34 protein-coding genes and 2 pseudogenes (1 of these 36 running past the window's edge) are annotated in these 57,671 nt (G+C 70.0%); 9 read left to right on the forward strand and 27 right to left on the reverse strand.

The genetic code is table 11. The features are described 5' to 3' along the window. Positions 1–397: 397 nt before the first annotated feature. Entirely contained in the window at positions 398–1,033 is a 636-nt protein-coding gene (locus tag LCE31_RS01970; protein ID WP_308042171.1) for a CPCC family cysteine-rich protein, read from the reverse strand. Positions 1,034–1,375: 342 nt separating this feature from the next. Here LCE31_RS01970 and LCE31_RS01975 point away from each other — a divergent pair. Continuing rightward, positions 1,376–1,619 (forward strand): annotated as a pseudogene (locus LCE31_RS01975) (GmrSD restriction endonuclease domain-containing protein); the annotation flags it as partial. A 227-nt stretch (positions 1,620–1,846) separates the two neighbouring features. Here the strand turns inward: LCE31_RS01975 and LCE31_RS01980 are convergent. Then, positions 1,847–2,248 carry a hypothetical protein gene (locus LCE31_RS01980; protein ID WP_225012176.1) on the reverse strand — a complete coding sequence of 134 codons (402 nt, stop codon included), beginning with the start codon at positions 2,246–2,248 and terminating at the stop codon, positions 1,847–1,849. Positions 2,249–2,322: 74 nt separating this feature from the next. Further along, positions 2,323–2,889: a hypothetical protein gene (locus LCE31_RS01985; RefSeq protein ID WP_225012177.1), complete on the reverse strand. Its 567-nt coding sequence runs from the start codon at positions 2,887–2,889 to the stop codon at positions 2,323–2,325. 307 nt (positions 2,890–3,196) lie between these two features. Here LCE31_RS01985 and LCE31_RS01990 point away from each other — a divergent pair, with 307 nt between their 5' ends. Together LCE31_RS01990 and LCE31_RS01995 are read left to right on the forward strand one after the other, a co-directional pair. Beyond that, on the forward strand, positions 3,197–3,454 hold the full coding sequence (locus LCE31_RS01990) for a hypothetical protein (protein WP_225012178.1): 258 nt from the start codon (positions 3,197–3,199) through the stop codon (positions 3,452–3,454). A 32-nt stretch (positions 3,455–3,486) separates the two neighbouring features. Next, positions 3,487–3,894 carry a hypothetical protein gene (locus LCE31_RS01995; RefSeq protein WP_225012179.1) on the forward strand — a complete coding sequence of 136 codons (408 nt, stop codon included), beginning with the start codon at positions 3,487–3,489 and terminating at the stop codon, positions 3,892–3,894. A gap of 56 nt (positions 3,895–3,950) precedes the next feature. Here the strand turns inward: LCE31_RS01995 and LCE31_RS02000 are convergent, their stop codons facing one another. Genes LCE31_RS02000 through LCE31_RS02010 form a run of 3 tightly spaced genes read right to left on the reverse strand, consistent with a single transcriptional unit; the run spans position 3,951 to position 10,625 of the window. Then, entirely contained in the window at positions 3,951–5,195 is a 1,245-nt protein-coding gene (locus LCE31_RS02000) for a hypothetical protein (RefSeq protein WP_225012180.1), read from the reverse strand. A 19-nt stretch (positions 5,196–5,214) separates the two neighbouring features. Beyond that, positions 5,215–9,645, reverse strand: coding sequence for an RNase A-like domain-containing protein (locus LCE31_RS02005; protein WP_225012181.1), 4,431 nt, complete (start codon positions 9,643–9,645; stop codon positions 5,215–5,217). Positions 9,646–9,686: 41 nt separating this feature from the next. Continuing rightward, positions 9,687–10,625, reverse strand: a complete 939-nt coding sequence (locus LCE31_RS02010) for an FG-GAP repeat domain-containing protein (RefSeq protein WP_225012182.1) — start codon at positions 10,623–10,625, stop codon at positions 9,687–9,689. Positions 10,626–11,155: 530 nt separating this feature from the next. Here LCE31_RS02010 and LCE31_RS02015 point away from each other — a divergent pair. The 3 genes from LCE31_RS02015 to LCE31_RS02025 are packed head-to-tail and all read left to right on the forward strand — an operon-like array spanning position 11,156 to position 12,163. Continuing rightward, a complete protein-coding gene (locus LCE31_RS02015; RefSeq protein ID WP_225012183.1) occupies positions 11,156–11,482 on the forward strand; it encodes a PadR family transcriptional regulator in 327 nt (108 codons plus the stop codon). Next, positions 11,479–11,835: a DUF1048 domain-containing protein gene (locus LCE31_RS02020; protein WP_225012184.1), complete on the forward strand. Its 357-nt coding sequence runs from the start codon at positions 11,479–11,481 to the stop codon at positions 11,833–11,835. Before LCE31_RS02015 ends, LCE31_RS02020 begins: the two co-directional genes overlap by 4 nt. A gap of 1 nt (position 11,836) precedes the next feature. Then, positions 11,837–12,163, forward strand: coding sequence for a DUF1048 domain-containing protein (locus LCE31_RS02025; protein WP_225012185.1), 327 nt, complete (start codon positions 11,837–11,839; stop codon positions 12,161–12,163). 355 nt (positions 12,164–12,518) lie between these two features. Here the strand turns inward: LCE31_RS02025 and LCE31_RS02030 are convergent. Both LCE31_RS02030 and LCE31_RS02035 read right to left on the reverse strand, forming a co-directional pair. Continuing rightward, positions 12,519–13,010, reverse strand: a pseudogene (locus tag LCE31_RS02030) (transposase family protein); the annotation flags it as partial. Positions 13,011–13,281: 271 nt separating this feature from the next. Continuing rightward, entirely contained in the window at positions 13,282–13,617 is a 336-nt protein-coding gene (locus LCE31_RS02035) for an ArsR/SmtB family transcription factor (RefSeq protein ID WP_225012186.1), read from the reverse strand. Between the two features lie 169 nt (positions 13,618–13,786). Here LCE31_RS02035 and LCE31_RS02040 point away from each other — a divergent pair, with 169 nt between their 5' ends. After that, positions 13,787–14,929 (forward strand): FAD-dependent monooxygenase, encoded by a 1,143-nt coding sequence (locus LCE31_RS02040; RefSeq protein WP_225012187.1) that lies wholly within the window; start codon positions 13,787–13,789, stop codon positions 14,927–14,929. 720 nt (positions 14,930–15,649) lie between these two features. Here LCE31_RS02040 and LCE31_RS02045 read toward each other — a convergent pair. The 3 genes from LCE31_RS02045 to LCE31_RS02055 form a co-directional block, all read right to left on the reverse strand. Further along, complete coding sequence (locus LCE31_RS02045) at positions 15,650–16,117, reverse strand: nuclear transport factor 2 family protein (protein WP_225012188.1); 468 nt, start codon at positions 16,115–16,117, stop codon at positions 15,650–15,652. Between the two features lie 24 nt (positions 16,118–16,141). After that, complete coding sequence (locus tag LCE31_RS02050) at positions 16,142–17,071, reverse strand: pyridoxamine 5'-phosphate oxidase family protein (protein WP_225012189.1); 930 nt, start codon at positions 17,069–17,071, stop codon at positions 16,142–16,144. Between the two features lie 106 nt (positions 17,072–17,177). Further along, on the reverse strand, positions 17,178–17,726 hold the full coding sequence (locus LCE31_RS02055) for a carboxymuconolactone decarboxylase family protein (RefSeq protein WP_225012190.1): 549 nt from the start codon (positions 17,724–17,726) through the stop codon (positions 17,178–17,180). 140 nt (positions 17,727–17,866) lie between these two features. Here LCE31_RS02055 and LCE31_RS02060 point away from each other — a divergent pair, with 140 nt between their 5' ends. Beyond that, positions 17,867–18,487 carry a CGNR zinc finger domain-containing protein gene (locus LCE31_RS02060; RefSeq protein WP_225012191.1) on the forward strand — a complete coding sequence of 207 codons (621 nt, stop codon included), beginning with the start codon at positions 17,867–17,869 and terminating at the stop codon, positions 18,485–18,487. 79 nt (positions 18,488–18,566) lie between these two features. Further along, positions 18,567–19,217 (forward strand): DNA-3-methyladenine glycosylase family protein, encoded by a 651-nt coding sequence (locus tag LCE31_RS02065; RefSeq protein ID WP_225012192.1) that lies wholly within the window; start codon positions 18,567–18,569, stop codon positions 19,215–19,217. A 584-nt stretch (positions 19,218–19,801) separates the two neighbouring features. Here the strand turns inward: LCE31_RS02065 and LCE31_RS02070 are convergent. The 16 genes from LCE31_RS02070 to LCE31_RS02140 form a co-directional block, all read right to left on the reverse strand. Beyond that, a complete protein-coding gene (locus LCE31_RS02070; protein WP_225012193.1) occupies positions 19,802–22,390 on the reverse strand; it encodes a helix-turn-helix transcriptional regulator in 2,589 nt (862 codons plus the stop codon). After that, positions 22,294–22,731 carry an AAA family ATPase gene (locus tag LCE31_RS41075; RefSeq protein WP_374118376.1) on the reverse strand — a complete coding sequence of 146 codons (438 nt, stop codon included), beginning with the start codon at positions 22,729–22,731 and terminating at the stop codon, positions 22,294–22,296. Before LCE31_RS41075 ends, LCE31_RS02070 begins: the two co-directional genes overlap by 97 nt. Before the next feature lie 698 nt (positions 22,732–23,429). Then, positions 23,430–24,770: a crotonyl-CoA carboxylase/reductase gene (gene ccrA / locus LCE31_RS02075; RefSeq protein ID WP_225012206.1), complete on the reverse strand. Its 1,341-nt coding sequence runs from the start codon at positions 24,768–24,770 to the stop codon at positions 23,430–23,432. Positions 24,771–25,317: 547 nt separating this feature from the next. Then, entirely contained in the window at positions 25,318–26,151 is an 834-nt protein-coding gene (locus LCE31_RS02080; protein ID WP_225012194.1) for an SDR family oxidoreductase, read from the reverse strand. Positions 26,152–26,527: 376 nt separating this feature from the next. Beyond that, positions 26,528–27,709: an LLM class flavin-dependent oxidoreductase gene (locus tag LCE31_RS02085; protein WP_225012195.1), complete on the reverse strand. Its 1,182-nt coding sequence runs from the start codon at positions 27,707–27,709 to the stop codon at positions 26,528–26,530. Positions 27,710–28,628: 919 nt separating this feature from the next. Next, positions 28,629–29,459, reverse strand: a complete 831-nt coding sequence (locus LCE31_RS02090) for an SAM-dependent methyltransferase (RefSeq protein WP_225012196.1) — start codon at positions 29,457–29,459, stop codon at positions 28,629–28,631. A 285-nt stretch (positions 29,460–29,744) separates the two neighbouring features. Then, entirely contained in the window at positions 29,745–30,941 is a 1,197-nt protein-coding gene (locus LCE31_RS02095; protein ID WP_225012197.1) for a cytochrome P450, read from the reverse strand. Positions 30,942–30,967: 26 nt separating this feature from the next. Beyond that, on the reverse strand, positions 30,968–31,159 hold the full coding sequence (locus LCE31_RS02100; RefSeq protein ID WP_225012198.1) for a hypothetical protein: 192 nt from the start codon (positions 31,157–31,159) through the stop codon (positions 30,968–30,970). Positions 31,160–31,216: 57 nt separating this feature from the next. Then, a complete protein-coding gene (locus LCE31_RS02105) occupies positions 31,217–32,038 on the reverse strand; it encodes a thioesterase II family protein (RefSeq protein WP_225012199.1) in 822 nt (273 codons plus the stop codon). 148 nt (positions 32,039–32,186) lie between these two features. Next, on the reverse strand, positions 32,187–32,663 hold the full coding sequence (locus tag LCE31_RS02110) for a nuclear transport factor 2 family protein (protein ID WP_225012200.1): 477 nt from the start codon (positions 32,661–32,663) through the stop codon (positions 32,187–32,189). Between the two features lie 95 nt (positions 32,664–32,758). Continuing rightward, positions 32,759–33,601 (reverse strand): mycofactocin-coupled SDR family oxidoreductase, encoded by an 843-nt coding sequence (locus LCE31_RS02115; RefSeq protein ID WP_225012201.1) that lies wholly within the window; start codon positions 33,599–33,601, stop codon positions 32,759–32,761. A gap of 104 nt (positions 33,602–33,705) precedes the next feature. Beyond that, positions 33,706–34,128 (reverse strand): allene oxide cyclase barrel-like domain-containing protein, encoded by a 423-nt coding sequence (locus LCE31_RS02120; protein WP_225012202.1) that lies wholly within the window; start codon positions 34,126–34,128, stop codon positions 33,706–33,708. A 28-nt stretch (positions 34,129–34,156) separates the two neighbouring features. Then, complete coding sequence (locus LCE31_RS02125; RefSeq protein WP_225012203.1) at positions 34,157–34,516, reverse strand: nuclear transport factor 2 family protein; 360 nt, start codon at positions 34,514–34,516, stop codon at positions 34,157–34,159. Positions 34,517–34,554: 38 nt separating this feature from the next. Further along, positions 34,555–35,805: a cytochrome P450 family protein gene (locus tag LCE31_RS02130; RefSeq protein WP_225012204.1), complete on the reverse strand. Its 1,251-nt coding sequence runs from the start codon at positions 35,803–35,805 to the stop codon at positions 34,555–34,557. 63 nt (positions 35,806–35,868) lie between these two features. Next, positions 35,869–54,360, reverse strand: coding sequence for a type I polyketide synthase (locus tag LCE31_RS02135; RefSeq protein ID WP_225012205.1), 18,492 nt, complete (start codon positions 54,358–54,360; stop codon positions 35,869–35,871). After that, positions 54,357–57,671: part of a type I polyketide synthase coding region (locus LCE31_RS02140; protein WP_374118377.1), annotated on the reverse strand (this coding region is incomplete at its 5' end). 1,319 nt of the annotated region lie beyond the right edge of the window; the window shows 3,315 of its 4,634 annotated nt. The genes LCE31_RS02135 and LCE31_RS02140, both read right to left, overlap by 4 nt.

Here is a 57,671-nt window from a genome sequence, read left to right on the forward strand (position 1 = left end):
GCCAAAGACCCCGTGGGACTTCAACCGAACAATCTCCCCCACGGGCAATGAATGGGTGGAGCCCGGGAACACTCACCCCGCCACGACCACGATCCAACCAACACACCCCCACACCCAACCGTTCCCCCGCCCCCGCCGTACGGAGCAGGCCTCTGCTGAGGTGATTCACGGGCAAGGCTCGCTGCGTCGCGCAGGGCACACGCACCTGCCCTGCGCGACGACGCAGGCAGTCCATCGCGCGGGCGTTCGATCAGGTGCATCGCCTTCCCAGCGGGCCGTGAGGACGGACTTCGTGTCCGCGATCTGGCCGCGTGCCGGAGCGGCGGTAGCCGTCGCCGTCCATCACGCTGCGGGATGCGTACCTCCACCCGCCGGCCTCGCCTTTATCACGGCTTGTTCATTCCTTCGTCCCCTCTGCATCTTCGCGCGGGCTCCAGTACCTTTCCGACCACCAGTAAAGAACCGTCCGGTCGTTCGGCCATGGGGCAAGCGCGACCAATGTCTCTTCGAAGCGGTCCCGGGTGAGGTCGACGGGGTGCCACCACGGTTCGGTCTCTTCACCCTGGAGCGGCATCCGCACGGATGATCCTTCGAAACGTTCCTCGCAGGCACCTGTCCGACGGTAGTTGTCCTGCGCCGTGACGAGGCTGACTCCGTTCGCTGCTCTCTCCAGACACGGCCAGCGCAGCTGCATGACGTCGTCTTCCCAGAAACACACTGGACAGATGTCGTGAAGTCCCGGCGGGCTCTCCAAGGTTCGGTGGCCGCAACAAGAACACGGGTATCGGAGCCCAGGGGCTCTCGAACTTTGATGGGTCACCAACTCGGATCTCCTATCTGCCATGGCTCTCCCGGCATCGCTTTGAACGTGTTGATTCCCCCGTCGAGGTTGTAGAAGGTGATGATGCCCTTCGGATGCGGGTGGCCCCCGACAGCCTGGCGTTGCGCAGTTCGTGAGCGTACGTACGGTGCGCTGCGCCGCATTACATCGGCGGGGTGCACGGTGCCCGCATACAGGACCGGCTCCCCACATCGGGGACACGCGGGTGCGACCAGCCGGTCCTTCACCGCTCGGTGCTCCCGCACGCTCAAGCGTGCACGAGGAGAGCACCAGGGTGATCACACGGACTCATATTCACCATGCACATTTCACTCCTCGGACTCCACCCGCGTCGCACGAGGCGGCGGCATGCTGACGGCACGTCATCGCCCTGCAGCCCGCCGGGAGACCAGATGCCCTCGACACTTCACCGCCTGTCCACCCTTGCCGGTACCGCTCCCATCACTGCCGGCACCCTCGCGGCGACCGCCACACCAGCCGACACCACACCGCCCACACCCGTGACAGCCCCCACCACCCGCTCCTACCTCGCAGACCTGGACCGCCGCCTCCGACCTCGACATCGACCATCTCGTCCCCCCTCGCCGAAGCATGGGATTCCGGGGCCAGCGCCTGGACCGCGCCACAGCACGAGGCCTTCCCCAACGACATCACCCGCCCCCAGCTCCTGGCCGTCACCGACAACGTGAACCAGTCCAAGGGTGACGACGACCCCGCGCAGTGGCTGCCAATGGCCTCCTGCCAGTGCACGTACGTACACGCCCCAATCCAGGTCAAGCCACTGCAACAAACTCACCGTCGACGGGGAGCCGCCGCCCCGTCCCACATCTGTGGATCAGTAGCGGGGCATACCGGGCTCGACTGCCCGCTCGTACGCCCCGGCGGAGCACAGTGCAGATCGGCACTGACTCGCAGTGATCGCGAGCGAGATGTAGGGGACTGCGCTCAAGCAGAGCCCGCCGTGGTGGCCGAATCGGATGAAGCGGCGACCCTACCCATTCTGGATCAGTAACTGTGCAGCCCCCTGATTCTCAAAATAATTTCTCTATAATTTTCTCGCACCATACGTTCAACCTCAGCCACGGCGAATTCTGGAGTGGATTCGCCTGCCACTTTCATTTTCGGCGCCCCGTAGACAACACTTCCCGATTCTTCACAGATGTCCATTTCTATCTCGTCGTCGCCACCGGTCCGGCGAACCCTGAGGGAAATATCTACCGGTTCTCCACCGATTCCGTCATTGAGTGAGATGAACACAGAGACAAGATCAAGATACTCCTTACCCCCCGCCGCACGCCCCGCAGAGCTTGCGACCGAGGGAATCTCCCCTACCACCCGCTCCACAATCCGCGCTCGAAGTCCTTGGAGGAGATCCAAGACCGTCCGCCGATATTCTTCGCCGTTCATTCTACCTTCAATACATCAACCACAGAATCCAACAATTCTTGAGTGAAATCATGCGGAGCTTCGTTGGCCGTGTCTCAAGATCCTATCCATCCCTCCATTTGACTCATGTCCCTGGGGCGAATCGACACATGCCCGCCACCATCAGGTACTGCCTCCAGCGAGTCGAGTTGCTCTGTATCTATTTTCTGCAGTTTAGCACCTTTCCGAAACTTCTCGATGTTGTCGAACGTACTCAATCCTTCCTCGTCAGCACCAGGGCGTGGAGTCATAGACTGCGGTGTTCCCGAGGACGCTCGATATACGTATTTAGGTACGTATGCCGCAGCCGAGGACGATACATTACCGCAGCCGAACCCCAGAAGCCGGCACTTCCAGCCACCCAGGCTTTTTTCTACAGCCTTATGCATGCCTCTTTCTGCGTTAGTTACGCTTTCATTCAGACGTTCTCCGCAAGTAGCTGATTTCCTGCAAATCGCCTCCCAGGTGAGCAAATCGCGATAGGAGTCCTTGACGTCGCCAGGGACCCGAGGGTCTCCATCCTCAAAAACATTCCATTCAAAAGGTATCGACATCCTTTCCCATAGCTTTTTGTACAGGACGCTGAGCCTTTTGATCTGCATTGGACTGCCGGAAACCGTCACGTTGCAATCTTCTTGGTGACAGTTCCGCCACCAGAATGCTGACTGGATCCGCTGCCGCTGCTGCCCGTCGATCCCGTGCCGGCGTAACCAAGCGCAGTACCACCACCAGTGGGCTTGCCCCCCCCTTGGACAGGCTGCCGTCCCCGTGAGTCACGACGCCCGTTCCGCAGCCCAGCTCCTCGGGGCCACTTCCGCAGGCGAGGGCCTCACCTGTGGGGTCGGAAGACGAAACTGGGTTGTCGGCCGCGTAGGCGTAACCGTTCAGGGTTTCCTGGATGTTGGTCTGGAGCAGCGGCAGCCGGACCGGATGCGCCTCAACAGCCGCTCCTTCACCTCTTCCCTGGAAGAAGCCGGTCCGTGCGCCGGGGACGCCGTCCGCTACCGGATCTCCTCCCGCCCGCGCGGCGGGCCGCCCCCTGAGACGACCTGGTTCCCGCCGGGCGGTGTCCGCGGCGAGATACGCGTCGGCGGGGCCTGGCGGGCCGCGCAGATCCTCACGCGCCACCGGTGGCCCGAAGGCATCGAAACCGTCGACGCGAACGTGTTCCTGCCCGAACCGGCCTAGGGGGCGCACGTGCGCTACCACCGCTCCTACCTGTGGGACCCGGACACCATCCGCTTCACCACCAGCCCGCCGCGCCCGCGAGTACGCCCGGACCGCTCACGCCCTCACGGCTGGAGCTCCTGCAGTTCCTGCGCCGCTACCTGGCCGCAGAGCTGGCGCGCGTGGACGAATGGATCCGCCGGGAGACCCTGCGGGAGGAGGACCGGCGCGGTCAGCGGATGCGCGCCGCCCGCGCGGCCGAGCGTCCCTGGTGGATCCACCACGAGGACGGCCGGCCGATACGCCCTCACCACGCGGGCCGCTTCATCACCTCCCGCCACGACGACGGCCAGCCCTGCACCCGCCCCCAGGCCCTCACCGCTCTGGCCCAGGGCGCCGAGCCCTGCAGCGGCTGCCAGCCCGAGACCGAACTCAACACCGCCCGCCTCGCCCCCTGCTGACCCGTGCAGAGCCGGATCGCCCGCGCAGCAGACACCTTCCTCGCACAAGATCGAGGTTAGCTCTCGTGAACCAAGTAGCGGATGTCGGCCACGACGCATTCGCCGTAGCACAACAGCCCACTCCCCAACTGCTCCAAGGTCTCGTACTGGTGCGGAGACAGTGCCGTACCAGCCTGGGCGAGTGCCCGCAGCATCAGGCGGACGGCCAGATCCACGCTGCGGAGCCAGGCGCAGTCGATGATTGCCTGCTCGACCTCGGGTGCCAAGAGGCGGGCGATCGTGTCGATCTCGTCGACCCTCTGCCTGTTTCTGTTCCCGCCGTCTGCCAGATCGGCGCCCGAGAGCGGTTCCACGTCTAGGCCGGCCAGGCGAGCGTCACATGCATCGATGACTGTTTGCATCCACGCCTTCCCCGACGTTGCCTCGGGCGTGTCCGGGGAGAAGAAGCTCGGCGCGAGTCCCGTCCCAGCCAGCCAGAGCGTTTGGCTCGTATGGGCCGGGAGGTAGTCGAGGAGGTACTGTGCGTCCCGGCGCAGTGCCAGTGTCGCCCTCGGGTCCGACTCGTCGGCGAGCCTCCTGCGGAGAGTATGGAGCGGGGACGCGGGGAGGCTGCCACTGGGAGCCGGGCGAAATGCCCGCATCAACCAGGTCACACCGAAGTCGGCATCAGTGAACCTGCGGACAGGCACCGAGGGCGGCGGGCCCTCTTCGATCAGGTAGGCAACCCGGTCCACCAGGAACTCGCCATAGTGGAGTGCTGATCCGATGGCCTCCATCCTCGCGTACTGCTCCTGTGACAGCCACGCCCCGGGGGTGTTGGTCAGCACCGTCAGCAGGACTCGTAGGGCCAGGTCCGGGGAGCAGCGGCGAGCGCATGCGGTGAGAGCCTGCCGTACGCACGGATCGAAGAAGCCCAGGCGGTCGATCTCAGCAACGATTGTCGCCTCGTATCCTGCGCCGTCCTCAAGATCGGGTCCGGTGAGCGGTTCGATGTCTGCCTTTTCCGAGAGCCGGGCGTCGCACAGCGCAATGATCGTCCGCGTCCATTCCGCCGAGGCGTTCGACGCGTTGGCGGGGAGGCACTCCGCGCCAGCCGACCAGAGCGCTTCGAGCGCTTCCGGGTCGAGATGGTCGGCGAGGGCCTGGGCGTCACGCCGGACAGCGAGGATTTCCTGGTCGCTCTCCTCCGCGAAGTGCTTCTTCAACATCCCGGCAGCCGTGTCGGCCTCGTGCATCCAGTCCTGATGAAAGAGACCCATCACCCACGGCACACCGAACTCGAAATCGGTGAAACGCTCCACCTTGTGTCGCCTTCCTCTTCTACTTCGGGTACGCGGTGTACACGTAGTAACCGTGCGGGTGCCCCTTGGCCCTCCTGAGCATGATGTAGAAGCCGTTGCCCGCTTCCTTCGTGCTTCCGTTCGCGTAGTACACCGTGCCGAGGGAATTCTTCGCCCCGAAAGTGCCGGTCAACGACAGATCCTGTTTCGGCCCACGCAGCCATTTGGCGATGCGACTCGCTTGACTGGCAGTGGCATAGTCCACGACCTGCTGAGCTGTCACCTCGTCCAACCACACGCTGTTGGGCGTGTCCTTCCCCTGAGCAGCCGTCTTCTTCGCTGCCAGAGCGACTGCCTCCGCCTTGTCGGGGTCCACGTGCTCGTCGAGCACGTGGGCGAGGCCGGGAAACTGGCCGTCATCCGCGATGAGATCGTTGCAGTTGTGAACGAGAACCGGAGCGCGGCCCGCCACCGCGTAGAAGGTGTGCAGGCCCGACACGGTCAGGTCGTACACCGTCTGCGGTGCAGCGTCCTCCCGCTCCCGCAGTGCGCCCACCTTGCGCAGGGTGCCGTCCGGCGTGCGCAGGTGGTCTCCGGCGTGCAGGTTGGACGCTATGGTCCAGCCGCGGCCGATGACGAAGAAGCGGTGGCCCGGCGTGCTGGTGAGACGTCCCTCGCCCACCAGCGGTATGTCCACGAGGTCCTCGGTTGTGTGGTGGAAGGTACGCGTCACTGGCTCGGGCTGCGTGTGCCCGGTTGCGGGGTCGGTGGCCATGAGCATATCGCCCACATGCACGCCTTGTATCGGCTTACGGCTACCGTCAGCGAGCATGACATCGGTCGCGCCAGGGAAGCTGTTGATGTTGCAAGCCGTCCGTGCGTCTTCGTAGACGGACACCATCTGGTCGATGTCCGCGAGTGTGTTGGCATCCACGTCCGCTGCCTTGAGGGCCTTCAAGGCATCGGTGACCCCGATCCCGGTTTGCATGGCGGCATCGAGGGAGCGGATCAGGTCGGCGGTCTTGGCGATAGTGGTGTCCGGGATGAACCAGGAGGCGGCCCAGGCGCAGCTGCTGATGCTGCCCTTGGAGCATTTGACGAAGTCTTCGGTCAGGCCGTCCCAGAGAGCCTTGAGGAAGGCCTTGTCGACGATCATGGTGATGTCCCAGTTGCTGAAGTGCCTGGTGACGTCGGTGGTCTGATCGCTTGTCTGGGTGCCGAGGAAGACGATGGATTCGGCGGGGCATGAGGCGGCGGTCACGTCGGAGGCCGTGTCGGCTGTGCAGAGGTAGAAGTCGACGGTGAGTGTGAAGTTGAGGCGGAAGGTGACGTCGCAGCCGCTGTTGCCCATGCCGAGGACGCAGTCGTTGAGCGGCTTCGGGTCGCCGATCGGTGTGATCTTCTGCTTCGTGAACATCTGGCCGATGCCGGTGGCGCCGCCCTGGTTCAAGGTGTTGTTGGCTGCCGCCTGTTCGGCACGCGTTGCGGCGTCCTGTGCTTCCTGGGCGGCTTGCTGTGCGTTGGCGGCAGCGGTTTCGGCCGTGGTGGCGTCGGCGTCGGCCTGGTCGGCGACTCCGCGTGCGGTGGCCGCGTCGGTCTCGGCTGCGGTGGCGGCATCCCGGGCGCTGGAGGCATCGGTTTCGGCGGAGGTCGCCGAGGCGTCTGCCTGGTCCGCGTAGCCGGCTGCAGAGGTGGCGGCGTCTTGGGCGGCGTCCGCGTCCGTGGTGGCCTGGGTGTTGTAGGCGACGGTCTGGGTCTCGGCCGCTCTGGCGGCGTCTGCCGCTGTGTCGGCTTGTTTGGCGGAGGCCTGGGCGTCCTGGGAGGAGTCCTGTGCCTGTGCGGCCCAGTCCGCCGCCGACGCTGCCGCGACGGCCGCGGCCTTCGCGTCGGCGCTCGCCTGGTCTGCCAGCGCCTTCGCGTCCGCCGCGGCCTGCTTGGCCTGAGCGGATTTGGCCTGGGCGACGGCCTGCTGTTTCTCCGCCTGCGTTTTCGCCGCCTGCCCCGTCAGCACGGCGAGGCCCGCCGAGGAGTCCGTCTGCGCGTAGGGGGCTCCCAGCTCGATGGCGTCATTGGCCGGCTTGGCGACCTGGGCGGCCGAGTCGCTGGCCGCGGCGGCCGCCTGCGCGGTGGCATAGGCGTAGCCCGCCGTGCGCACAGCTTCCGCCCCCGCGGCGGTGGCCTCCTTCTGTGCAGTGTCCGCGTCGGCCTTGGCCTGCGCGGCCTGGGCCTGTGCCGCGCTCGCAAGGGCCTTGGCTGTGGCGGCGTTGCGGTCGGCTGCCTCGGATGCGTCGATCGCGTCTGCTGCCGCCGCGTGTGCCTTCGTCACCGCGGCCTCGGTGACGGCCACGTCGGCCTTCGCCGCGTCGGCCGCGGCCTGGGCCCGGGTGGCGGCGCCTTGTGCCTTGGTAGCTGCGGCCCGTGCGTTCGTCGCTGCCGTCGTCGCTTCATCTGCGGCCGAGCGGGCGCTGGTCGCGGCCGTCGTCGCGTCGTTGGCGTCGGCTCGCGCCTGATCTGCCGCCGCCCGGGACGCGGACGCCGCCGCGGTGCCCTCGTCGGCGGCGACCTTGGCCTCAGCCGCGTTCGCGCGGGCGAGTGCGGCGTCGCGGTCGCTCTCGGCATCAATGGCTTTGTTGCGGGCGTCGACCGCTTTGCCCTCCGCGGCGACCGCGTCGTCCTTCCTCGCCGCGGCCGTGGCACCCGCGCTCTGCGCCGCGGTCAGTTTGTCCGCGGCGACCTGGCACTGCGCTTGTGCACGGGACTCCGCGTCCGCTGCTTTCGCGCGCTCGGTGTCCGCGAGTTCCTTCTGTGTCTTGGCGGTGTCCCGCTCATCCTCCGCGGTCTGCCGTTTCGCCTTCGCGTCCGCCGCCGCGTTCTTTGCGGTCGCTTCCGCGTCTTCGGCCCTGGCCTGGGCGTTCTTCGCCGTCGTGGCGTTCGCCGCGGCCTGCTTCGCGTGCGAGGCGGCACTCTCGGCTGCGGCCTTCGCCTGGGCCTGGGCCTCTTGGGCCGCCTCGCGGCGGAACTCCGCTTTCGTGGCGTGCGCCTGCGTCATCGCCAGCGAGTTGAGCGCCTTGCTGTCGGAAGCCGACGCCCGCGTCGCCTGGACCGCGGTCTCCGTGGCCTTCGAGGCAGCCAGCGCTGCGGCGGCCGATGCTTTGGTGACCTGCGCGGCCTGCTGCCCATACAGCAGACCTCTGCCGCGCGGCAGGCCGGCCTGATCGGCGATGGCGTAGGCAGCGTTCTGCGCGACGGTAACCGCATCGGCCTGCTTCTGCGCGTCCAACGCCGCCCTGGATGCGACGAACATACGGCCCGACGCACGTGCCCGCGCCTGCGCCAACCACGTGGCGACCTGATTGATCTCCGCGTCCGTCGGATTGCCGAAGTCGTCTTTCGGCCTGGGCAGAAAGTACGCCTGCCAGTCCGTGAGCCGATCCGCGATCAGCGACTGGCCCAGCGACTCCGTCATCGCCTGCGCCGCCACCTGAAGATCGGCCGACGCCTGCTGCTCGGCCGCCAGGATCGCGTCACGCTGATCACGCTGGCCCTTGATCTCAGCCTGCCACTCCTGCGCCGCCACCGTCAGCTCATCCGTCAGAACATGATGCGGATCGGGCGGATTGGTCGTGGTACAGGACGCGAACCGGGACTTCAGGTTCTCCACATCCACCCGGAACTCCATCGAACCCGGATCCGGCGCGGACGTCGCGAACCCCCCGTTCTCCAGGAAGACCCGCGCATCATCCGCATAGATGCCGTCCACGAAGGGACTGGGGTGCTTCATGTCCTGCGTCCACGCCTCCCAGTCGTCGTAGTCTTCGGTACGGGAATAGCCGGAAGCAATCTGTTTGGCAGCTGACACGGAATCGGCGCCCGCCAACGGCGTCTGGTCCACGTAGAAGTCGTCTTCGTCCTGCCAGAAGACGTTATTGACCCATGGACCGATCCCTGTCTGGGTCCACATCGTGGGGTCACGCGGCGCATCTTGGAAGCTCGCGTAGGTGTAGTCCGGAGGTATGTCGTAGACGTCGAGGGAGGTCTGCCAGGCGTCCGTACGCGCGTCCAGTTCGTCGATCTTGGCCGTGGACCAGTCCTGGTCCTTGTTGAAGGCGACGTCCAGCGGTGTCGACTCCCAGTAGCCCGGGTCGGCGGCCGCCAGCAGTTGAGCGTCACTGCCGTCCAGTCCCGCGCGGGCGACCTTCTTCATCTCCGTACCGCCCTTGCGCAACACCGCGCCCATCAGGCACTGCGCGTCGCGGATCTTCTTCGCCGCGTCCAGGTCGAAGGGCGGCGCGCCGCCGCCATCGTCCTCCGGGGCCGCGTTGGCGGCCATGGCGAAGCGAGGTGTGACGGGGCCGAGTTGGCTGCCGGACGCGCTGGTGGTGAACGCGGCCAGCAGAGCCGTTCCGGTGAGCAGGGCTGAGGGCCATCTGCGCAGGGCGCGACGGCGCCCGCAGTGTGCGCGGATACGCATGAGTGGTGTGAGCCGATCTGTGTCGGAGCTTGCGCCCGGGGTCAGAACAGGACGTTGAACGCGGACCAGCCGGACGTGCCGATCTGCACGCGCGCCGCGAACGGAGCAGACGCGTTGCCCGTGCCGGGCAGCAGCCACAGCGCGCCCGCCGCGTCCACCGCGATCAGGTCCGGCTTTCCGTCGCCGTCCTGATCCCCCGTCGATACCAGCCGCTTGTAGGTGTTCCAGCCCGAACCCACCGTGACCCGCGGGGAGAAAGCACTGTCGGCCGTGACCTTCCCGGTCCCCGGATAGATGTAGAGAGTCCCCGACGTCGACCGGGCGATCAGGTCGTTCTTCCCGTCGCCCGTGTAATCACCCCGACCGGTCAGGGCGTCCATGCCGTTCCAGCCGGACGTACCGATGCGTACCTTCGTCGCCAGTGTGCCGCTGGCGCTGCCCTGGTAGAGCCACAGAGAGCCGTCGGTGTGCCGGCCGATGATGTCGTCGTACGTGCTGCCGCCCATGTCCCCCGGGCCGATCAGCAGGTTGTAGATGTTCCAGCCGCCGCCGATGACCTTCGTGTCGTTTCCGCGCTCGGCCGTGTAGTACAGCGTGGAGCCCATCCGGAAATACAGATCCGCCGCGCCGGAGGCCGACTGGGCCGCCTGTACGAACTGGTCCGCCTCGCCGTAACCGACGCCCAGCTTCACCGCTGCCTGCCATCCGGCGCCGGCCTTCGGCTCGTAGTCATAGATGATCCCGTCCGACTTGCGGCCGAACAGCGACAACCGTGAAGGGGCGTTGGCGGCCGCAGTATCCCTAGCCGTCTGCGCCTGGCTGCCGGACATCGCCGTCTCGGCCGACGGCAGCGCGTACGCCCCACCCGTGATCAGTAGGGCCACGGCCGCGAGGCCCGCCGCCCAGCCGATCGCACGCGAACGTGCCGGCGCACCACGCCACATACCCATGAACCACTCGACCATGAAGACAGTCCCCACCCCACACACCACACACGCAGGGCAGAGCACGGCACAGCGCCATCGCGCCACGTGCCCCCCAGCCCGCTACCGGGTCGGCGACCACGGCGCGATCACGCTACGACGCGACCATGCCAACCGTGAAGATTTGTGAAGCACCTGTGCCCATCCTGTTAGAAAGTCGGCCTGAAATGATGGTCTCAAAATCTTCAGCGAACGAAATGCCGCCCCCCAGGCCGGACATCACAGGACTTCAGAGCGCAAGTCAGCTCGCGTGCGCAGGCAGCGGACTGGATGCCGGTGCCGGCCGTGCTCGACAGTGCCGCCCACCCGGCGGATTCTCCGTCAAGTTCAGCCGGCTGCAGCGCAACGGCCCACCCGTGAGCTCAACCGATGACCGGGCTGCAGCGTCCGACGGGACCCGGCCTCACGCCGAACGAGTCGCCCAGATTTGCGGCCACCGGAGAAGTCGCCGTTCCGCTACTCGGTGATACCGTATAGTGGTACTCATTAACACGTAGTACCGGCAAGGCTGCAGGGAGCACCCCGCGATGGACGACCTGACGGAGATGTTGAAGGGCACGCTCGAAGGGTGCGTGCTCGAAATCATCGGCAGCGAGGAAACCTACGGGTACGCCATCACTCGCCAGCTGAACGAGCTCGGCTTCGCCGACGTCATCGAGGGCACGGTGTACACGATCTTGCTGCGGCTGGAGCGAAACGGGCTCGTCCAGGTGACGAAACGCCCATCCGGGGTCGGCCCGCCGCGCAAGTTCTACGCGCTCAACGACGCCGGGCGCGAGGAGCTCGCACGGTTCTGGGCGAAATGGCAGTACCTCTCATCACGCATCGACAGGCTCAAGGAGGGCGGGAAATGAACTTCTGGGAGAAGGCCACAGGCAGCGATCTCACCAGGGACTGGAAGGCGTTCGGAGCCCGGGTTGAGGCTCTACCGGACGACTACCGGGAGGCGTGGGACCAGATCGTCGCTCACCTCTTCCCTTACAGGGACTTCACCGGCCGCAACCTGACGCCGATCCTCGACTCTGCCCTGGGGCTGCTCGAAGTGTCGGCGGCGCACGGGCAGAGCATCCACGAGGTGCTCGGTCACGACATCCAGGGCTTCTGTACGGCACTGGCCGGCGGAACAGGGGCCCGAACGCATCGCGACCAGTGGCGCGAGCAGTTGAACAGGAACGTCGCACGGAAACTGAGCCGGCTGGGAGGCTGACGTGAGCATCCAGGACATCGTCGAAGGCAAGAAGCAGTGGCGTGCGCATGTTGCCCGGGTCAAGGCGCTACCGCCTGACTACCAGATTGTGTACAAGGAGATGCAGAAGTATCTGTTCAAGATCGGACCGGTCAGCCTGCCCGACGGGCCCCTCCTCCCTGGAATCGTCGACTTCTTCGAAGAGGGCGTCGCCGCGGGCAAAGGAGTCCTGGGACTCGTCGGCACCGATGTCGCCGCGTTCTGCGACGACCTGATCAAAGACTCTCCCACCTACGCGGATGCCTACCAGGAAGCCATCACCGGGGAACCCGGCGCGGCCAGGAAGTGACAGCCACCGAACCAGTTCGCGACGCTGCCGGGTAACACCACGCGGGATTCATGGTGAGGTCGGCTCCTGCGCGTCGATCCGGTCGTGCTCGTGGTGGTCGGCCAGCGCTCGCAGGTGTGCGGCCGCGGCGGGTGATCCGGTCGGCGACGGGACCAGGAACCGCCTCGGAGGCGGCCTGCTTCTCCAGGGCCTGGGGTTCTGCGGCACGGTGATCGATGCGCGCGACGTTCCGCGCACGTCGGCAGCGGTCCAAACGCGGCGCGCCACCGGCATCCAGGTGGTGACACAAGGCCGATCGCGGTTGTAGACGCACATCAGGAAGGACCGCAGGTTGTCGTAGACATTCAGCGCCGGTTCGCGCGGCCCTGATGTCCTGGACGGACCCCGGCAGCGCGGGCGACGCCCACGGTAACCGTTCCGCCGGGGCGGCGATCACCTGCACGTTCATACCGTGCTTCCTGTGTTTACCAAAGGAGAAGGGTCGGTCGGCGGCGATCCCGTCGATCGACAGCAGCGTGCCGTCCAGGATCACGAACGCCTTGCCGGAGGCTGTCCTCACCGCATCGGTGCGGGTTGGAGCCAGAGCGGCCAGGGTGGCGACGACCTCGGTGATGTACCAGTAGGCGGTGGTGGTGCCCACGCCGAATCCGGCGGCGAGCTGGGCGCAGGTATGGCCGCACCGTGGATGAGCCAGCACGAGCAGCGCCTGGTGTCCTCGGCAGGCCGGCGCCGTCGTGTCCCTTGCGCAAGGCGACGTACGGTCAGCTCGCGGGGCGAGGAAGTGCAGTGCGGAGGTGGGCAGATCGACCACGGCTGAGTGGGCGGGTGCGTGTCGAGTCCAAGCCATCCTGCCAGGAGCTTCTCTAAGCCCGGACTCCGCCCTCACTCCAGCGGCCGTGCACCACACCCGGGTTGAGGAAACCTCAGTGAGTGGTGGCGTGAGGGAGCGCGCGGATGTGCTCGGCGCCGATCACGGGCGCGGGACGGTGTTCGAAGCGACACCGGTCCCCTTCGTGCCCGCATCGCGCCCGGCTGCCTGCGAGCCGGGCACGAGCTGGATTCGGTCGAGCTCGCGGCTCGGGGCCGGATCGGACTCCCTCCGGTTTGCTCAGCCGTGCTCAGCGAGGAGCGGTATCGGCCGGGGGGCCTGCTCCCAGGAGCGCGAGGAGGCCGGGGAGTCTCTTCTCGATGTCCGCCCGTCGTAGCCGGATGCCCTTGCGGTTGCCGTAGTCGATCTCGTCAATGAGACCTGCCTCGCGCAGGACCCGGAAGTGATGGGTCTGGGTCTGCTTCGAGATCGGAAGATCGAACGAGTTGCAGCCCCGCTCGCTGTCGCTGCGGTCGGTGGCCAACTGCGTCATCACCGAACGACGGTGCTCGTCGGCGAGGGCACGAAACACCGTACCCAGATCGAGCGCATCGGCCTTCGGGCCGTCCAGGTTCCTCCCGGCCACGCGGCACCTCCTTCAGGTATGACTTGCATCGTACCTGAAAGGCGTGCTTCTCTGAGGTACGAAATTGATCGTACCTTGGTCAGGTTGCACCGCCCCGTGCCGCCGCTCCCTCAGACCCGGCCCGGCACTCGCCAGAACCCGGTCATCGACACTCCGAGAGGTCAACGTCATGAAGAAGCCCGACGTGCTGATAGTCGGCGCCGGAATCGCAGGGCCCGCACTCGCCCACTGGCTCTCCCGGAATGGATACCGGCCGACGGTCGTCGAACACGCCCGGCAGCTGCGCTCCGGTGGTAGCGCGATCGTCGTGAAGGGGCCCGCGATCCCGGTCGCGGAGCGCATGGGCATCCTCCCGCAGCTCCGCGAGCTCGCCACCCGCAATCGGTCGCTGACCCTGCTCGACCCCGGCGGCAGGCGAATCCTGCGACTCCCGCTCACCTCGGACAACGCGCCGACGGTCGAGGTGACCCGAGCCGACCTGTCCGAGGTGCTCCACCGGTCGGCGCAGACCGAGGCCGAGTTCTTGTTCGACGACACGATCACCGCTCTCGACCAGGACGAAGGCGGAGTGGACGTCACCTTCCGACGGTCCGCGCCACGGCGCTTCGACTTGGTAGTCGGTGCCGACGGGATGCACTCCGCCGTACGGCGCATGGTATTCGGGCCCGAGCGGCAGTTCGCGGGAGACCTGGGCCTGTACGGCGCGACCGTCCCGCTGGAACCCGACGCCATCGAGGACCCGACCGAGATGACGATGCTGACCGTGCCGAACCGGATGCTGGTCCTCCATCCCTCGCGGACCACCCCGCTCGCGATCTTCACCTTCCGGTCCGCGCAGCCGGCGCCCCACGACCGCAAGAACATCGCCCTTCACAAGCAGACCGTGGCCGACGCCTACGCCGACGTGCGGTGGCGGGCACCGGAACTCGTGGCAGCCTTCCTCGACCACCCGGCCCCGTTCTTCGACCCCCTGACCACCGTCCGGGTGCCCTCGTGGTCCCGCGGACGGGTCGTACTGCTCGGGGACGCCGCGGCGGCCACGGCCCTGCTGGGTGACGGGTCCAGCATGGCCATGGCGGGCGCGTACGCCCTCGCAGAAGAGCTCGCCGCCCATCCCGGCGATCACGCCCGCGCCTTCGCCGCCTACGAGTCGCGGCTGCGCCGTGAGGTAGGCCCGCGGCAGCGACGCGTCGGTCTGCTCTCCAGGCTCATGGTGCCCCGCACCCGGCCGGGCCTCGCGGTGCGCAACACGGTGGGCCGCGCGGTCGGTCGCACGAACCGGATCACCTCTCGCGAAGCCGCGAACCGGTAGACCGGGTCCGCACCGACCGCTCACCGGCCGGCGCGCAGCTCCGCGGCAGCTCTCAGCCGGCTCGGCGCCGCCATGTCCGACGAGCCCGGCCCGCAGTGGCAGGTCATCGCCGATGCGGCAGGCCGACCGCTGCGGGCCTCACCCACCGCTCCCCGCGCTCGCCACAACATGGGCACTGCCGGTGACTACACCCCCGCGACGCCGAGGTGAAGTGCTGGGCGGACAAGGTATATCAAGGCGGCGACGGCGTCATCCCGGTGCCCTTCCGCAGCCTGCGGCTCAAGCTGCGGCAACGCCGGCACAACGGCCCCCGCGCAGAGATCCGCTGCCTCGGCGAGCAAACCATGGCCGCCCTGAAGGGCTGGTGCCTCCCGCAGGAAACTCCGCCGTAGCACCAACCGGGTCACCGCCATCGTGAAGACCGTCCCCACCCTTCGTCACGCCTCAACCTGAGGTTGGAAAAAGCTCACTGGCTGCCTCCGGGACGCCGTAACGGGCCGCGCTCCGCGAATGTGTGGCCCCCGGACAAACCGGCCGGGGCCATACGGTCATCGCTGCCGCACCCACCAGACGATCCCCCCGGCGGGACGTGCCCAGGACGCCCCCCCCGGCACTGCGTGCGGCTCCGTGCGCCGGGGAGCGAGACGCTGACGACGACTACGGTGCCGAGCGGCGCCGGCGCAAACCGGCTGACGGGAGCGGCATGTACTTGTAGCGGTGTCAGTCGAGGGGGATGTCGTGTCCGGGTCCGCGTTCGGCGTCGGGGCGCGGGCCGAAGTAGCGGCGGTCCGCCGCGTCGATGGCCAGGTCGTTGATGCTGGCTTCGCGGCGGCGCATGAGGCCGTTGTCGGCGAATTCCCACAGCTCGTTGCCGTAGGAGCGGAACCACTGGCCTTCGGTGTTGTGCCACTCGTACTGGAAGCGGACGGCCATGCGGTCGCCGCGGAAGCCCCACAGGCTCTTGCGCAGGACGTAGTCGAGTTCGCGCTCCCACTTGGCGGTGAGGAACTCGACGATCTTCTCGCGGCCGGTGAGGACCGTGTCCCGGTTCCGCCAGGCGGAGTCCTCGGTATAGGCGAGAGCGACCTGGTGCGGGTCGCGGGTGTTCCAGGCGTCCTCGGCGGCCTGGACCTTGGTCAGGGCGCTGTCGAGGTCGAACGGCGGGAAGGGCGGGCGTGCTTCAGTCATGACGGGGCAGTCCTTCACAGTGCGTCACGTGATCGGGGGGTTGTCGGGGGCGGCGGTGACGGTGTCGGCCGCAAGGGGCAGCAGGCGGCCGGCCACGAGGCGCTCGGGGATGAAGTGGACGCGCCGTCCGGTGTCGTCGTCATCTCCGGGGACGCCGGTCCCGGTCCATTCCAGAGCGGCCCGGCCGGAAAGCTGCAGGGTGTGACCGACGGTGAAGTCGCAGAACAGCAGTGCGGTCGTCGGGTCTGCCCGCAGGTTGCCGAGCGTGTTGAACATGTTGTTGCCCCAGTAGTCGGGCCACCACAGCTCGCCGTTCTCGACGCGGACGAAACCTGGCGGCCCGCCGCGGTGCGAGGCATCGTTGCCGCGGACGGGGTGGGTGGTGCCGATCAGGAAGGTGTCGGCCCTGCGGACCAGTTCGATGTCGTCGGCGGTGAGGGTCTGCCCGCGGCGTACTGGCTCCGTGCCGGGGGCCGGGGCGGGTGCGGTGTGCAGGTGCCGGCTCTGGATGTACTGGGGGCAGTTGCCGTACGCCTGCTCCACGTCGATGCGCAGGCCGTCGGCGTCGGTGCGGGACAAGGTGCCGTTGATCCGCAGACGCCTGCGGATGGCGAACTCGACGACAATCAGCCCGACGGGCTGGCCTGCCTCCACGTTTTCGAGCGGGTCGCCTGCCGCGGGGAGTGTGCGCACATCGAGCGTGGTCGGTGAGGCCACGTGGAGGAATCCGTGCGGGCCGGCCAGCGGGGATGTCCACAACGCGCCATCGGCGTCGCGGGCGGTGATCGCGGCGAACGTGCGCTCGGCCAGGAACCGGGTCACAGCGCCGCGCAGATTGGCGGGGGCGAGCATGCCCGTGAGCCGGGCCGCGTCCCGGGCCACGCCCGCTGCGCGCTGCACGGCGAGTTCGCCCTCGTGGAAGCCGGTCGTGATATTGCCTACCGGGTTCGTCATCGTGCTTCCTTCCGCTGGTCCGGCGGCTCGGTCGGCGGCGTGTGCGGGGTGTGGCCGCCTGCCGGACCCCAGATCGGGGGCCGGGCAGGCGGGACCGCGGTGCGGATCAGGCCGCGGTGCGCGGGGTGACCACGGGCCAGTCGTTGTCGACCCTGGCCAGGATGTTGAAGTAGTTCGTCAGCACGTTCAGGGCCAGGTGCCCGACGACCTCGCCGATCTCGTCGTCGGTGGCACCCGCGTCGCGTGCCGTCTGCAGGGCGGCGTCGTCGACCCGGCCGTGGCCGCGGGCGATCGTGTCCGAGAGGGTCAGCAGGGCCTGCGTATGGGCGTCCGCCGCCTTCGCGTCCCGGGCCGACTCCAGCTCCACCGCGTCGATCTTGGCGATGTTCGCGCCGATGTCGGTGTGGGCCGACAGGCAGTACTCACAGCCGTTGTACTCGGCCGTCGCCAGCGCGAGACGCTCGCGGACCGGCGCCGGCAGCACACCCTCCGAGAGGGCACCGTTCAGGGCGAGGTAGCCCTTGAGCAGGGCCGGGCTGTTCGCCATCACCTTGGTCATGTTCGGCGTGAGGCCGAGCGTCTGCTGCACGTCGGCCAGCAGGTCGGCGGCCTTTCCGGTCGCGGTGGCGGGCTCGACGGGGGCGAAACCGGTCATGAGAACAACGCTCCTTCATCCATCCGGTTCTAACGCTTGGATGCGTCAGCAACCGTTGGAACAACCGTGGCATCAGACTCCCTCGATGTCAAACGGTTGGAGTGGCCTTTATCCGTTAGAAGTGCGGTAGCCTCGACGTCATGGACACGAACGCACCGCTTCTGGGCGAGCCCTTGCCCGTGGAGCTGATGAACACGATCTGGGCGGACCGGGACGGTGTGCACGACGCGCTGCGCGACCCGGACGGAACCCGGGCCTGGCTCCATGCCGTCGCCCCCCGAATCGATCTGATGACGCCGGAGGGCCTGGACGCGCTGACCGCATCCGACCTGGGAAAACTCGGCAACCGATTGATCGGACTGCGCGACGCTCTGCGCCGGCTGGCCGCCGAGGCGACCGAGGACCCGCGTCCGGGGGCCGCGTCCGACACTCACGCGTTGGATGCGGCCGTCCGCGTGCTCAATCAGGCCGCCTGCGACACGCCCCACTGGTCGGCGCTGTCATGGACGCCCGGCCAGGAACCCTCCCGACACACCCGCACCAGCGGGCAGATGGCTTCCGCCGCCGTCTCCGCGATCGCCGAGGAGACGATCACACTGTTCAGCCAGGACACCCGTCACCAACTGCGCGCCTGTCTCGCGCCGGGCTGTGTCCTGTACTTCCTCAAGAACCACCCCCGCCGCGAGTGGTGCTCGGCAGGCTGCGGAAACCGCGCCCGCTCCGCCCGCCACTACCAACGCCACCGCCAGAGCACCGCCTGACCGCCGCAGACCGGCTTCAGCAGGCCGACAGACACCACCGGCATCGATCACGCCCTCCACCACGACACGGGAGCCCGACATGGCCAGTCACAACACCATCGCCTACCGCCGACTGGCCACCGACCCGGTCCTCAGCCACCTCATCGACCGTGTCGGACGGCCCGACCCCTTCGACTGGGCGGAGCGCGAGTTCCCCTCCAGCACCAATTTCGAGGCCATGGCCCTGCACATCGTCGGCCAGCAGATCTCGATCGCCGCAGCGCTGACCATCTTCGCCCGCGTCACCACCGCCGCCGGCGGCACCCTCACACCCAAGCGCATCCTCGCCCTCGCCGCCGACGACCTGCGGGCCTGCGGCCTCTCCCGCGCGAAGGCCGCCTACCTGCGCGACCTCGCCCAGCGCCAGGACGACGGCACCATCGACCTCGAGCACATGGACGACGTCGACGACACCACCGCCCTTGCCGACCTGACCGCGATCCACGGCGTGGGCCTGTGGTCCGCCCAGATGTTCCTCATCCACCAGCTCGAACGCCCCGACATCCTGCCGGCCGGCGACATCGGCATCCGCCGTGCCATCCAGAACGCCTGGCACCTCACCGACACCCCGAGCATCGAGGACACCCGGCAACGCGCAACAGCGTGGACGCCGTATCGCACCTACGCCTCAGCCCTGCTGTGGGCCTCCCTGCGCGCCCCTACGACCGCACCCGTATCACCTGCCCCATAAACCCACACCTGCCGGAAGAACAGTCAACCCACGTCCGCGTCGCCCACAACCACGTCAGAATCCCGGAACAGCCACAGACTCGGCCGCAGCCACCGGCAGTGACAGCGAACAGATAACGGCACAGGAAGTTGATCCGCCGGCCCCTCAGCGGCGAAAGGCAGGCAACATCCTCGCCCCTGGTCTGGTGTCCCCGGCGCGCAGCCACGCGACGGGTGCGTCCAGGCAGCGGATGTTCCATGGCTCGCGGCGACCCTCCGCACGGGCAGCCTGGGCCCACTGGCCGATCAAACATGCCGGACGGCGCCCTCGTAGGTACTGGTGATCTGGGTCATCGCCAGCAGCGACGTGGCCGAGCCACGAGCCGGGGGCACAGCTCGTAGCGCCTCCGTTTCAGGCGGAGTTGGGGGGAACTACGATGCCGCCGATCAGTGTGCTGCCGGAGAATCCTTCGATGGTGTTGGACGTCAGCCAACCCACCCGGCCTCCGCGGAGATCGACGACGGGTGCCGGGCCAGTGGGTTGTCTGTTGTGCTGGCCTCGGTGCACCGGGTGCGCCCGGCCCACCGAGGTGTTGCCGGTGGGGTTTACTGGGGTGCCGCGTGCCCCCACGGATCAGCTAAGCGGAGGCGTCCTCTGCGGCGGGGTGTGGGGGGCGGTTGGGGGCCGAGGCGGGAGAGCAGCTGCACTCGTGAGCTGACGCCCAGTTTGCGGTAGATCCGGGTCAGGTGCTGTTCCACCGTGCTGGTCGTGAGGTAGAGCTTGCCGGCTATCTCCCGGTTGGTCAGGCCCTTTGCCGCGACCTTGGCGACCCTGCGCTCCGCGTCGCTGAGCGCATGCATGTCGGCTTCCGTCTGCTCCAGCATGTCCGGCGTGCCGACTTGCGGAGCGGGCTTTTCCGCGAAGCACGCCTGCCTTATTCCGTTGGCCTTGCGTGCCACTGACCGGGCCTGGCCGGCCTCACCGAGTTGGGTGTACGCGTCGTGCAGCGCGGTGAGCGCGCACGCCAGCTCGAACTTGTCCCCGCTTCGGTGCAGTACGTCCACGGCCTCGCGCAGCATCGGTGGTCGCAGGTGCAGTTCGCGGGTCGCCGCCAGCAGCCGCAGCGTGCGTCCGCGCACCCGCATGTGGCCGTCCGTGCCGATCCGGCGCAGCTGTTCGCGGGCGTAGCGCGCGGCCATCTCGTGGTTTCCGAGTTGCAGGTGAGCCGCGGCCATCTCCGTGCGCCACGGCAGCGTCTCGGTCTCGGCCATCCCCCACTGGTCGAGCAGGTCACCCACGGTCTGCAGATCGTCGAGTGCGACTTGCGCGAGACCGCGCTCGACGTAGTGACGGCCGCGCGCCAGCAGATAGGACAGGCCGAACGGCGTCTCGAACATCACGTCCGGCACGCGCAGGGCGAGTGTGCGTGCCGCTTCGTCGTGTTTGCCCTGCAGCGTTTGCGCTGTCAGCAGGGTGGTCAACGGTTCGGCGGCCAGCACGCCCCAGTCGGCGACCGGGATGAGTTCGAGCGCGGCGGACGCCCGGGAGACCGCGACGCCGAGCGAGCCCCGGCGCAAGGCGATCTCCGCCGCGATCGCGCAGAACAGCGCACGCCAGGTGGGCGCCTGGAGGTCGTGGCAGGTCTGCACCAGTTCCCTGCACCGCTGCTCGGCTTCCTCCAATCGCTCGGCGTACACCATCGTGTGCAACGCGAGGACGACCGGCAGCAGATTGATCTCCGTCAGCGGCTGCTGCCAGAACGCCTCGTCCGCCTGGACCAGGCATTCCGCGGTCGCCCCTTGGTGGTGGGAGCTCTGAAAGTGTTCGAGTAACCGATAACCGATGGCGCCAGGAGGCATGATCGGCGTACCGCTCGTCCTGCTCTCGCCGGCCACGCGCCGGAAGATGCCCGGATATATGTCGGCCAGCCACATCCGTACCATCTCGAACTCCCAGGAGGGCCGGGAGCCCGGCGGCACGTCGGCCGCCAGCCGGGAGAGCACGGCGCAGGCGTCGGCCACCCGCCCCTGGAGCAGCAGCATGATGATGGGCATCGTCGCGTGCCGGCCCTTGAGCCGGCCGCCCAGCATTGCCTCGGTCAGCTCGGACAGATGCCCGACCGACGCCCGCAGATCGTCCCGCCACCCCGCCCGCAGCAGCAGGGCAAGAACCTCCACTCGACGCCGGCCCTCGGTGTCGACCTGGTACGCCAGCCGCAGCAGCTCTGTGGCCCGCCGCGAGTGGCCCTCCTCCAGCGCCTGCTGTGCCCCCTCCACCAGGGTCAGCACGGCCGACGGGTCGTCGAGACGGCCGGAGGCGACGAAGTGCTCCGCGATCGTCAGGGAGTCCGCGCCGCACGCCTTGAGCAGGTCCGCGGCCCGCCGGCTCAGCTCGGACCGGTCCGCGGCCGAGAAGACGTTGAGCACGGCGCCGGCCATGATCGGGTGCCGCAGCCGGCCGGCCTCCACCAGACCGGTCCGGGTCAGTACCTGCATGGCGACAGCGACCCGGTCCGACGCGGCATCGACCAGGCGGTCCAGGAACGCGAACCGCGACGGCTCACCGATCACCGAGATCGCACCCGCGACCCGCAGCGTCACCGGATCGCACCGGCTCAGGACGAGCTGGACCGCCCGCTCGAACTCGGGCCCGGTGTGCAGCTCGGCCGGCGGCCCGTCGCCGCGGGCGGCAGCCCAGCTGTCCTCCAGCAGCGCTTGCAGCAACACCAGATTGCCGCCGGTGAGCCGGTGCGCCTCCGCGGCCAGTTCCGTCGAAACGGACGCGAGGAGTCGCTTGTTCATGAGTTCTCCGACGCCGCTCGCCGACAGTGGAGCGAGTAGCAGCCGCCGCAGGTAGGCCTGTTGGCAGAGTTCGGCGCACAGGAGCCGGGAGTTGCTCGGAGACATCTGGACGTCGTCGTCGCGCCAGCCGAGGACGATCAGGATGCGGGCGAGCCCGGCACGGCGGATCAGATAGATCAGCCAATCCTGGGAGAACCCGTCGAGGTACTGCGTATCGTCTATGGCGATGACGACCGGGCTCTGCTCGGCCAGCTCCAGAACCGCCGTCGCCAACCCGTCCAACACCCGGGAGCGGCTCACCCCGTCGCACACCGCGTCGGCGAGGAGCTGGTGGTCGAGCAGACCGCGTACGATGGCCGCCCTGTCGCGGTCGAAGACGTCACCAGCGAGCAACTGACGCACGATGCCCAAGGCGAGCGACCGCTCGGTCGGCGCCCCGCTCGCCTGGAGCAGTCGCGCCCCCGCCCCCGAGCCCGGCCGCCGAACTCCTCGATCAACGCTGTCTTGCCCGTCCCCACAACCCCTTGGAGCACGACGACCCGCACGCCCCCGGCGGCGGACTCGTCAAAAGCCGCAGCCAGCTCAGCCAGCTCAGACTCTCGCTCGATCATGCACGATCCCTGTCTCTCATGGAGCGGTTCCTCACGAGTACGTCGCGCGCAGACAGACCGCGCAGAAGAAGGATCAGAAAAAGGACCAAAAGATACGGAAATCGACGGATTGAGACTAGACATCAATGCTGGTTCGACTACCCGTACGGGCTGACATTGGCCACATCGACGGCCACACCCATCTCTACCTCCGTCGATCGCCGTTGAACCCGTGAGCGGGGTGGTGGCAACCGTCCTCAGTTCGTCAGAGATCCCGGTTGGCGGCTCTGAGCTGGGAGTTCGTGGTTACTCGGTAGGAGCTTGCCTCGTATTCGACAGGGGGAATGTGCCCTATCTCACCGCGGAGCCGACGGGGTCTCATACCAGCCGGCCCGCTCGGCGGCGAGGGCGGGCTCAACGTTCGAAGGTGTCTTCCGGGGCTGCTGCGGTCTGATGACCTTGGTCTTGACCGGCCGTTCGTAGACTCCCTCAGCACCTTGTCGTACGCGTCGCCGGGCCTCGCTGGTCGAGGCCGCGATGGCGGCCGCACCGAGGATGTTCGGCGGGGTGAAGTGAGGTGTATGGCCAACTGGGGGCCCAGCACGGGTCGGGCCGGCGGGGCGACGGACTGGCGGTCGAGCAGGTCCGGGGCTCGGGCGGCGCCCGGAGCCGACATGATGGTGAGCGCCTTCTCGCAGGGGACGACGGCCATGCCTGCCTCCGCGGTGCCCAGCGAGTCCGCATCCGTCCGGCGCGACGGCTCGGCGGGGCCCATGTGCGACCGCCGGGCGTCCGGTTCGGCTCGCGCACCTGGGTCAGGGAACGCGCCGGGTCGTCGCGTGTCACTGGCTGGAATCCCGGTGCGCCTGGCGGAATGCGTTGATGCTGCCGAGGTGCCGGGCACGTTTGTCGTTGTCCCGCACGCCGAGGCCTTCTTCCGGCGCGAGGCACAGTACGCCGACCTTGCCGTGGTGCGCGTTGCGGTGCACGTCCAGCGTGGCCTGACCGGTGTCCTCCAGCGCGTAGGACTTCGACAGCGTCGGGTGGATGAGCCCCTTGTCGATCAGCCGGTTGGCTTCCCACGACTCCCGGTAGTTCGCGAAGTGCGATCCGACGATCCGTTTGAGGTTCATCCACAGGTACCGGTTGTCGAACTGGTGCGTATATCCCGAGGTGGACGCGCAGGTCACGATCGTGCCGCCCTTGCGGGCCGCGTAGACCGAGGCGCCGAACGTCTCCCGGCCCGGATGCTCGAACACGATGTCCGCGTCGTCGCCGCCGGTCAGCTCCCTGATCCGGGCGCCGAACCGCTGCCACTCCTTCGGGTCCTGGGTGTGCTCGTCCCGCCAGAACCGGTACCCCTCGGCTCTGCGGTCGATGACCAGCTCCGCTCCGAGGCGGTGGCAGATCTCCGCCTTCTCCGGACTGGACACGACGCACACCGGGATGCCGCCGCCGTTGAGCACGTATTGCGTGGCGTACGAGCCGAGCCCGCCGGAGGCTCCCCAGATCAGGACCACGTCGCCCTGTTTCATGTTCGCGCCGTTGCGCGACACCAGCTGCCGGTACGCGGTCGAGTTGACCAGCCCGGGGCTTGCCGCCTCCTCCCAGGTCAGGTGCGCGGGTTTGGGCATCAGCTGGTTCGCCTTCACCAGCGAGATCTCAGCGAGGCCACCGAAGTTCGTCTCGAAACCCCAGATCCTCTGCTCTGGGTCGAGCATCGTGTCGTCGTGGCCCTCGGGGCCCTCCAGCTCGACGCTGAGGCAGTGCGCCACGACCTCGTCGCCCGGCTTCCAGCGGTGCACCCCGGGACCGGTCCGCAGCACCACGCCCGCGGCGTCCGAGCCGATCACGTGATGGGGCAGGTCGTGCCGCTTCGACAGCGGGGACAACTTTCCGTAGCGCCGGAGGAACGTGAAGGTCGGCAAGGGCTCGAAGATCGAGGTCCAGACCGTGTTGTAGTTGATCGCGCTCGCCATCACCGCGATCAGCGCCTCACCGGGCCCGAGCTCCGGTGTGGGGACCTCCTCCACGTGCAGCGACTTGCGCGGGTCCTTGTCCGCGCCGTCGATGCCCTCGAACATCGAGGTCTCCTCGGCGTGCACGGTCACGCCGCGGTAGCTCTCCGGCACCCGCAGCCCGGCCAGCGCGCCCGGGTCCCCGGTCACGACGGCCTGCTGGATCTCCTTGAGCTCTGCGTTCGGCACGGCTTTCCTTCTTTCACTGGTCCGGTCCACGACAGGAGGCCCGGGTCGGCCTCGTCCTCCTCGCCGGCGGCACACCCTGCCGGGTGCCACCCGCCGTTCCCCGCCGTTCCCGTTCGCCGGCGGGCCGTTGCGGCCGCGGAGTCAAGGAGGTGAGCCACCGGCTCCGCTGGGCCGCGCCCGGAGCGTTTCGGCCCGCCTCGCCGTGTCGGCCGGGCGCCGGCCGCTCCGCCGAGCGTCCCGCGCGGACGTGCCGACTCTTCGGTCCAGCCGGCGACATCGGGTCCGAACACGGCCTCCGGGTCGGCGGCCCCGAGCGCCTCGTCGATGGCCGGCCGCCCGGTCTCCGGTCCGCGCGGCGCGGCCCTCTCCTCGTAGCGGGAGACCCGTTCGGTCGGTGCTCGCCCGGCGTGCGCGGCGAGGTCGGTTTCGTGCGGCCTGTGGTGGTCCGGGACGACGGTCTGCCGCGCCCGGCCAGCAACCACCCGCGCTGCGGAGCAGGGCCCTGCGGGCGAAACGGTCAGGCTCAGTCGCGGTGCGCGGTGGCGAGCGCTCTGCTGCGCCACGGGGCGATCTGCTCCGCGAGCATCGCGTTCTTGGCGTGGTAACGCTCGTAGGCGTCGCTGCCCACCAGCAGGTGCGAAGGCAGCGTCTCGCCGTCGGTCACCTCGACGATCAGCGCCGCGCCCTTGACCGGGTCCCCGGGCTGGGCGTGGTTAGCCGCGCCGACTCCGTCGCGCACGAGGTGGGCGGGGGTGCCGTCGTAGGCCGCCAGCCGCGCCTCGGAGACCGACAGGGAGCTGGCGTCGAAGAGGTCGGTGCGGAACGCTCCGGGCTCGACGACCATGCTCTGGATTCCCAGCGGACCCAGCTCGGCGGCGAGGGCCTCGCTGATGCCGGCGACCGCGAACTTCGATGCGCTGTACAGGCTTACGCCGGGCTCGCCCTCGAACCCCGCCCGGGAGCCGATGTGCACGATCTTGCCCTTGCCGGCCGCGCGCATCGTCGGCAGGACCGCTCGCGTCACGTTGATCAAACCGAAGACGTTGACGTCGAACAGCGATCTGGCCTCGGCGTCGGTGACCTCCTCCAGCGCACCCACCAGCACCCGGCCCGCGTTGTTGACCAGGACGTCGATCGTGGCGAACCGATCGACGACCTCGGCGACGGCACGGTCGATCTGGGCCTGGTCGGTGACGTCCAGGGTGACCGGGTGGCATCGCTCGGCGTCCCGCAGGTCGTCGGGCAACGTGTCGATATGCCGGGCGCCGACGGCGACATCGTGTCCGGCCTTCAGGGCGTGTCGGGCTGTCTCAGCGCCCAGGCCTCGGGCGGCTCCGGTGATGAACCATGTCGCCATGACGGAAACGTCTCCTTATGCAGGCATCGGTGCTCGCTGCGGGACCGCGGTCCACGGCCCGGCGATGTCTCTTCTTGATCTGGCGGTGTCGCCGGCCGTGGTCGGTGACCGTCCGGCCGGCGTCCTCCGGCGCGGGCCTCGGAAACGGTTCGGCCCGGTCGCGTCCGACGCGTCGGTGTCGCGGCTGCTCACCGTGACGGCCGGCGACCCGGTGCGGGCCCTCGCTTCCGGGCGCCGATCGGCGCCGCTTCCCGCAAGGCGGTGTGGCGACGCGGTCAGCGAGGCCGTGTGGCGACGCGTCGGTGCCGCAGCCCCGGACCAGGAGCTGCCCTGGCCGTGCTCGTGCACTGCGGACGGGCGCCTCACGACGGCACGGTCAGGACTCCCCGGCCACCTCATCGGCGTACTTGCGGTTCATGTGCGCGAGCGCCGCGCCGGCAGCGATGCTCGCTTCCTCGCGCCGCGCGACAATCCGGGCCCGGGCGTTGTGGGACGACTGGGCGTGGGTCGTCCCCGAACCCTGGAAGTGCGGGGCGACCTGACGGGCGACGAGTTCCCACGAGCGCCACTTCGCCGCCGGCGCGGCCCAGTCGTGCGCCAGCAGCAGCACGGTGCCGAACCCGCCGGACTGGTCGACCATGCGCTGGATCTGGCGGCGGACGTCTTCGGCCGTGCCGATCGCGCCCAGGCCCGATTCGTTGACGAAATCGATCAGCTCCCGTGTGCTGCCGTCGGGCAGTGTGAGACCGGGTGTGGCCGCATTGTCGTTCAGGTGTCGCAACCAGTCCTGAAGCCCGAACTCGACGTCGCGGTATGCCTGTTCCCGGGTCTCGGCGACGTGCACGTTTGTGACCAGCCGCCAGGTCGAGCGGTGGGGCTCGGGCCGTCCCGCGTGGGCGGCGCGCTCAGTGGCGATCCCCCAGTGGTACGCCAGGGCGTCGAATCCGTCCTGGCTCATCGTCGCCCCGAGCGAGATCAGGCTCACACCGCGGCTGCCTGCCAGGCGCGCGCCGGTCGGCGACGCCGTCGCGGCCACCGCGATCTCGAAGCACGGCTCGGTGAACGGGCGCAGTTGCAGCGTCGCGTCGACCAGCGTGTGGGTTCCGACCGTCGTGGTGACCGACTCGCCGGCCAGCAGCCGCTGAATGACGTCGAGATGGGTCTCAAGGAGCTCGCGGCTCTCGGTGGGGGTCATGCCGATCATGGCCACGTCGGAGGGCAGGGAGCCGGGACCGACCCCGAACATCACCCTGCCCTGCGTGAGGTGGTCGAGCATCACCATCCGGTCGGCCACCCACAGCGGGTGGTGGTACGGGAGCGAGGTCATGCCGGTCCCGAGGCGTATCCGGGTGGTGCGCTCGGCTGCCGCCGCGATGAAGATCTCGGGCGAGGCGATGAGGTCCCGGCCGGTCGAGTGGTGTTCCCCGATCCACGCCTCGTCGAAGCCCAGCCGGTCGAGGTGCGCCATGAAGTCCAGGTCGTGGCGTAGCCACCACGTCGGGTTCTCTCCCAGCGGGTGGATCGGGGGCAGGAACGCACCGAAGCGCAGGCTAGTCACAAGTTCTCCACCAGGTCGGCGTCCATATCGGTCACTCGCGTCCGCAGCGCTTCCACACGACGGCCGGTGCATGCGCCGGCCGTGGGGCGGCGCTGACGGGTGTGCTCGGGCGGATCGGTCGGCGCCTGGCGCATGTCCTCGTGGCGCGTGGCCGGCCGACCGGTCTTGCCCTCAGCGAGCCGCAACCGAGTGCCCGGCCGATTCTGTTGCGGCTCGTTGTGCTGTGGGGGATGGAAGACTGACGGCGCGGGCGGGTAAGGGGTCAAGACTGGCGCCTGGTTGGCATGAGCCATGAATCAACCTCCGAAAGGCTGCGTGCGCCCCACGGTAGGCTCTGCGACTCCGCGAGCCATCCCCTAGTTTTCCCGGTGAGCCAGCCCCTAGTTGTCACGAGGCATCTCTGGGGTCTCTGGGGTCTCTGTGACGCCCTGTCCCTCTCCGACCTGGTGGCGGGATGCGGCGTGCAGGGCCAGGCCGAGGTGGACGGTGCCTGTCCGCAGCGTCGTGACGACCGCGTAGAGCCCTTTGGGGGATGGCGAGGCCGCCCAACGGTCCGGGCGTCGTCACGGTCAGGTCCGCGGGCTCAGCGTCGGGCAAGCGGTCCTCGTGGGTGCTGGGGAGGTCACGCCACGTCACCTCGAAGCCGTACGGGGCCTCCCTAGTGGGAATACCGGGGCTTCTGTATGGAGGACAGAAGACGAACGCGCCGGTCGCCACGGCCGGGGCCCCGCTTCGGCCGACGATCGAAGCGCGGTCGGGCCGACGATGCACGCCGACGAGCGTCGCCCGCTCGTCGGCCTCGCTCGGCCCCTTCTCCTACGGGTCGGCGTCGGACGGCCCGTTGTGCGCGGTGAACAGGCCCGCCGCCCAGTCGTTGCCATGGCGGCATCTCGGTCCCCGCGCCGGGCCGGCAACGCGCTTACGGCGTCTTGCGCGCCGTGGCCACCAGGTAGCCGAACTCCGGCAGTGCGGACAGCGGATGCACCAGGACCTCGATCAACTGCTTGGCCGCGTCACCGAACTGCTCCTCGAGCTCGCTGCGGTGCTCGGTCGCGCCATCGGCCATGATCCGCAGCGTTCGCCTGGTGTGCTCACTGACGTCCAGCACCTCGTCCAACTCAAGGCCCGCGCCGGTGATCAGGCCCCGGTAGTCCTCGATGCTGGGAAGTTCGACGATGGCGAACTTCGCCTTCGCGTCGTCGAGTATGTCCTGGTACTCCGGTCCGATCGGCGCCCGTTGGCACGTGTCCGCGATCACCAGCCGGCCGCCGGGCCGCAGCACGCGCCGCATCTCCGCCAGCGCGCGGGAACGATCCATGTGCAGCAGCGATTCGAACGCCCAGGCCACGTCGAACGACGCGTCCGGATAGGGCAGCGCCATCGCATCGGCGTGATCGAACCGGACGCGGTGGGACAGACCCGCCGCCGCGGCGCGGGCATTGGCCTTCTGCGCCTGTCCCGAGTTGATCGTGACGCCGGTGATGTCCGCCTCGACCGTACCGGCCAGGCGGAGCGCGGGCGTACCGATGCCGCAGCCGACATCGAGCATCCGCTGACCGGGCCGCAGCCCGAGCTGCTCGATGAGCAGATCGGTGAGCCGGTCTGTGGCGACGTCCACGGAACTGTCGTCCTCGTCGGAAAGCCAGTAGCCGTAGTGGAAGTTCTCACCCCAGAAACGCAGGAACATATGGGTGAACACGTCGTAGAAATCCGAGACCAGCTCCAGCTGCGTATCCATTGGGTCAGTCATGCCCTTCTTCTCCACGGTGTGATCGGTCGACACGGACGGACAGGCCGTCCACACCGCGCGGAAGCAGCATGGGGCCCTGACGCCGGAGTCTCCGACACGGCTACGGGCCACAGTAGTTGATGTGCCGTCACGTGTTTCTCGCGGGCGAGGGGCCCCGTTGTCCGCCAAGCCGCCGATGACGCTCATGGACTGGGAGCCTTCGCCGCGGCCGGGTCCGCGACCGGGTGTACGGGAAGGAGTGCACTCGCCGACCGCGGAGACCGGTCACCGCTCGTGGAAGACCAATCACGCAGCTTTGATCGGGATTCCCCGAAGGCCCCGCAGTGTGAAGTCGGGGCCGAATTCGATGTCGCCCGCGATCTCGTACTCCGGCAACCTGTCCAGCAGCCGGTTCAGCCAGATGCGCATCTCCATCCGGGCCATATGGATGCCGAGGCAGATGTGCGGCCCGAAGCCAAAGCCGATATGTGCTTTACGGAGACGGAAGATGTCGAAGGAGTGCGGGTTGTCCCAGCGGGCGGGATCGCGGTTCGCGCACCCCAGGAGAGCGACGACCGCGGAACCCTCGGGGATCGTGAACCCCTCGACCTGCGACTCGTCGCTACAGGCAAAGCGGAGAACCGACTGGGTGAGAGTCGACCAGCGGTGGACCTCTTCGAGTGCGGCCGGAACGAGCGACCTGTCGGCGACCAGCGCGCGACGCTGGTCGGGATGGCGGCCCAGCGCATACAGCATCATCGCCATCACCTGTGCCGTGCTCTCGTTCGCGGCGACCGTCAGCATCGTCCCGTTCGCCAGTATTTCCCGATCGGGCATGGACGGCGCGAAGTCGTCGAACACCATCTGGGCCATGAGCGATCCGTCAGACACGCCCAGCGCACGGTGCTTTGCGATGAGGCCGCCGATGTACGAGTTCAGAGAGACCGCTGCCGCGGCGCCCTCGGCGACAATCTCTTGGCCCCTCGGAGTCGGGTCGAGCCGTGCGCCGAGAACCGCCGCCGTCGCGTCACTCCATTTGATGAAGTCCTCGTACACGTCCTCTTCTGCGCCCAGCAGTTGGGCGGTGACAACGGTGGGGATGATCCGCGTCATCTCCGCGAGAGCGTCGAGCGATTCACCGGATCGAAGGCGTTCCACGAATTGATCCACGTATACGTCCACAACCTGCTGTATTCGGGCTGCCCAGTCGGCCTCGACAGCCTTGCGCTCGAATCCTGGCTCCCAGATTCCGCGGACCGTCTGGTGCCGTGCGCCGTCGGTGCCGAGGAAAGTCGGTCCTCCGAACGCCTTCTCCATCTCCGGGAGAACGTTCGCCGAGTTGAAATGGCGGATGTCACCGAGCACTCGCGCACAGTTGTGATGCGACGTGATCATGTACTGCTGGTGATGGGAGTTATAGACGACCGGCCCCAGACCACGCCATGCGGCCATGGTCTCAAAGGGGTTCTGCACGAAGTCGGGGTCAAGCATGTTCAGGTCCACGGTGGGACATTCCGCCACTGGAGAGTTCATTGCACGTCCTGTTGCTGGTCGGGGTCGATGTCACCGGCCGTCATTGCGGCCAACACATGTTCAGCGGGCACGTTGTAGCGGTGGGCGTCGAGCGTGTGCAGCTGGGACAGGTGGATGAGCTCATCCTTGTCCGCCGCCTCGATGAGGCCTCCGCACATCGGGCAGCTCACTTCAAGGCCGGCGTCCATGGCCGCCCCCTCTTCCGGTTCGTCGCCGCACGGACCCTGGTGTTCCGCCGTGATGCCTCATGACTGACCCCGACTCTGGGATGCCGCGTCCACGTGCGGCGGTCGAGTGCCTTCGGAGCGGAGGCCGAGGAGCACGCGCCGCACACAGTCGGCTATCTCGGCGACGTGCTCGTGTATGAAGAAATGGCCCCCGGTCAGGACCGTCATCTCGAAGGACTCCGCAGTGTGTTCCCGCCAAGCACTCGCCTCCGCAAGCGTCACGCTCGGATCGCGATCGCCCGTTATGGCCATGACCGGCACGTTCAACACCGTCTGTGCTGTGGGCGCGCGATACGTCTCGACGGCACGGTAATCGCCGCGGATCACGGGAAGGATCATGCGCCGCATCTCGTCATCGTCGAGGAGAGCCGGATCGGTTCCGCCCAGCGACCGGAGGTTGGCGATGAAACTGGCGTCGTCGGCCGCGTGCACGTCCTCATCGCGAGGACATGACGGGGCGCGGCGCCCGGACGCGAACAAGGCGAGCGGCGCACGTCGATTTTCCCGCTCGAAGCGACGCGCCACCTCGAACGCGACCACGGAACCCATACTGTGACCGAAGAGTGCGAGTGGCTGCGTTTCCCAGGGGGCCAACGCCTCATAGATCTCATCGGCGAGCCTGCCGATGTCCTCGATCAAAGGCTCGTGGCGGCGGTCCTGCCGGCCCGGGTACTGGACTCCGAGCACCGAGATATCCGGTTCGAGAGATTTCGCCAGAGCGTGGAAATATCCGGCGGAGCCGCCCGCGAACGGAAAGCAGACGAGGTGCACCTGGCTGCGCTGGGCTGCGTTCCGCAGCGGCCTGATCCAGGACCCGCCGCTCGTGGTTGATTCGTACACGTTCCTTCTTTCTCGGGCCACGCGGCCGGCGACACTTCTGATCGGCGCCTGGGAATCTGAAGCAATCGATGCACGGGCACGTGGTCAGCACCGCCACGGAGAGTCAGGCCGTCCGACGCGCGACGGCCGCCTCGGGGTGTGGCCCAGCCTACTGATCGAACGGGCTCTGCCCAGCCGGAAACGCGAAGGTACCGACTTCGGGCCTGGTCAACGGGATCACTTTGCGGCTGGAGAACTTCCAGACCCCGTCCTCGCGGACGTATTCGTCCTTGTAGTACGCGGTGGCCCGAGAGATCCCGCCGGCCCGCACGTCGCCCTGGGCGAAGACATGGCAGTTGCCGGACGCCCGGGATTCGAGAATCTCGTTGATCACGTGATTGACCGTCATGTGACAGAGATTCTCCATCTGTCCGTATATGTCGGCCTCGAAGTGATGCCGGATCTCGTCCTTTCCCGTGAACTTGCCCAGCCCGAAGTCCTCTTCGTCGAAAACCGGGCCGGCGTCGCTCCACAGCTCCATCAACGCATCGAACTGGCGCGTGTCCAGCCGATAGGCGTATTTGGCCGTCAGCTCGATGATGTCGAGTCGGTCGACCATTCGAGAGAGCGTGTTCTCTGCCATCATGGGGAATCCTCCTAGAGCTTGTCCGCGCATGAGACGCGAACTGGATTGGGGTTGGCCAATGAGCGACGTCTTGTTCCGTGAGCGGTGACCAGCCGCTATCGAAGCTTGTTGGGAAGCATCATTCCGGCGTCCACGGGAAGGGTGATCCCGGTAACGTGACGCGCCTCTTCCGACGCCAGGTAGACCACGGCGTCGCTGACCCCCTGCGAGTCCAGCCAGCCGACGGGCAGCGCACTCATTTCTTTCATCACGTTGTTTGCGGCCTCCGGTGTCGGATCAGGGACTTCGGGCAGGTAGAGCTGCCGCATCTGGGCGTTGTTGACCATCGGCGTGTCGACATTTCCCGGATTGACCGAGTTCACGCGTATGTTGTGCGGTGCCAGCTCTGCCGCCAGGGCACGCATCAACCCGACGACGCCGTGCTTGGACGCGGTGTAGTGCGCCATGGTCGGTACGCCGATCAACCCCGCTGTCGAGCTGATGAAGACCAGCGAGCCGCCCTCACCTCGTTCGATCATGTGCGGAATCACCGCTTTGACGGTTTTCCATGATCCCGTCAGGTTGACGTCGATGATCTCCTGCCAGGCTTCGTCGGTGAGTTCCCACGAGAACCCGAAGCTTGACATTCCGGCATTCGCGCACACGACGTCGATGTGCCCGAACTCGGCCATCGCCTCGTCGACGACGCTCTGCAACTGCTCGGAGTTGCGTATGTCCGCCTGGCGCGCAAGGGCCCGCCGGCCCAGCTTTTCGACCAGTTGCGTCGTCGACGCAAGATCCTGGTTGTTCGCTCCTGGATACGGCGTGGTTTCGAGTTCTGCGCACAGGTCGACAGCGACGATGTCCGCCCCCTCTTGGGCAAGTCGCACCGCATGCGAACGTCCCATTCCACGCGCGGCTCCTGTGACCAACGCGACTTTCCCTGCGACCCGGCTCAATTCTCAACCCTCCACGTCAGAGAACAAAGATGTCCCATTCGGGGCACAGTGCCCCGGATCTTGAACTCGAGAACCCTCACCTCCTCATGTCACCGCGGGGTTCTTCACTCGGCAGCGGCAAACATGATCAGTTTCACGTCGGCTCCTTCCACCTTGCCCAGATCGTAAGGACGCCAGGCCATGAAACCTGTTTGGCCGAGATACCGGCCGCTGGTGCCCACGCTCGGGTAGTAGGCCCAATTACCCGACAGGAGTGACCCGAGATCGATCCAGCCGGCGACCCGGATCGTTCCCGACCCGTCCTCGAAGACGACTTCGTTGGTCAGATAGGCCATGAACTGCTGATCGGATTCTCGCTGGTAGAGGATCTTGTAGCCGCCCGAGGTGGTGGCTACCTTTTCACCGGACTTGGTGAACAGGGCGTGCTCGTAGGTACCGCCCTGGCCGACCTGGATGTTCTGGAAGTCCTCGATGTCAGTGGTGGCGCTGATCGTTGTCTCGACCAGTTCCTCGTAGCTGTTGTTCACGGCTTCTTCCCTTTCTTGACGGGGCGTTTCAGACCTTGCGGTAGACGTCTTTGAGAGTGATCTTTCCGTCGCTCAGGATGAAGAGGTCAACACCGCGGTTGACCACCTTTCCTTCGTCGGTCTCCACGGTCCACCGAACCAGCCCCATGTTCTCGTCGAGCATGATCGGCGACTCGAATTTGCCGTCGACCCCGGACGCGATCATCTTTTCGCGCATCGCGTTCATGCTGGTGATCAGATCACCGATCTGATCCTTGGTGTGGACCGTCCCGATTCCGTCCCCGTCGGGCGTGATCCACTGCCCGTCGTCGGCGAAGCACGCGACGGCGGTCTCGATGTCGCCGGCCCCCGAGCTCTCGAAGAACCGGTCGATGACTTCTGCTGACATGGGTCCGCTCCGCTCTCGTTGTTGACGGTGTGCATGGGTCATGCGTGCAACCTGACCGGCAGCCGCTCCAGACCGCGGAACTGCAGGGTGTAGCGCCAGGTGAGCTGTTCCAGTGGCTCGGCCGCCTCCCAGCGCGGGAACCTGTCCAGCAGCCGGGCCAGCACGATTTCGCCCTCCAGGCGTGCCAGCGGCGCGCCGACACAGTGATGGATACCGTGGCCGAAGGCCAGGTGCGTAGCGGCGTTACGGCGTATGTCCAGCCGGTCAGGCTCCGCGAACCGCTCCGGGTCGCGATTCGCCGAGGACAGCGCCAGAAACACCACCTCGCCGGCGGGGATGACCGTATCGCCGACCTCGACCGGTTCGGTGGTGTAGCGCAGTGTGGAGAGGTTCAACGGGCTTTCGTAGCGCAGGAATTCTTCCACTGCGTTCGGTATGAGAGTGGCATCTCCGCGCAACAGCTCCAGCTGTTCGGGGTGCTTCAGCAGAGCGTACACCGAGCTGCTGATCAAGTTCGCGGTGGTCTCGTACCCCGCGTTCATCATCAGGAAGATGGTGGACAGCAGCTCGGACTCTTCGAACCGCTCCTCGTTGGCCGGGTCGATCAGCGCGTTGATCAGGTCGTCCGCACCGTCCTGGCTGCTCGTTTTCTGGGCGACCAGGGTCCGGAAGTACTCAAGCGACGCCATATAGGCCTGATACTTCTCCGACGGCTCGGAGTCGACGCTGGTCAGCGCGCGGTTCCACCGGCGGAGATCCTGGTGGGCGGCGCGGGGTACGCCGAGCAGCTCGCCGATCACCGCGATGGGGATGGCCATCGCCACCGACTCCACCAGGTCGATCTCGGCTCCCCTCGGGATCGAGTCAAGCAGCTCGTCGGTGAGTTCCTCGATGCGCGGCCGCAGATCCAGTGTCCTGCGCATCGTGAACGCCCTGCTGAACATCCGGCGCAGCCGCGAGTGTTGCGGCGGATCGCTGAACAGCATGCTCTCCGACGTGATCGACGCGCCCGAGACGTCCTCGGTGCTGTGCCTGGCGATGACCGGTGCGGCGGCCCCGGCCGCCTTCGAGAGTCTGGGATCGGCCAGCAGCCGGCGCACATCGGCGTATTCGGTGACCAGCCACGAACGCAGGCCTGTGCTCAGGGTCTTGATGACGAGCCGCCGAGGTCCCGTCCCGGCGCGCATCTCCTGGTAGGTCAGGTACGGGTCCTGGATGAAGTCCCAGCTCAACAGGTCGGCCTCGGCTGTCTCGGTGCCGGAGGCGCGGGTCTTCGTGGAGTCGGTCATGAGGGGCGTCCCTTGTGCTCGCGTGGCGAAAGGAGGGAATCGGCTGGTCTGGACGGTCGCCGGTCACTGGCTGGGGCCGCCCAGTTCTCGATTGATGAAGTCGAACAGTTCGTTGTCGTCGGCGTTCGCGATGAGCCGGCTCTCCTCGGAGTGGCCGCCTTGGCCGGCGAGCGCGGCGGCCATCTTCTGGACTCGCCGCAGCACCTGGTTCTTGGCCGCCTCGTCGATGCCGTCGTCCGCCGTCACCGCCGAGAGCACCTCCTCCAGCCGGTCGAGTTCGGCCAGCGCGGACTCGGCCTGGTCGGCGTCCGCGCCGAACATCGCCGTCCGCAGATGGTCGCGGAGCGCCAGTACGGTCGGGTGGTCATAGGTGAGCGTCGCCGGCAGTGTCAGCCCGGTCGCCGCGGCGAGCCGGTTGCGCAGCTCGACGGCGGCGAGGGAGTCGAATCCCAGTTCAGCGAAGGCCTTGGTCGGCGGCAGGGCGTCGGCCGAGCTGTGTCCGAGCGCCTCGGCCACCTGCGCCCGCACCAACTCCAGCAGCGCGGCGTCACGTTCCTCGCCGTCCAGAGCGTCGAGCCGTGCCCAGGACCGCGACCCGCCGTTCGACTCGGCGGGCCGGTCCTCCTCGGCGGCCACCGGGAACGCCGCCCGGTACTCGGGCAGGTCGCTGATGACCGTGCATTTGACGGTGCCCGCGGTCGCCTTGATGAATCGGGTCCAGTCGACGTGCGTCAGGGCGATGTAGGTCTCGTCGTGGTCCAGTGCTCGCCGCAGTCCGGCCAGCGACTGGTCGGGAGCCATCGGGTGCAGGCCCCTGCGGCCCGCCCGGTCGGTCGCGCCGGTGTCGTCGGCCATGCCTCCGCCGGCCAGCAGGCCCCAGCCGATGGCCGTGGCCGGCAGACCGCGGACCCGCCGGTGGTGGGCCAGGGCGTTGAGGAAGGCGTTGCCTGCCGCGTAGTGCGACTGGCCGGGCGAGCCGACGAGGCCCGCGGCCGAGGAGAACAGCACGAAGGCCGAGAGGTCCAGGTCCGAGGTCAGCTCGTGGAGGTTCCACGCTCCGTCGACCTTGGGCCGCAGCACGTTGTCGAGCCTGTCGAGAGTCAGCTCGGTGATGACGCCGTCGTTGGCCACCCCCGCGCTGTGGAACACGGCCGTCAGCGGCAGGTCGTCGGGAAGATCCGCGAGCAGGGCCTTCACCTCGCCCCGGTCGGCGACGTCGCAGGCGGCGATGGTCACCGAGCACCCCAGGGCGGTGAGTTCGGCTTCGAGCTCGACGGCGCCCGGCGCTTCCCGGCCCCGCCGGGATGTGAGCACGAGGTGCCGCGCGCCCTGCTCGGCCAGCCAGCGCGCGGTGCGGGCGCCCAGGCCGGTGAGGCCGCCGGTGACCAATACGCTGCCCGCCGGTCGCCAGTTCCGGCGCGGCGGCTCGTCCGGGTCGGCGCGTACCAGCCGGCCGCCCAGGACGGTGCCGTCCCGCAGCGCCGCCTGCTCGCCGGTGCCGCCGTCACCCAGCAGGCGGATCAGCCCGGCCGCCGAGGCGTCGTCGGGGGTGGCAGGCAGGTCGACCAGACCGCCCCAGCGGTCGGGGCGCTCCAGTGCGAGGGTCCGTCCGAAGCCCCACAGCAGGGCTTGGTCGGGGTGGTCGAGTCCGTCGCCGGGAACGACGTTCACCGCCCCCTGGGTGAGACACCACAGGGGCGCGCCGATCTCGCGGTCCTCCAGCGCCTGGACCAGGCTCACCGTGGCGGCCAGACCGACCGGCACGCCCGGGTGTCCCGGGACGCGGGACCGCTCCATTGCCAGCAGCGAGACCACCCCGGCGAGCGGCGGCTCGCCGAGCCGGGCCGCCAGCGCGGCCCGGTCCAACTGGTGCTCGCCGACCTCCAGGCGGCGGACCTCGGCCCCCGCGGCGGTCATCGCCGCTTCGATCGGCGCGGCCCAGGCGTCGTCGCGGTGGCCTGCGGGTACCACCAGCAGCCAGGTGCCGGTGAGGGTGGACTCGGGCCGGGTCGGCACGGGCCGCCAGCTCAACCGGTACCGCCAGCTGTCCACCACCGTCTTCGCACGGCGGCCGAGGCGCCACCGGGTCAGTGCGGGCAGTACGGCGCCGAGGCCGTCGCGTTCCTCGGTGCCCAGTTCGGCGCTCAGCGCGTCGAGGTCGCCCTGTTCCACCCAACCCCAGAAGCGGCTGTCCACGGCGTCAGGGCCGGCTGCGGCCGGTGGCTGCGGCGTGTCGGGGGTGTCCGGCCAGTAGCGCGTGCGCTGGAACGCGTACGTCGGCAGCGGGATCTGTCCCGCGCCTGCCGTGGGGAACAGGGCCGGCCAGTCGACCTCGACTCCGGCGGTGAACAGGGTGCTCAGTCCGGCGAGCACGGATTCGGTCTCCGGGCGGCCCCGCCGGAGGCCGGGCACGGCGACGGCATCCCCATCCGTCACGCAGGCGCGGATGAGGCCGGTCAGGGTCGCGTCCGGCCCCAGCTCCAGGAAGCGGGTCACCCCGCCGGCCCGGAGTTCGAAGACCGTGTCGGCGAACCGGACCGCGTTCCTGACGTGCTGGACCCAGTACTCGGGGGTGGCCACGTCGCCGCTGGTCATCGGTATCCGCGGTGGCCGGAACTCCAGGCCGCCGAGCGCGGCCCGGAATTCCGCGAGCATGGGGTCCATGAGCGGCGAGTGGAACGCGTGGCTGACGGCCAGCCGCTTCGTGCGGTATCCGGCGTCGCTGAGGCGTTGTCCGACCTCACCGACGGCGAGGTCGGTGCCGGAGACGACCACCGACTCCGGGGTGTTGACCGCGGCGATCGATATCCCGGCGCCCTGTTCGGCCACCAGCGGCGCCACCACGTCCTCACCGGCGTTGACGGACATCATGATCCCGCCCGGTGCGAGTCCCTGCATGAGCCGGGCCCGCGCGGTGACCAGCGCGCAGGCATCGGTCAGCGAGAGCACGCCCGACACGTGCGCGGCGGTGATCTCACCGACGGAGTGGCCGGTGACGACGTCGGGCCGTACGCCCCACGACTCGAACAGCCGGAAGAGGGCCACTTCGACGGCGAACAGCGCGGGCTGGGCGAACTCGGTGGTGTGCAGGCGGGCCTCGTCCTCGTCGAAGACCATGTCCCGCAGCAACGGGTCCAGCTCGGCGCACACCTCGTCGAACGCCGCCGCGAAGACCGGGAAATCGCGGTGGAGTTCGCGGCCCGTCCCACCGCGTTGCGACCCCTGGCCGGTGAAGACGACGGCCAGGCCGCCGCTGCCGGCCACACCGGTGGCCTCCACGCCGGGAGCGGCGGTGCCGTCGGCGAACGCCGCGAGTCGCTCGCACAGTTGCTCGCGGTCGGCGGCGAGCGCCACCGCCCTGTGATCGTGTGTCGCGCGGTCGGTCACCAGCGACCGCGCGATGTCGGCCAGTGTCAGTTCGGGCCGTTCGGTCAGGTGGGCGTGGAGGCGCGCCGCCTGCGCGCGCAGGGCCGCCGGTCCCCGGGCCGACAACACCACCGGCTGCACCCGCGTGTTCGCGGCGCCCTCCTCCGGGGCCGGCGCCGCCGTCAACAGGGTTTCCTCGGGCGGTTGTTCCAGGATGATGTGCGCGTTGGTGCCGCTGAGGCTGAACGCGGACACGCCCGCCCGCCGCGGATGGCCCTGTTCGGGCCAGTCACGGGCCCGGTCCAGCAGTGCCACTCCGCCGCGGGTCCAGTCGACCTCGGGGGACGGGGTCTCGGCGTGGAGCGTCCTGGGCAGCAGGCCGTGCCGCATCGCCATGATCATCTTGATGGTTCCCGCGGCGCCGGCGGCGGCCTGCGCATGCCCGATGTTCGATTTGATCGAACCCAGCCACAGCGGGGTGCCGGTCTCGCGTGCGCGTCCGTAGGTGGCCAGCAGGGCCTGCGCCTCGATGGGATCGCCGAGCCGGGTTCCGGTGCCGTGGCCCTCCACGGCGTCGACCTCGCCCGCCGGCAGGCCCGCGTTGGCCAGCGCGGCGCGGATGACCCGTTGCTGCGACGGGCCGCTGGGCGCGGTGAGGCCGTTCGAGGCGCCGTCCTGGTTGACCGCAGAGCCGGCCAGGACCGCCAGGACGCGATGGTGGTTGCGGCGGGCCTCGGAGAGTCGCTCCAGCACGAGCAGGCCCACGCCCTCGGCCCATCCGGTGCCGTCGGCTCCGGCCCCGAAGGCCCGGCACCTGCCGTCCGGGGACAGGCCCCGCTGCCGCGCCATCTCGACGAACATGCTGGGGGTGGCCATCGTGGCGACTCCGCCGGCCAGCGCGAGCGAGCACTCGCCGGAGCGCAGCGCCTGGGCCGCGAGGTGCATGGCAACGAGCGAGGAAGAACACGCCGTGTCGATGGAGATCGACGGCCCCTCGAATCCGAACGCGTAGGACAGCCGCCCGGAGATGATGCTGGCCGCGTTGCCGGTCAGCACGCGGCCGTCGTAGTCACCGGAGTCGCGGGCCAGCAGTGCGGGGTAGTCGCTCCCGTTCGCGCCGACGAACACGCCGACCGGGCCGCCGCGCAGGACGGTGGGGACGATGCCGGCGTTCTCGAACGACTCCCAGGCCGTCTCCAGCAGCAGCCGCTGCTGCGGGTCGATGGCGATGGCCTCGCGCGGCGAGATGCCGAAGAAGTCGGAGTCGAACTCGGCCAGGTGGTCGAGGAATCCGCCTCCCCGGGAGTACGTCGTGCCGGCCCGGCCGGGAGCCGGGTGGTAGAGGCCGGCCAGATCCCAGCCGCGGTCGGCCGGGAAGCCGGTGATCCCCTCGCGGCCCTCGGCCACCAGGCTCCACAGTTCGTCGGGCGAGTTCACCGCGCCCGGGTACCGGCAGGCCATACCGACGATCACGATCGGGTCGTCACCGGTCGAGGCGACAGGCCCTGTGGGGGTGGCGTCGGCGGTGTCGGGGGGGTCGCCGGCCAGTTCGGAGCGGACGAACGCGGCCAGCGCCTCGGGGGTGGGGTGGTCGAACACCAGCGTCGCCGGCAGCCGCAGCCCGGTGGCCGTGTTGAGCCGGTTGCGCAGTTCGACCGCGGTGAGCGAGTCGAACCCGACCTCGTGGAAGGCGCGGGTCATGTCGACCGAGTCGCCGCTCAGGTGGCCGAGTACAGCGGCGACCTGCTCGCGCACCAGTTCGCCGATCGCCTTCGTCTGCTCGGTCACGGAGGAGCCGGCCAACCGCACCGCCTCCGGCCCTGCCACCGGCGATGTCGCCGCGCGCCGGGCCGGACGGCGTACCAGGCCACGCAGCAGGGCGGGCACCGTGCCCGCCGACCGCACGGCGGCCAGGTCGAGGCGAGCGGCCAGCACGTTCGGGCGCGTCATGTCGGCCGCCGCGGCCAGCGACTTCAGGCCCTGGTCGGTGGCCATCGGCAGCATCCCGCCCCGCCCCATGCGAGCCACGTCGGCCTCGCTGAGGTTCTCGGTCATGCCGCTGTCCTCGCCCCACCAGCCCCAGCTGATCGAGACCGCGGAGAGGCCCTGGCGGTGCCGCTCGACGGCCAGCGCGTCGAGGAAGGCGTTGGCGGCGGCGTAGTTGGCCTGGCCCGGCGCTCCGAAGGCCGCGGCGGAGGACGAGAACAGCACGAACGCGGAGAGGTCCAGCTCCCGGGTCTGTTCGTGCAGGTGCCATGCACCGTCGACCTTGGGGGCCAGCACCGCGTCGACCCGGTCTGCGGTCAGGGAGTCGAACACGCCGTCGTCCAGCACTCCTGCGCAGTGCAGCACGGCGGTGAGCGGGAACTCGGGCTCCACCGAGCGCACCAGGGCCGCGACCTGCCCGCCGTCGGCGACATCGCAGGCGACGACGCGTACCGCGGCGCCGAGCTCCGCCAGTTCGGCGGCGAGCCGGACGGTACGGGGCGAGGTGTCGCCCTGCCGGGAGGCCAGCAGCAGGTGGCGCGCGTGGTGGTCGGTGACGAGGTAGCGGGCCACGTGCCCGGCGAGCGCGCCCGAGGCACCGGTGATCAGTACGGTTCCGGCCGACCACGCGGTGGCTTGTGCGGGCTCGGCGGTTTCCAGGCGGGCCAGCCGCGGGGCCCGGAGTACGCCGTCGCGCACCGAGACCTCCGGCTCACCCGATGCCACGGCCGCGTGCAGCGCCGCGCTGGTGGTCGCCTCGGCGCCGCCCTCGACGAGGACGATACGGTCGGGGTTCTCCGACTGCGCCGAGCGCAGCAGGCCCCGCACGGCGGCGCCGGTCAGGCCCTCGGTCGTCACCACCACCAGCCGCGAGGACGCCCAGGCGGGATCGGCCAGCCACGTCTGCACCGAGCGCAGCACACTGTTCACCGCCGCGTGGACGTCGGTGGTGACGGCGAGCCCCTCCCCCGGTACCGACATCGCCACGAGGGCCGGAACCTCGGCTGCCTCGTCGCGGCCTGACATCAGCTCCGCGAGCTGCAGCGGGCCGTCCAGGACGGTGGCCTCGGAGCGGGGCGCGATGGAGTCGACCCGGCCGCACTCGACCCAGCTGATCTCGAACAGCGAGTCGTCGCGGGAGGCGGCTGCGCGGAGCTGGTCGGCGGAGACCGAGCGTGAGGACAGCGCTGCCACACTGAAGACGGGAGCGCCGGTGCCGTCGAAGGCGTCCAGGGCGACCGTGCCGGCGCTCACCGGTCGGATACGGACGCGCAGCGCGGTGGCGCCCGGGGCGAACAGCCGCGCCCCGGCCCAGGAGAACGGCACCAGGCCCTGAGGGATGTCGGAGGTGAGGGCCCGCAGCACGCCGCCGTGCAGCGAGGCGTCCAGCAACGCCGGGTGCACGCCGTAGCGTTCGACGTCGGTCCCGCTCTCGGGCAGCGCCACCTCGGTGTAGAGCTCCGTACCGCGCCGCCAGCAGGCCGTCAGGCCCTGAAACGTCGGCCCGTAGTCGTGGCCCGCCTCGGCGAACAGGTCGTACGCGCCGGCGACGTCGACGGCGTCGGCGCCCCGCGGCGGCCATTCGGTGAGCGGCTCGGGTTGCGGCAGTCCTGCCGCGCCGGACACCGTTGCGGTGGCGTGCCGGGTCCAGGGGGTGTCCGCGTCGCTCTCCGGGCGTGCGGAGAGCGTCATCGTCCGGCGGCCCGCCTCGTCGGGGGCTTCCACCAGGATCTGCAGCGCGACCGCGCCCGCCGGGGCGATCAGCAGGGGAGCCTCGATCGTCAGCTCGTCGAGCACGGTGCAGCCGACCTGTTCTGCGGCCCTCAGCGCCAGGTCCACGAAGGCGGTGCCGGGCAGCAGGGCCTGCTCGAACAGCACGTGCTCCCGCAGCCAGGGCTGGGTCTCCGGTGCCAGCCGGCCGGTCAGCAGCACGGCTTCGCCGCCTGCGACCTCCACCCCGGCCAGCAGCAGCGGATGGTCGAGCGGATCGAGGCCCGCCGCGGCAAGGTCGGCCGGCGGCTCGGGGGCGTCGAGCCAGTACCGCTGGTGCTGGAAGGCGTACGTGGGAAGTGCGGTGTGCCGGGCTCCTGTGCCGTCGAACAGGGCTGGCCAGTCGACCTCCACTCCGGCGGCGAACAGCGCGCCGAGCGCGGTGAGCGCCGTGCCGGCTTCGTCGCGGTCCCGGCGCAGGCTGGGGACCGCGACGATGTCGGACGCGTCGAGGCACTGGCGGATCGCGCCGGTCAACGGCGCGTCGGGGCCGATCTCAAGGAACCGGGTGACGCCGGTGCCGTGGAGTTCTGACACCGTGTCGGCGAACCGCACCGTGTCCCGCACGTGCCGCACCCAGTACTCCGGGTCCGTCACCTCGTCACCGGCCGCCATCGGAATGCGGGGCGGCTGGAACTCCAAGCCCTGCACCAGGGCCCGGAAGGTGTCGAGCATCGGGTCCATGAGCGGCGAGTGGAACGCGTGGCTGACGACGAGTTGTTTCGTGCGGTGTCCATCCTCGGCCAGGCGCCGCACGATCTCGGTGACGGCCGGTTCACGCCCCGAAAGCACCACGGAATCGGGGGTGTTGACCGCCGCGATCGACACCGATTCGGCGTTCTGCGCGACCAGCGGGGCGACCACCTGCTCGCCGGCGGTCACCGAGACCATCACACCGCCCGGGGCGAGCCGCGCCATCAGCCGGCCCCGCTCCGAAACCAGCCGGCAGGCGTCCGGCAGCGACAGCACGCCGGCGACGTGCGCGGCCGCGATCTCGCCCACCGAATGACCGGTGAGGATGTCCGGCCGGACACCCCAGGACTCGAACAGCCTGAAGAGCGCGATCTCGACCGCGAAGAGCGCGGGCTGGGCCACCTCCGTGGCGTCGAGCCGGCTTCCCGCGTCGCCCAGGACGGCGTCCCGGACCGCGGGATCGAGCTGCTCGCACGCCTGGTCGAACGCGGCGGCGAAGGCCGGGAACCGCTGGTGCAGTCGAGCGCCCATGCCGGGGTGCTGCGCGCCCTGACCGGTGAACACCATCGCCAGCGGGCCCCGCCGGGCCACCCCGGTGACGGCCCCGGCTCCCTCGCCCTCGTGCGCGTACCGGCCCAATCGCTCCAGGGCCTGCGCGCGGTCGGAGGCGAGCAGGACCGCCCGGTGGTCGTGGCCGGCCCGGTCGGCGACCAGGGAGTGGGCCACGTCCGCCAACGCCACATCGGGCCGGTCGCGCAGGTGGGAGGCCAGTCGCTCGGCCTGCCCCCGCAGGGCCGCGGGCCCGCGGGCCGTCAGCACGAGCGGCCACACCTGCCCCGTCGCCGGGGGAGGCGGGTCGGCAGCCGGGGCCGGAGTGGTGAACTCGGCCGGGGGCTGCTCCAAGATGACGTGTGCGTTGGTCCCGCTGACACCGAAGGAGGACACGCCCACCCTGCGGGGCCGGCCCCGGTCCGGCCACTCCCGGGCCCGGTCGAGCAGCGCGACCGCGCCCGACTCCCAGTCGACCTGTGGCGAAGGGGTCTCCGCGAACAGGGTCTTGGGCATGATCCCGTGCCGCATCGCCATGATCATCTTGATCGTGCCTGCGATGCCCGCCGCCGCCTGCGTGTGGCCGATGTTCGACTTGACCGACCCGAGCCACAGCGGCGCGTCCTCGGTGTGCTCGCTGCCGTAGGTGGCCAGCAGCGCCTGGGCCTCGATCGGATCGCCCAGCCGGGTCCCCGTACCGTGTCCCTCGACGACGTCCACGTCGGCGGCGGACAGCCCGGCACCGGCCAGGGCCTGGCGGATCACCCGTTGCTGGGAGGGGCCGTTGGGGGCGGTCAGCCCGTTCGACGCGCCGTCCTGGTTCAGCGCCGAGCCGGCCAGCAGTGCCAGTACCTGGTGCCCGTTGCGCCGCGCGTCGGACAGCCGCTCAAGCACCACCAGGCCCGCGCCTTCCGACCAGCCGGTGCCGTCCGCGTCCGCGCCGTACGCCCGGCACCGGCCGTCCGCGGCGTTCGCGCGCAGCCGGCTGTACTCCACGTACAGGTCGGGCGTCGCCATCACCGTCACACCGCCGGCCAGCGCGAGCGAGCACTCCCCCGACCGCAGTGTCTGCGCCGCCAGGTGCATGCTGACCAGCGAGGACGAGCACGCCGTGTCCACCGTCACGGCGGGGCCCTCGAAGCCGAACTCGTAGGCGACCCGGCCGGACGCGATGCTGCCCGCACTGCCGTTGCCCAGATAGCCTTCGAGCTCCTCGGGCTTGGTGTGCAGCCGCGAGCCGTAGTCGTGGTACATCACGCCGACGAACACGCCGGTCGGGGCGCCACGCAGCGAGGTGGGATCGATGCCCGCGTTCTCCAGGGACTCCCAGGCCGTTTCCAGCAGCAGCCGCTGCTGCGGGTCGATCGTGATCGCCTCGCGCGGCGAGATGCCGAAGAACTCGGGGTCGAACTGGTCGGCGTCGTACAGGAAGCCGCCCTCGCGGGTGTAAGTGGTCCCGGGGTGGTCGGGGTCCGGGTGGTAGAGCTCGGCCAGGTTCCAGCCGCGGTCGGTCGGGAACGCGCCGATCACGTCCCGCCCCTCGGCGACGACGTCCCACAGCTCGTCGGGCGAGCTCACCCCGCCCGGGAAGCGGCAGGCCATGCCCACGATCGCGATCGGGTCGTCTGCGGTCCCGGGCGCGGTCGCGCTGACGGCGGGCCGGGCCGGGGCGGGCGCCTCGCCGGCGATCTCGCCGCGCACGAACTCGATCAGGGCCGCGGGGGTGGGGTAGTCGAAGATCACCGTGGCCGGCAGCCGCAGCCCGGTGGCCGTGTTGAGCCGGTTGCGCAGCTCCACCGCGGTCAGTGAGTCGAATCCCAGAGCGGTGAAGGGCTGCCGGTCGTCGACGGCGTTGGCCGAGGCGTGCCCGAGTACGGCCGCGGCATGGGTGCGTACCAGATCGGCGACGGCCTGGTCGCGCTCGGCCGGTTCCAGTGCCGCCAGGCCCTCGCGAGCTCCGGCCCCGCCGGCCAGGTGCGGTGCGACGGCCCGTCGTGCCGGACGGCGCACCAGCCCGCGCAGCAGTCCCGGGACCATGGCCGCGGTGGACAGGCCGGCGAGGTCGAACGGGGCGGCGACGACCCGGCCCTGCCGGCGGGCGGCCTCGTCGAACAGGGCGAGACCGAAGTCGTTGTCCACCGGGCGGATGCCGGTACGGGCCATCCGGGCCCGGTCCTGGGTTCCGAGGTGGCTGCCCATCCCGCTGGCCTCGGCCCACCACCCCCAGGCGATCGACACCGCGGGCAGGCCGAGCCTCCGCCGGTGCTCGGCCAGCTCGTCGCAGAACGCGTTGGCTGCCGCGTAGTTCGCCTGGCCGGCGGCGCCGAACGCCGACGCGGCCGAGGAGAACAGCACGAACGCGGAGAGCTCGGCGTCCCGGGTGGCCTCGTGCAGGTGCCAGGCACCGTCCACCTTGGGCCGCAGCACCGCGTCGACCCGGTCGGGGGTCAGTGAACCCACGGTCCCGTCGTCGAGCACACCCGCGCAGTGCACCACGGCGCTGAGCGGGAACTCCGCCGGCACCGAGCCGACGAGGTCCATGACGTCGTCGCGAACGGCGAGGTCGCACGCGACCGTCCGCACCGAGGCACCCGCCTCGGTCAGCCGCTCGGCCAGCTCGTCGGCACCGGGAGCCGCCGGGCCCCGCCGTGACACCAGCACCAGCCGTCGCACCCCGCACTCGGTCACGAGGTGCTCGGCCACCAGCCCGGCCAGCACGCCGGACGCGCCGGTCAGCAGCACGGTCCCGGTGCCCCACGCCGAAGACCGCTCGTCCGGCGCCGGGCCCGCGGGCTCCGGGAGCGCCTCGCTGGCGGCCCTGTTCAGGCGGGGCGACCACAGCCGTCCGTCGCGAACCGACACCTCCGGCTCGCCCGACGCGATCGCGGCGCGAGCGAGCGCTTCGGTGGAGGCGCGGGTGAGCACTTCGGTGGAAGCGTGAGTGAGCGCTTCGGTGGAGGCGCGGGTGAGTGCCTCCCCCGGTCGCGCCCCGGCCGGCTCGGGATCGGCGGACGCCTGCTCGACGAGAACCACCCGCTCCGGGTTCTCCGACTGTGCGGAGCGCACCAGACCGCCGACCGCCGCGCCCACGAGCCCGCTGTCGGTCACCACGACCAGCCGCGACCGCTCCCAGCGGGCATCGGTGAACCAGTCCTGCAAGACCCGCAAGGTGCCGTTCACCGCGGTGTGCACCGAGTCGACCGTCGACTCGGGCGCCCCGCCGCCGGGAACGCGCAGCACCACCAGCCCGGGCAGCGGCGCGCCGCCGTCCACCGCCGAGCCGAGTGCGGGCAGGTCGGGATGGACCCACGCGTCGGCCGGGTGCTCGTCCCGCGCCGGGACGGTCCGCGCGGGACCGAAGGGCGCCACCCAGCCGATCGGCTCTTCGGCGCTGGTCGCAGAACCGGTCTCGGCCGGTCCGCACTGTACCCAGCCGAGCTCGAACAGCGCGTCGCCGTGCGGGGTGCCGACGTCGCGCAGCTGCTCGGCGGAAACCTCCCGGGCGACCAGTGAGTCCACCCTCAGCACCGGGCGACCGGTGGTGTCGAACCCGTCCACCGACCAGGAGGACGGCCCCGTCGGGCGGAACACGAGCCGCAGTGCGGCGGCGCCCGAGGCGAGCAGCCGCACCCCGGACCACAGGAACGGCGCGCGCACGCCGGAGTTGTCCTGGCCGGCCCGCCGTGAGTCGAGCTGTTCCATCGCCAGGCTGTGCTGGCCGGTGTCCATCAGTGCCGGGTGCAGGCCGAAACGCGCCGCGTCGGCCGTGAGTTCCTCGGGCAGCTCCGCCTCGGCGAAGACCTGGTCACCCCTGCGCCAGGCCCTGCGCAGCCCGGTGAAGGCGGAGCCGTAGTGGTAGCCGAGCGCGCCGAGCCGCTCGTACGATCCGGCGACGTCCAGTTCGGTCGCCCCGGCCGGCGGCCAGGTCGTGTCCGCTGGCCATGGCGCCGGCTCCGCGCCGTCGCCGGGCGCCGCGCTCCCCCGCGCGTGCCGCGTCCACGACGCGCCCACGGCCTCGACGGGTTCCGCCGGCTGGGAGTAGACCTCGACGGTGCGGCGGCCGTCGCCGTCGAGCGCCCCGACGAGCACTTGGACCAGTACGTCGTGCCGGTCCGGCAGGATCAGCGGCGCCTCGATGGCCAGCTCCTCCAGCCGGCCGAGGCCCGCCTCGTCGGCCGCGCGGATGGCCAGTTCGAGGAACGCCGTACCGGGCAGCAGCGGCCGGTCGAAGAGCGCGTGGTCGAGGAGCCACGGGTGGGCGTGCGGAGAGAGCCGGCTGGTGAACAGGAAGCCCGCGTCGCCCGCGAGGGTCGCTTTCGCCCCGAGCAGAGGGTGGTCGACCTGTTCGAGGCCGCTGGCGGACAGGTCGCCGGGCGCGGACGCGAGCGCGGTCGGCCAGTAGCGCTGCCGCTGGAAGGCGTAGGTCGGCAGGTCGGCCCGCCGCGCCCCGGTGCCCGCGAAGGCCGCGGACCAGTCCACGGTGAGCCCGGCCCGCCACGCGGCGGCCAGCGAGCGCAGGAACATGTCGGGGTCGCTCTCGCCGCGGCGGAGGGTCGCCAGCACGGTCGTCTCGACGCCGCGCTCCTCGGCGGTCTCCTCGATCGCGGGAGCCAGCAGCGGGTGCGGGGACACCTCAAGCAGTACGCGGTACCCGTCGGCGAGCAGCGCGGCGGCGGTGTCGTGGAACCGTACGGGCTGCACGAGGTTGGTGAACCAGTACCGGCCGTCGAGCTCGTCGCCCTCCGCCCGGCGGGCGAGCGTCGTGGAGTAGTACGGCACCGAGGCGGTGGCCGGGCGGATGCCGGCCAGCAGTGCGAGGAGTTCGTCCTCGACCACCGCCATGTGCGGAGAGTGCGTCGGGTAATCCATGGGGATGGGGCGCGCGCGGACACCGGCGGCCTCGTATTCGGCCCGCAGCGCGGCGACCCGGTCGAGCGGACCGGTCACGACGACCGATCGCGGCCCGTTGACCGCGCTGACGTGCACGCCGGTCAGCGGTGCGACCTGCTCGCGCACCTGCTCGACGGGCAGCCCGACCCAGAGGGTGGCGTAGCCGGTCAGCCGGCCGGACACGCGTGCCCGCGCGGTCAGCACCCGGGCCGCGTCGGCGAGGGTGAGGATGCCGGCGATGTGCGCGGCCGCGACCTCTCCCACCGAGTGCGCGATGATCGCGGAGGGCACCACCCCTCGGGAGATCCACAACCGGGCGAGCGAGACCATGACCGCGAACAGCATCGGCTGGACCTGCTCGGCGTGGTCGAGGCCGTCCGCACCGTCCGCGCCGGCCGCGCCGGCCGCGCCGGCCAGGAGATCGCGCAGGGTGCGGCCGTGCCAGTCCACGTACGGGGCGAGCGCTGCCTCGCACTCCGCCATGGACGCGGCGAAGACCGGCGAGGAGTCCCACAGCCCCAGCGCCATCCCGGCGTACTGCCCGCCCTGCCCCGGGAACACGAACACCGGATCGGTGTTGCCGGAGCCGACGGGTCCGGTGACCGGGGCGGTGCCGGCCACCACGTCGTCCAGGCCGGACAGGAGTTCGGTGAGGCCAGTGCCGAGCACCACGGCCCGGTGATCCAGCGAGGAGCGGGTGCGGGCCAGCGAGAAGGCGACGTCGGCCAGCTCCGCCGGGTCGGCGGCCCCGAGCGTCAGGAGGTGCTCGCGCAAGCGCTCCGCCTGACCGCGCAGGGCGGCTTCACCCCGGCCGCTGAGCAGCAGCGGCAGCAGTCGCGGCGCGTCGGGCCGGTCCGCCGGTCCGGCCTCGGGTGCGGTGTCCGGGGCCTGTTCCACGATGACGTGGGCGTTGGTCCCGCTCGCCCCGAACGACGACACCGCTGCCCGGCGGGGACGCCCGGTCGCCGGCCACGGCCGGGCGTCCCCGAGCAGCCGGACCGTTCCGCTCTCCCAGTCGACGTGCTCCGAGGGCCGGTCCACGTGCAGGGTCTTCGGCAGCAGGCCGTGCCGGATCGCCATGATCATCTTGATGACGCTGCCGACCCCGGCCGCTGCCTGGGAGTGGCCGATGTTGGACTTGAGCGAGCCCAGCCAGAGGGGCTCGCTCTCCTCCCGGTGCCGGCCGTACACGGCCTGGAGCGCCTTGATCTCGATCGGGTCGCCGAGCACGGTGCCGGTGCCGTGCCCGTCCACCGCGTCCACCTCGCCGGGGCGCACGCCGGAGTTGGCCAGTGCCTGTCGCACGACCCGTTGCTGGGCAAGGCCGTTGGGCGCGGTGAGGCCGTTGGAGGCACCGTCCTGGTTGATCGCGGAGCCGCGCAGCACGGCCAGTACGGGGTGGCCGTTGCGGCGGGCGCCGGAGAGCCGCTCCAGCACCAGCAGGCCGGCGCCCTCGGCGAAACCGGTCCCGTCGGCGCCCGCGCCGAACGCCTTGCACCGTCCATCGGCGGACAGCCCCTGCTTGTCGAACTCCTGCAGGTCGACCGGGGTCGCCATGACGGTGGCCCCGCCGGCCAGGGCCAGCGCGCACTCCCCCGAGCGCAGTGCCTGCGCGGCCAGGTGCATCGCGACCAGTGAGGACGAGCAGGCCGTGTCGACCGTCAGCGCCGGCCCCTCCAGGCCGAACTGGTAGGAAACGCGCCCGGCGAGCACCGAGGCGGAGGTCCCGGTGAGCAGGTAGCCGTCGGCCAGTTCGGCGCTGCCGCGGAGCAGGTCCGCGTAGTCCTGGTCGCTGGTGCCGGCGAACACACCGGTCTGGCTGCCCCGCACCGACTTCGGGTCGATCCCGGCCCGTTCCAGTGCTTCCCAGGTCAGTTCCAGCAGCAGCCGCTGCTGCGGGTCCATCGAGGCCGCCTCGCGCGGCGAGATCCCGAAGAACGGCGCGTCGAACTGTGCCACGTCGTCGAGGAAGCCGCCGCCGCGTACGTGGGTGGCGCCCTGGCGCGTCGTATCCGGGTGCAGCAGGGTGTCGAGGTCCCAGCCCCGGTCGGTCGGCAGCCCCGACACCGCGTCGCGGCCGCCGTCCACCAGCTCCCACAGCTGCTCCGGCGAGCCGACCCCGCCCGGGTAGCGGCAGGCCATGCCGACCACGACGACCGGGTCGTCGGCGAACGCGGCCGGCGGGGCGGTCGTGCCGGGTTCCTCGTCGGCCGCGCCGGTCACGAGTCCGACCAGGTACGACGCGAGGGCCGCGGGGGTGGGGTAGTCGAAGGCGACGGTGCCTGCCAGCCCGAGATCGAGTGCCGCGTTCAGCCGGTCCCGCAGCTCCACCGCGGCGAGCGAGCTGAAGCCCAGGTCCTGGAAGGTGCTTTCGAGGTCGACCTCGGCGGGCGAGTCGAGGCCCAGCACCAGGGCGACGGAGGTCCGTATCAGATCGTTCACGACACGACGCTGGTCCACGACGGCCAGCACGTCCGTGACCCGGGCTTCGCTACTCGGCTCGGTGCCGGGCTCGGGGGTGGCCGCCGAGGGCGGGTCCGAGGGGGCCGGGGTGGTGGAGCCGTCGCGCGGCAGCCAGTGCCGATGCCGCTGGAAGGCGTACGTGGGCAGGTCGACCCGCCGGCTTCCGTCGGGGAACAGCGCCGGCCAGCTCACGTCGCCGCCGCCGGTGAAGAGGCGGCCGACCGCGTCGAGCAGGGCGACGGCCTCGGGCCGGTCGCGGCGGGCGGCGGCCACCGCCGTCACCCGCCCCTCGGCGGGCAGGCACTCCCTGACCATGGCCGAGAGCACCGCGTCCGGTCCGAGCTCCAGGAAGCGGGTGACGCCCCGCTCGTGCAGGGTGGCCACCCCGTCGGCGAAGCGCACCTGTTCGCGTGCCTGCCGGACCCAATACTCGGGGTCGCCGAACGTGGCCGCGTCGGCCAGGGCACCGGTGAGGGTGGACACCACCGGGAGGTCGGGCGCGCCGAAGGTGAGTCCGGCGACGACGGCCCGGAAGTCCTCCAGCATGGGGTCCATCAGCGGCGAGTGGAACGCGTGGCTGGTGGTGAGCCTGCGGGTCCGGTACCCGGCCGCGGCCAGCTGGGCCAAGACCTCCGCCACCGGTTCCGCCGCACCGGACACCACAACCGAGCCGGGGCTGTTCACCGCGGCGACGGACACCCCGTCCACGGCCGCGACCAGCGGGGCCACCACGTCCGGTGCGGCGTTCACCGCGACCATGGCGCCGCCGTCGGGCAGCGCCTGCATCAACCGGCCGCGCGCCACGACCATGCGCCCCGCGTCGGCGAGGGACAGCACGCCGGCCACGTGCGCGGCGCTGATCTCGCCGACCGAGTGACCGGCAACGAACTCGGGCCTGACGCCCCACGACTGGACGAGCCGGAACAGTGCGACCTCGAAGGCGAACAGCGCCGGCTGGGCGAACTCGGTGCGGTCCAGCGGTGGACCGCCCTGCCACATCAGCTCGCGCAGCGAGCGGCCCAGCGCTTCGTCGACCACCGCGCAGACCTCGTCCAGCGCCGCGTCGAACACCGGGTACCGCGCCGCCAGTTCCCGCCCCATCGCGGCGCGCTGGGCACCCTGGCCGGTGAAGACGGCCGCCAGACGGCCTTCCCTCGCCCGGTCGACGTGCACCGCGGGACTCTCTGCGCCCGTGCCCAGTGCGGACAGGCCGGCCAGCAGGGCCGCCCTGTCCTCGGCGACGACCACGGCGCGGTCGGCGAGCACGGCACGGGTGGTGGCCAGGCTCCGTCCGAGGTCGGCAGGCTCCAGCTCCGGGTGGCGCTCGACGAAGGAGCGCAGCCGCTCGGCCTGGCCGCGCAGTCCGGCGGCGCCCCGGCCGGTCACCACGAACGGCCAGGGACCGGTGGTGGCCCGCCCCGTCGGCGCGGACGCGGCCTCGGCCGGTCCATCGGGGGCCTGCTCCAGGATGACGTGCGCGTTGGTCCCGCTGATCCCGAACGACGACACCGCGACACGACGGGGACGCCCCCGGTCGGGCCACTGCCGGTGGTCGCTGAGCAGCCGTACCGTTCCCGCCGACCAGTCCACGTGGGAGGTCGGCCGCTGGGCGTGCAGCGTCCTGGGCAACTCCCCGTGGCGCATGGCCATGACCATCTTGATCACACCGCCGACGCCGGCCGCCGCCTGCGGGTGTCCGATGTTCGACTTCAGCGATCCGATCCACAACGGTGTGTCCGCCGTACGCTCCCGGCCGTAGGTGTCGAGCAGGGCCCGGGCCTCGATCGGGTCGCCCAGCCTGGTGCCGGTGCCGTGCGCCTCGACCGCGTCGATGTCGGCCGAGGACACACCGGCGTTGGCCAGCGCGGCTCGGATCACCTGGCGCTGGGCCGCGCCGTTGGGCGCGGTGAGGCCGTTGGAGGCGCCGTCCTGGTTGAGGGCGGAGCCCCGCACGACGGCCAGTACCTGGTGGCCGTTGCGCTGCGCGTCGGACAGTCGCTCGACCACGAGCACGCCGACGCCTTCCGCCCAGCCCATGCCGTCGGCCTCGTCGCCGAAGGCCTTGCACCGGCCGTCCGGGGCGATCCCGCGCTGCCGGGCGAACTCGATCAGCGAAGCCGGGCCCGACATGATCGTCGCCCCGCCGACGAGGGCGAGCGAGCACTCCTGCGAGCGCAGCGCCTGGGCGGCCAGGTGCAGTGCGACGAGGGAGGAGGAGCACGCCGTGTCGACGGTGACCGCGGGTCCCTGCAGACCGAACGCGTAGGACAGCCGTCCGGAGACGACGCTGGCGATGTTGCCGGTCAGCACGTAGCCCTCGTAGGCCGACGGCACGGTGCGCAGCGAGATGTGGTCCTGGTAGCTGACGCCGACGTACACGCCGGTCTGGCTTCCCCGCACCGCGTCGGCGCTGATCCCGGCTCGTTCCAGGGCTTCCCAGGAGGTCTCAAGGAGCAGCCGTTGATGCGGGTCCATCACGGTCGCCTCCCGCGGGGGGATGGCGAAGAACTCGTGGTCGAACTGGTCCGGCGAGCGCAGGAAACCGCCGCCCCTGGAGTACGTCCGGCCCACCTTGCGGGGGTCGGGGTCGTAGAGCTCGTCCAGGTTCCAGCCGCGGTCGGTCGGGAGGCCGGACACCGCGTCCGTGCCGTCGGCCACGAGCTGCCACAGGGCTTCGGGGCTGTCGGCGTCGCCCGGGTAGCGGCAGGCCATGCCGACGATGGCGATCGGCTCCCGGCTGCGCGCCTCGACGTCGTCGAGCCGCTGCCGGATGCGCTCGTTCTCCTTGAGTGCGTTGCGCAGCGCGTCAACGAGTTCGTTCATGGACGGGGTGGTCATGAGGTCGGCCCCTCCGCTCGGTCGGACGCGTCGGCTCGGCCGTTTGCGGCGCGTATGAGATCAGCCATGTCCATCGAGTCGATCGCGGTCGTGGACCCGGCGCTGTCGGCCGGCTCGCCGCCGCCGGGTGCGGTCTCGGCCAGCCGGAGCAGGGCGTCCACCAGGCCGGCCTGCCTCAGCGAGGCGATCGGAATGCGGTCGATGATCTTCTTCAGTCCGGCGTCGTCGACGCCCTCGCCGCTCTCGCTCCCGTGGGTCTCGGTGTCCTCGCCGAACAGTTCGGCGTACACCAGCTCCGCGACCGCGGCGGGCGTCGGGTAGTCGAAGATCAGCGTGGCGGGCAGCTGCAGGCCGGTCGCCATGCCGAGCCGGTTTCGCAGCCGCAGGGCGGTGAGCGAGTCGAAACCGGTCTCCTGGAAACTGCGCCCCGACTCGACCGAGCCGGCGTCGGTGTGTCCGAGCACGGCCGCCACCGTGGTCCGGACGAGGTCGGTGATCGCATACGTCCGCTCGGTGGCGGGCAGGCCGGCGAGCCGCTCCCGCACACCGGTGCCCGCCGCTTCGTCCGCCGGTCCTTCGGGGTCGTCCGCCCTCGTTTCGAGCAGCTCGGCCAGGAGCGGCATCGATCGGGTGCCGACGAGTTCGGTGGCGAACGAGGACCACTCGACGTCCGCCACGACCGCTGCCGTCTCGTCGCGGTCGATCACCTGGCCCATGGCCTCGATGGCGCCGCCGGGGTCCATCGCGCGCAGGCCGCGGGCCGCCAGCTGGTGCCGCACGTCGTCGCGGTCGGCGATCCCCGGGCCCTGCCACAGTCCCCAGGCGATGGAGGTCCCGGTCAGGCCGAGGGCCCTGCGGTGTGCGGCCAGTGCGTCCAACGAGCTGTTCGCGGCGGCGTAGTTGGCCTGGCCGGCCGGGCCGACCGTACCGACGAACGACGAGAACAGGACGAAGTCGAGGAGGTCGTGGTCTCTCGTCAGCTCGTGCAGGTGCCACGCGCCGGCCACCTTCGGGCGGAACACCCGCTCGAAGCGTTCCGGGGTGAGCCGGTCGATGACGCCGTCGTCGAGCACGCCCGCGGTGTGCACGACCGTGGTCAGCGGATGTTCGGCCGGCCAGTCGGCCAGCAGGGCGGCGAGCTGCGCCCGGTCGGCCACGTCGCAGGCGACCACCGACACCACGGCGCCCTGCTCGGTGAGTTCGGCGGCCAGTTCGCCCGCGCCGGGGGGGGCGGGGCCGCCCCGGCCGGCCAGCACCAGGTGTCGCGCGCCGCGCCGGACGAGCCAGCGCGCCGCCTCCGCCCCCAGCGTGCCGGTGCCGCCGGTGATCAGCACGGTGCGCGGGAGGGGTTGGTTCGTGCGGGGCGCGGGGGCGGTGACCCGGGTCAGGCGGCGGCGGAACACCGCGCCGCCTCGTACCGCCAGTTCGCTCTCGCCGTCCGAGAGGGCGCCGGCCAGCGCCGCGAGGTCCGCTTGGCCGACGTCGCGCGGCAGGTCCACGACGCCGCCCCACGACGCGGGTTGCTCCAGGCCCGCATGCCGGGCGAACCCCCACAGCGCGGCCTGCCGTGGCTGGGTGACGGTGTCTCCGGGCCGGACGGCGACCGCGTCCTGGGTCACGCACCAGACCGGGGTCGACAGGCCGAGCCCACTGACCGCCCGCACCAGCGCGAGCGTGCCGCTCAGGCCGACCGGCACTGATTCGGTGTCAGTGTCCGTATCGGTGTCGGTGTCGGTGTCGGTGTTGAAGGCTGTGTCCGTCGCCAGCAACGACAGGATGTTCCCGGCCGGTTCGCCGTCCAGCGCCGCGACGAGCTGGTGACCGAGCGCCTCGGCATCGGTCGCTCGGGGGACGTCGACCCGGCCGACCCGGGCCCCTCGGGCGCTCAGCGCCTCGATGACCTGGTCGAGCCATGTCGGCTCCGTCGTGTCCGCCGGGACCAGGACCAGCCAACGGCCGGTGAGCGGTCGGCCGGGTCCCGGGGCGGGGCGCCAGGTGACGCGGTACTGCCAGCCGGCCAGCGTCGCCTGCTGCCGGCTGCGCTCACGCCACGACGACAGGGCCGGGAGCACGGTGCTCAGCGAGGACCGGCCGGCGTCGTCGGAGAGGGCGAGCGCCGTGGTCAGTCCGTCCAGGTCGCCCTGGTCGACCATCGTCCAGAACGGGCTGTCGGCCTCGGTGCCGCGAGACGGGCGGCCGGGCCGCGTCTCGATCCAGTAGTGGGTGTGCTGGAAGGCGTAGGTGGGCAGCTGTACCGGCCCCCGGCCCGAGGGGAACAGGTTGGACCACCGCACGTCGACGCCACCCGCGAACGCCTCGGCGGCGTTGCGCAGGAATTCCCGCGCGCCGCCGTGGCCGCGGCGGAGCGTTCCGACCGTCGTGACCGGCGTTTCCCTGGCGTCGGCGAGCTCCTGTACCGAATGGACGAGTACCGGGTGCGCGCCCACTTCGTGGAACGATCGGTGTCCGTCGCTGAGCAGCTGGTCGACCGCCTCCGCGAATCGCACCATCTCACGCAGGTTCCGGTACCAGTAGTCGGCGTCGAGTTCGCGCCCGTCGAGCAGCGAGCCGGTCACCGTCGAGTAGAACGGAACCGTGCCGGGCGAGCACTCGACCACGCCCAGTGTGTCGGCCAACTCGGCCCGGATGACCTCTACTTCAGCCGAGTGCGACCCGTAGTTGATGGGTACGCGCCGGACCCTTGCCCCCTCCGACTCCCAGACCGACAAGAGCTGGTCGAGCTCGGCGGTGGCCCCGGAGACGACTGTGGACATCGGTCCGTTCACCGCGGCGATGCCGAGCGCGCGAGTGCCGGCGAGGCGTTCGCGCACCTCGTCCGCCGATCGGTTCACCCAGCCCATGCCGCCGTGCGCCGCCAGACGCCGGAGCACCCGGGATCGCAGAGACACTACGCGCGCGCCTTCGGCGAGCGTCAGCGCTCCCGCCGCCACGGCAGCGGCGAACTCGCCCTGGGAGTGCCCGACGACGGCCGAGGGCCGGACTCCGAGTGATGCCCACAGCCGGGACAACGAGACCCCGATTGCGAACAGCGCGGGCTGGACGACGTCGTCCCGGTCGAGGCTCGGCGCACCGGGTGCCCCTTCGAGTACGTCAAGCAGCGAGAATCCGTCCCAGTCGACCCATGGCGCAAGCGCCTCGTCGCAGGTCCGCATCAGCTCCGCGAACGTCGAACTGCTCTTCCACAGCTCGATGCCCATTCCGAGCCACTGGCCCCCCTGCCCGGGGAAGACGAAGACCGGGCCGTCGTGGACGGCTTCACCGGCTCCCGCCACCACCAGGGCCGAGTTCTC

It is taken from the genome of Streptomyces sp. 8L, from assembly GCF_020176795.1.
Taxonomy (GTDB): domain Bacteria; phylum Actinomycetota; class Actinomycetes; order Streptomycetales; family Streptomycetaceae; genus Streptomyces.

What these genes read in the sequence shown, in the direction of transcription:
- LCE31_RS01970 (WP_308042171.1), bottom strand. Translation starts at nt 1,033, where the DNA reads ATGTGGGGAGCCGGTCCTGTATGCGGGCACCGTGCACCCCGCCGATGT.
- LCE31_RS01980 (WP_225012176.1), bottom strand. Translation starts at nt 2,248, where the DNA reads ATGAACGGCGAAGAATATCGGCGGACGGTCTTGGATCTCCTCCAAGGA.
- LCE31_RS01990 (WP_225012178.1), top strand. Translation starts at nt 3,197, where the DNA reads ATGCGCCTCAACAGCCGCTCCTTCACCTCTTCCCTGGAAGAAGCCGGT.
- LCE31_RS02005 (WP_225012181.1), bottom strand. Translation starts at nt 9,645, where the DNA reads ATGCGTATCCGCGCACACTGCGGGCGCCGTCGCGCCCTGCGCAGATGG.
- LCE31_RS02015 (WP_225012183.1), top strand. Translation starts at nt 11,156, where the DNA reads ATGGACGACCTGACGGAGATGTTGAAGGGCACGCTCGAAGGGTGCGTG.
- LCE31_RS02020 (WP_225012184.1), top strand. Translation starts at nt 11,479, where the DNA reads ATGAACTTCTGGGAGAAGGCCACAGGCAGCGATCTCACCAGGGACTGG.
- LCE31_RS02040 (WP_225012187.1), top strand. Translation starts at nt 13,787, where the DNA reads ATGAAGAAGCCCGACGTGCTGATAGTCGGCGCCGGAATCGCAGGGCCC.
- LCE31_RS02045 (WP_225012188.1), bottom strand. Translation starts at nt 16,117, where the DNA reads ATGACTGAAGCACGCCCGCCCTTCCCGCCGTTCGACCTCGACAGCGCC.
- LCE31_RS02050 (WP_225012189.1), bottom strand. Translation starts at nt 17,071, where the DNA reads ATGACGAACCCGGTAGGCAATATCACGACCGGCTTCCACGAGGGCGAA.
- LCE31_RS02055 (WP_225012190.1), bottom strand. Translation starts at nt 17,726, where the DNA reads ATGACCGGTTTCGCCCCCGTCGAGCCCGCCACCGCGACCGGAAAGGCC.
- LCE31_RS02060 (WP_225012191.1), top strand. Translation starts at nt 17,867, where the DNA reads ATGGACACGAACGCACCGCTTCTGGGCGAGCCCTTGCCCGTGGAGCTG.
- LCE31_RS02065 (WP_225012192.1), top strand. Translation starts at nt 18,567, where the DNA reads ATGGCCAGTCACAACACCATCGCCTACCGCCGACTGGCCACCGACCCG.
- LCE31_RS41075 (WP_374118376.1), bottom strand. Translation starts at nt 22,731, where the DNA reads ATGTCTAGTCTCAATCCGTCGATTTCCGTATCTTTTGGTCCTTTTTCT.
- LCE31_RS02080 (WP_225012194.1), bottom strand. Translation starts at nt 26,151, where the DNA reads ATGGCGACATGGTTCATCACCGGAGCCGCCCGAGGCCTGGGCGCTGAG.
- LCE31_RS02090 (WP_225012196.1), bottom strand. Translation starts at nt 29,459, where the DNA reads ATGACTGACCCAATGGATACGCAGCTGGAGCTGGTCTCGGATTTCTAC.
- LCE31_RS02100 (WP_225012198.1), bottom strand. Translation starts at nt 31,159, where the DNA reads ATGGACGCCGGCCTTGAAGTGAGCTGCCCGATGTGCGGAGGCCTCATC.
- LCE31_RS02110 (WP_225012200.1), bottom strand. Translation starts at nt 32,663, where the DNA reads ATGATGGCAGAGAACACGCTCTCTCGAATGGTCGACCGACTCGACATC.
- LCE31_RS02125 (WP_225012203.1), bottom strand. Translation starts at nt 34,516, where the DNA reads ATGTCAGCAGAAGTCATCGACCGGTTCTTCGAGAGCTCGGGGGCCGGC.
- LCE31_RS02130 (WP_225012204.1), bottom strand. Translation starts at nt 35,805, where the DNA reads ATGACCGACTCCACGAAGACCCGCGCCTCCGGCACCGAGACAGCCGAG.
- LCE31_RS02135 (WP_225012205.1), bottom strand. Translation starts at nt 54,360, where the DNA reads ATGACCACCCCGTCCATGAACGAACTCGTTGACGCGCTGCGCAACGCA.